This window comes from Cryobacterium sp. SO1 (assembly GCF_004210215.2).
Lineage (GTDB): Bacteria > Actinomycetota > Actinomycetes > Actinomycetales > Microbacteriaceae > Cryobacterium.
The window spans coordinates 1,080,797-1,137,939 of the sequence record NZ_CP067394.1 but is presented as its reverse complement, the minus strand read 5'-3'; the positions used below and the strand labels follow the sequence as shown (position 1 = coordinate 1,137,939).

At 68.0% G+C, this 57,143-nt stretch carries 50 protein-coding genes and 2 riboswitches (2 of these 52 running past the window's edge); of the genes, 19 read left to right on the top strand and 31 right to left on the bottom strand.

The annotated features are described in order from the left end of the window. A protein-coding gene (locus BJQ95_RS05375) for a UrvD/REP family ATP-dependent DNA helicase (protein WP_256041536.1) crosses the window boundary here: on the bottom strand, positions 1–1,078 show its beginning. 2,384 nt of this gene lie to the left of the window's left edge; the window shows 1,078 of its 3,462 coding nt (coding positions 1–1,078); the start codon lies at positions 1,076–1,078; the stop codon falls past the left edge of the window. 39 nt (positions 1,079–1,117) lie between these two features. On the opposite strand from BJQ95_RS05375, the gene BJQ95_RS05370 reads away from it, so the two are divergent. Further along, positions 1,118–1,342 carry a DUF3107 domain-containing protein gene (locus BJQ95_RS05370; RefSeq protein ID WP_130178210.1) on the top strand — a complete coding sequence of 75 codons (225 nt, stop codon included), beginning with the start codon at positions 1,118–1,120 and terminating at the stop codon, positions 1,340–1,342. A gap of 7 nt (positions 1,343–1,349) precedes the next feature. Next, positions 1,350–1,652: a hypothetical protein gene (locus BJQ95_RS05365; RefSeq protein ID WP_130178209.1), complete on the top strand. Its 303-nt coding sequence runs from the start codon at positions 1,350–1,352 to the stop codon at positions 1,650–1,652. Between the two features lie 228 nt (positions 1,653–1,880). Here BJQ95_RS05365 and BJQ95_RS05360 read toward each other — a convergent pair whose 3' ends face one another. Further along, positions 1,881–2,582 (bottom strand): ferritin-like fold-containing protein, encoded by a 702-nt coding sequence (locus BJQ95_RS05360; protein ID WP_240694801.1) that lies wholly within the window; start codon positions 2,580–2,582, stop codon positions 1,881–1,883. Between the two features lie 187 nt (positions 2,583–2,769). Here BJQ95_RS05360 and BJQ95_RS05355 point away from each other — a divergent pair, with 187 nt between their 5' ends. Beyond that, positions 2,770–4,251: a DEAD/DEAH box helicase gene (locus tag BJQ95_RS05355; RefSeq protein WP_130178208.1), complete on the top strand. Its 1,482-nt coding sequence runs from the start codon at positions 2,770–2,772 to the stop codon at positions 4,249–4,251. A 141-nt stretch (positions 4,252–4,392) separates the two neighbouring features. Continuing rightward, positions 4,393–4,782 carry a hypothetical protein gene (locus tag BJQ95_RS05350; protein ID WP_130178207.1) on the top strand — a complete coding sequence of 130 codons (390 nt, stop codon included), beginning with the start codon at positions 4,393–4,395 and terminating at the stop codon, positions 4,780–4,782. Positions 4,783–4,856: 74 nt separating this feature from the next. Here the strand turns inward: BJQ95_RS05350 and BJQ95_RS05345 are convergent, their stop codons facing one another. Next, complete coding sequence (locus BJQ95_RS05345) at positions 4,857–5,729, bottom strand: PHP domain-containing protein (RefSeq protein ID WP_130178206.1); 873 nt, start codon at positions 5,727–5,729, stop codon at positions 4,857–4,859. 55 nt (positions 5,730–5,784) lie between these two features. Between BJQ95_RS05345 and BJQ95_RS05340 the strand changes: the two genes are divergently transcribed. Further along, on the top strand, positions 5,785–6,879 hold the full coding sequence (locus BJQ95_RS05340) for an endonuclease/exonuclease/phosphatase family protein (RefSeq protein ID WP_256041535.1): 1,095 nt from the start codon (positions 5,785–5,787) through the stop codon (positions 6,877–6,879). Between the two features lie 56 nt (positions 6,880–6,935). Next, positions 6,936–8,483, top strand: a complete 1,548-nt coding sequence (locus BJQ95_RS05335; RefSeq protein WP_130178205.1) for an aminopeptidase P family protein — start codon at positions 6,936–6,938, stop codon at positions 8,481–8,483. Positions 8,484–8,535: 52 nt separating this feature from the next. On the opposite strand, the gene BJQ95_RS05330 is transcribed toward BJQ95_RS05335, so the two are convergent. Next, complete coding sequence (locus tag BJQ95_RS05330; protein WP_130178204.1) at positions 8,536–9,228, bottom strand: general stress protein; 693 nt, start codon at positions 9,226–9,228, stop codon at positions 8,536–8,538. 180 nt (positions 9,229–9,408) lie between these two features. On the opposite strand from BJQ95_RS05330, the gene BJQ95_RS05325 reads away from it, so the two are divergent. From BJQ95_RS05325 to BJQ95_RS05310, 4 genes are all read left to right on the top strand, one after another. Then, positions 9,409–10,737 (top strand): magnesium transporter MgtE N-terminal domain-containing protein, encoded by a 1,329-nt coding sequence (locus BJQ95_RS05325; RefSeq protein WP_130178203.1) that lies wholly within the window; start codon positions 9,409–9,411, stop codon positions 10,735–10,737. Then, the gene (locus BJQ95_RS05320) at positions 10,724–11,332 is read left to right on the top strand and encodes a DUF1003 domain-containing protein (protein WP_130178202.1); all 609 of its coding nucleotides are present in this window, start codon (positions 10,724–10,726) and stop codon (positions 11,330–11,332) included. The genes BJQ95_RS05325 and BJQ95_RS05320 overlap by 14 nt, the downstream gene beginning before the upstream one ends. After that, a complete protein-coding gene (locus BJQ95_RS05315) occupies positions 11,329–12,483 on the top strand; it encodes a P-loop NTPase (RefSeq protein WP_240694799.1) in 1,155 nt (384 codons plus the stop codon). The genes BJQ95_RS05320 and BJQ95_RS05315 overlap by 4 nt, the downstream gene beginning before the upstream one ends. A 68-nt stretch (positions 12,484–12,551) precedes the next feature. Continuing rightward, complete coding sequence (locus BJQ95_RS05310) at positions 12,552–14,117, top strand: succinic semialdehyde dehydrogenase (RefSeq protein WP_256041534.1); 1,566 nt, start codon at positions 12,552–12,554, stop codon at positions 14,115–14,117. On the opposite strand, the gene BJQ95_RS05305 is transcribed toward BJQ95_RS05310, so the two are convergent. Together BJQ95_RS05305 and BJQ95_RS05300 are read right to left on the bottom strand one after the other, a co-directional pair. Then, positions 14,118–14,717, bottom strand: coding sequence for a hypothetical protein (locus tag BJQ95_RS05305; RefSeq protein ID WP_130178201.1), 600 nt, complete (start codon positions 14,715–14,717; stop codon positions 14,118–14,120). Positions 14,718–14,830: 113 nt separating this feature from the next. Further along, positions 14,831–15,214: a twin-arginine translocase TatA/TatE family subunit gene (locus tag BJQ95_RS05300; RefSeq protein WP_130178200.1), complete on the bottom strand. Its 384-nt coding sequence runs from the start codon at positions 15,212–15,214 to the stop codon at positions 14,831–14,833. 88 nt (positions 15,215–15,302) lie between these two features. Between BJQ95_RS05300 and BJQ95_RS05295 the strand changes: the two genes are divergently transcribed. Continuing rightward, a complete protein-coding gene (locus BJQ95_RS05295) occupies positions 15,303–15,935 on the top strand; it encodes an O-methyltransferase (protein ID WP_130178199.1) in 633 nt (210 codons plus the stop codon). 75 nt (positions 15,936–16,010) lie between these two features. Here BJQ95_RS05295 and BJQ95_RS05290 read toward each other — a convergent pair whose 3' ends face one another. The 3 genes from BJQ95_RS05290 to dapE form a co-directional block, all read right to left on the bottom strand. Then, positions 16,011–16,187: a DUF3117 domain-containing protein gene (locus BJQ95_RS05290; protein WP_088457918.1), complete on the bottom strand. Its 177-nt coding sequence runs from the start codon at positions 16,185–16,187 to the stop codon at positions 16,011–16,013. Positions 16,188–16,249: 62 nt separating this feature from the next. After that, positions 16,250–17,491: a hypothetical protein gene (locus BJQ95_RS05285; protein ID WP_240694798.1), complete on the bottom strand. Its 1,242-nt coding sequence runs from the start codon at positions 17,489–17,491 to the stop codon at positions 16,250–16,252. 3 nt (positions 17,492–17,494) lie between these two features. Beyond that, positions 17,495–18,619: a succinyl-diaminopimelate desuccinylase gene (gene dapE / locus BJQ95_RS05280; RefSeq protein WP_130178198.1), complete on the bottom strand. Its 1,125-nt coding sequence runs from the start codon at positions 18,617–18,619 to the stop codon at positions 17,495–17,497. 17 nt (positions 18,620–18,636) lie between these two features. Here dapE and dapD point away from each other — a divergent pair, with 17 nt between their 5' ends. After that, positions 18,637–19,635, top strand: coding sequence for a 2,3,4,5-tetrahydropyridine-2,6-dicarboxylate N-succinyltransferase (dapD, locus tag BJQ95_RS05275; RefSeq protein WP_130178197.1), 999 nt, complete (start codon positions 18,637–18,639; stop codon positions 19,633–19,635). A 71-nt stretch (positions 19,636–19,706) separates the two neighbouring features. Here dapD and BJQ95_RS05270 read toward each other — a convergent pair whose 3' ends face one another. The 4 genes from BJQ95_RS05270 to BJQ95_RS05255 all read right to left on the bottom strand — a co-directional run bounded on the left by BJQ95_RS05270 (position 19,707) and on the right by BJQ95_RS05255 (position 23,909). Then, the gene (locus tag BJQ95_RS05270) at positions 19,707–21,002 is read right to left on the bottom strand and encodes a citrate synthase (protein ID WP_205750147.1); all 1,296 of its coding nucleotides are present in this window, start codon (positions 21,000–21,002) and stop codon (positions 19,707–19,709) included. Positions 21,003–21,428: 426 nt separating this feature from the next. After that, positions 21,429–22,514 (bottom strand): succinyldiaminopimelate transaminase, encoded by a 1,086-nt coding sequence (gene dapC, locus BJQ95_RS05265; RefSeq protein ID WP_240694802.1) that lies wholly within the window; start codon positions 22,512–22,514, stop codon positions 21,429–21,431. A gap of 39 nt (positions 22,515–22,553) precedes the next feature. Next, complete coding sequence (gene fdxA / locus BJQ95_RS05260) at positions 22,554–22,877, bottom strand: ferredoxin (RefSeq protein ID WP_066594116.1); 324 nt, start codon at positions 22,875–22,877, stop codon at positions 22,554–22,556. 36 nt (positions 22,878–22,913) lie between these two features. Next, positions 22,914–23,909 carry a hypothetical protein gene (locus tag BJQ95_RS05255; protein WP_130178195.1) on the bottom strand — a complete coding sequence of 332 codons (996 nt, stop codon included), beginning with the start codon at positions 23,907–23,909 and terminating at the stop codon, positions 22,914–22,916. Positions 23,910–24,083: 174 nt separating this feature from the next. Here BJQ95_RS05255 and efeU point away from each other — a divergent pair, with 174 nt between their 5' ends. The 3 genes from efeU to efeB are packed head-to-tail and all read left to right on the top strand — an operon-like array spanning position 24,084 to position 27,472. After that, positions 24,084–24,941: an iron uptake transporter permease EfeU gene (gene efeU, locus BJQ95_RS05250; RefSeq protein WP_130178194.1), complete on the top strand. Its 858-nt coding sequence runs from the start codon at positions 24,084–24,086 to the stop codon at positions 24,939–24,941. 45 nt (positions 24,942–24,986) lie between these two features. After that, positions 24,987–26,156: an iron uptake system protein EfeO gene (gene efeO, locus BJQ95_RS05245; protein WP_130178193.1), complete on the top strand. Its 1,170-nt coding sequence runs from the start codon at positions 24,987–24,989 to the stop codon at positions 26,154–26,156. Positions 26,157–26,170: 14 nt separating this feature from the next. After that, positions 26,171–27,472 (top strand): iron uptake transporter deferrochelatase/peroxidase subunit, encoded by a 1,302-nt coding sequence (gene efeB / locus BJQ95_RS05240; RefSeq protein ID WP_130178192.1) that lies wholly within the window; start codon positions 26,171–26,173, stop codon positions 27,470–27,472. Between the two features lie 68 nt (positions 27,473–27,540). Here the strand turns inward: efeB and BJQ95_RS05235 are convergent, their stop codons facing one another. From BJQ95_RS05235 to BJQ95_RS05185, 11 genes are all read right to left on the bottom strand, one after another. Next, a complete protein-coding gene (locus tag BJQ95_RS05235; protein WP_130178191.1) occupies positions 27,541–27,999 on the bottom strand; it encodes a hypothetical protein in 459 nt (152 codons plus the stop codon). A gap of 113 nt (positions 28,000–28,112) precedes the next feature. Beyond that, a complete protein-coding gene (gene typA, locus BJQ95_RS05230; RefSeq protein WP_130178190.1) occupies positions 28,113–30,023 on the bottom strand; it encodes a translational GTPase TypA in 1,911 nt (636 codons plus the stop codon). A gap of 458 nt (positions 30,024–30,481) precedes the next feature. Continuing rightward, positions 30,482–32,176: an ABC transporter family substrate-binding protein gene (locus BJQ95_RS05225; RefSeq protein WP_130178189.1), complete on the bottom strand. Its 1,695-nt coding sequence runs from the start codon at positions 32,174–32,176 to the stop codon at positions 30,482–30,484. A gap of 84 nt (positions 32,177–32,260) precedes the next feature. Further along, positions 32,261–34,417 (bottom strand): ABC transporter ATP-binding protein, encoded by a 2,157-nt coding sequence (locus BJQ95_RS05220; RefSeq protein ID WP_256041533.1) that lies wholly within the window; start codon positions 34,415–34,417, stop codon positions 32,261–32,263. Continuing rightward, entirely contained in the window at positions 34,410–35,345 is a 936-nt protein-coding gene (locus tag BJQ95_RS05215) for an ABC transporter permease (protein WP_130178188.1), read from the bottom strand. The genes BJQ95_RS05220 and BJQ95_RS05215 overlap by 8 nt, the downstream gene beginning before the upstream one ends. 1 nt (position 35,346) lies before the next feature. Then, positions 35,347–36,330, bottom strand: a complete 984-nt coding sequence (locus tag BJQ95_RS05210) for an ABC transporter permease (protein WP_130178187.1) — start codon at positions 36,328–36,330, stop codon at positions 35,347–35,349. Positions 36,331–36,680: 350 nt separating this feature from the next. Next, complete coding sequence (locus BJQ95_RS05205) at positions 36,681–37,298, bottom strand: PH domain-containing protein (protein WP_130178186.1); 618 nt, start codon at positions 37,296–37,298, stop codon at positions 36,681–36,683. A gap of 66 nt (positions 37,299–37,364) precedes the next feature. Continuing rightward, positions 37,365–39,113 (bottom strand): ABC transporter ATP-binding protein, encoded by a 1,749-nt coding sequence (locus tag BJQ95_RS05200; RefSeq protein WP_130178185.1) that lies wholly within the window; start codon positions 39,111–39,113, stop codon positions 37,365–37,367. After that, the gene (locus BJQ95_RS05195) at positions 39,110–40,051 is read right to left on the bottom strand and encodes an ABC transporter permease (protein ID WP_130178184.1); all 942 of its coding nucleotides are present in this window, start codon (positions 40,049–40,051) and stop codon (positions 39,110–39,112) included. Before BJQ95_RS05195 ends, BJQ95_RS05200 begins: the two co-directional genes overlap by 4 nt. Continuing rightward, on the bottom strand, positions 40,041–40,970 hold the full coding sequence (locus BJQ95_RS05190; protein WP_130178183.1) for an ABC transporter permease: 930 nt from the start codon (positions 40,968–40,970) through the stop codon (positions 40,041–40,043). Before BJQ95_RS05190 ends, BJQ95_RS05195 begins: the two co-directional genes overlap by 11 nt. Before the next feature lie 115 nt (positions 40,971–41,085). Continuing rightward, a complete protein-coding gene (locus BJQ95_RS05185) occupies positions 41,086–42,705 on the bottom strand; it encodes an ABC transporter substrate-binding protein (protein WP_130178182.1) in 1,620 nt (539 codons plus the stop codon). A gap of 302 nt (positions 42,706–43,007) precedes the next feature. On the opposite strand from BJQ95_RS05185, the gene BJQ95_RS05180 reads away from it, so the two are divergent. Further along, the gene (locus BJQ95_RS05180; protein ID WP_130178181.1) at positions 43,008–43,400 is read left to right on the top strand and encodes a thiol-disulfide oxidoreductase DCC family protein; all 393 of its coding nucleotides are present in this window, start codon (positions 43,008–43,010) and stop codon (positions 43,398–43,400) included. Then, the gene (locus BJQ95_RS05175; protein WP_240694795.1) at positions 43,397–44,206 is read left to right on the top strand and encodes a CPBP family intramembrane glutamic endopeptidase; all 810 of its coding nucleotides are present in this window, start codon (positions 43,397–43,399) and stop codon (positions 44,204–44,206) included. The genes BJQ95_RS05180 and BJQ95_RS05175 overlap by 4 nt, the downstream gene beginning before the upstream one ends. 62 nt (positions 44,207–44,268) lie before the next feature. Here BJQ95_RS05175 and BJQ95_RS05170 read toward each other — a convergent pair whose 3' ends face one another. From BJQ95_RS05170 to gcvT, 4 genes are all read right to left on the bottom strand, one after another. Next, positions 44,269–44,775, bottom strand: coding sequence for a hypothetical protein (locus BJQ95_RS05170; protein WP_130178180.1), 507 nt, complete (start codon positions 44,773–44,775; stop codon positions 44,269–44,271). 173 nt (positions 44,776–44,948) lie between these two features. Next, positions 44,949–47,846, bottom strand: coding sequence for an aminomethyl-transferring glycine dehydrogenase (gene gcvP, locus BJQ95_RS05165; protein ID WP_130178179.1), 2,898 nt, complete (start codon positions 47,844–47,846; stop codon positions 44,949–44,951). A gap of 67 nt (positions 47,847–47,913) precedes the next feature. Continuing rightward, on the bottom strand, positions 47,914–48,285 hold the full coding sequence (gene gcvH / locus BJQ95_RS05160) for a glycine cleavage system protein GcvH (RefSeq protein ID WP_130178178.1): 372 nt from the start codon (positions 48,283–48,285) through the stop codon (positions 47,914–47,916). 116 nt (positions 48,286–48,401) lie between these two features. Then, positions 48,402–49,577: a glycine cleavage system aminomethyltransferase GcvT gene (gene gcvT / locus BJQ95_RS05155; protein WP_130178177.1), complete on the bottom strand. Its 1,176-nt coding sequence runs from the start codon at positions 49,575–49,577 to the stop codon at positions 48,402–48,404. Between the two features lie 73 nt (positions 49,578–49,650). Then, positions 49,651–49,793: riboswitch (glycine riboswitch) on the bottom strand. A gap of 1 nt (position 49,794) precedes the next feature. Beyond that, a riboswitch (glycine riboswitch) is annotated at positions 49,795–49,893 on the bottom strand. 184 nt (positions 49,894–50,077) lie between these two features. Between gcvT and BJQ95_RS05150 the strand changes: the two genes are divergently transcribed. Then, on the top strand, positions 50,078–51,883 hold the full coding sequence (locus BJQ95_RS05150; RefSeq protein WP_256041532.1) for an HNH endonuclease signature motif containing protein: 1,806 nt from the start codon (positions 50,078–50,080) through the stop codon (positions 51,881–51,883). Positions 51,884–51,920: 37 nt separating this feature from the next. Here BJQ95_RS05150 and BJQ95_RS05145 read toward each other — a convergent pair whose 3' ends face one another. Together BJQ95_RS05145 and BJQ95_RS05140 are read right to left on the bottom strand one after the other, a co-directional pair. Then, complete coding sequence (locus BJQ95_RS05145; protein WP_130176459.1) at positions 51,921–52,409, bottom strand: GNAT family N-acetyltransferase; 489 nt, start codon at positions 52,407–52,409, stop codon at positions 51,921–51,923. A 27-nt stretch (positions 52,410–52,436) separates the two neighbouring features. Beyond that, positions 52,437–53,435, bottom strand: coding sequence for a hypothetical protein (locus BJQ95_RS05140; protein ID WP_130176460.1), 999 nt, complete (start codon positions 53,433–53,435; stop codon positions 52,437–52,439). A 642-nt stretch (positions 53,436–54,077) separates the two neighbouring features. Here BJQ95_RS05140 and BJQ95_RS05135 point away from each other — a divergent pair. Next, positions 54,078–54,827: an LON peptidase substrate-binding domain-containing protein gene (locus tag BJQ95_RS05135; protein ID WP_240694605.1), complete on the top strand. Its 750-nt coding sequence runs from the start codon at positions 54,078–54,080 to the stop codon at positions 54,825–54,827. A gap of 46 nt (positions 54,828–54,873) precedes the next feature. Here BJQ95_RS05135 and BJQ95_RS05130 read toward each other — a convergent pair whose 3' ends face one another. Next, on the bottom strand, positions 54,874–57,143 hold the 3' portion of the coding sequence (locus tag BJQ95_RS05130) for an FtsX-like permease family protein (protein WP_130176461.1). Its footprint extends 232 nt past the window's final position; 2,270 of the gene's 2,502 nt are visible here — the last part of the coding sequence; its start codon lies off the right edge, out of view — the gene reads right to left on this strand; the stop codon is at positions 54,874–54,876.

Here is a 57,143-nt window from a genome sequence, read left to right as displayed (position 1 = left end):
TGAGGGTGGCCACGTCGGGCAGGCGCAGGTAGTGGCCGAGCCGGCCGAGGGCATCCGGGTGGGCGCCACGGAACGACCCGGTGCTCAGGTCGGGGTCGCCGAACGCCACGATCGTGACGCCGCGGGCGGCGAACTGGGCCAGCAGCGCCAGGGTGGACTGGGTGGCCTCCTGGGCGTCGTCGAGCACGATCAGCTTGAGCGCACCGAGCGGGCCGAGGGGGTTGCCGGTGCTCACGCCGCTCAACGCGCCGGCGCCGGCGGGGCGCGCGGGCACACGCGGCGCATCCTGCACGATGGCCGCGGCGAACTGCACAAGCTCGGTGGAGTCGAACTGGCCGGGCCGGCTCTGGTCCTTGATGTCCTGGTAGTCGTTGATGAACGCGGCGGCGGCGGCCCACTCCGGCCGGTCGTGCTCGGCGGCCAGTGCGGCCAGTCGGGCGGGGGTGACGCCGTACTCCACGGCGCGCATCATCAGGTCGCGCAGTTCGGTCCGGAATCCGCGCAGGCCCCGCACCTCGGCGTCGAGCGGGCTCGGCCAGGCCGGTCCGGTGCCCGAGGCGATGTCCCCGGCCAGGATCTCCGCGATGATCTGGTCCTGCTCACCACCGGTGAGCAGGGTGGGGCTGGTGTGGCCGACCGCCACCTCGGCGTCCCGCACGATCTGGAAGGCCACGGAGTTCATCGTGCGGGCCAGCGGACCGTTGGTGGGCGCTCGCAGGCGCAGGGCCAGCCTGTCGCGAAGCGCGGTCGCGCCGGTGCGGGTCGGCACGAGCACGAGCACCTCGCTGGGTGAGAAGCCGTGGGCGAGGACCCGGTCGGCGACGAACTCGACGAGGGTGTGTGTCTTGCCGGAGCCCGGGGCGCCGATCACGGCGGCGGAGCGCCCGACGGGCAGGGCCAGAACGGCCTGCTGGGCGGCATCCAGACCCGCGGAACGGCCGGGCACGGCCTCCTCGGCCGGCGAGGCCGAGGCGGCAGGGGCAGGGGGCTCGTCGAGCAGTTCGGACACCGGGTTCATCACGGTCCAACGGTAACGGGTTGCGCCGACAGTGAACGTGGCGGGCCGAGCATGGGGCATGTCGTAATCTGAGCGGGTACGCAACCGAAAGGCGCATCCGTGGACATTCGCATTGGCATTTTCAACTCCCCCCGGGAGATCAGCTTCGAGACGACCCAGCCGGCCAACGAGATCGAGGAGACCGTCGCCGCGGCCCTCGCGGGGCAGACCGGCTACCTCAAGCTCAGCGACAAGAAGGGACACGTGTACATCGTCCCGACCATCGGTCTGGCCTACGTCGAGCTGGGCTCTGAGTCCTCCCGCCGCGTCGGCTTCGTAGCCTAAGACTTCGATGGAGCTCCTGTTCGTCACCCTGGGCGGCGCGCTGCTCGGACTGGCCGCACGCTACGCCCTGCCCCGCCGCCTCACGCACGGTTCCGTGCTGGTGCCGGCCGTGGGCACCGGTGTGGCGGCGCTGGTCTGGGTCGCGCTGACCTGGCTCGGCTGGGCGTGGGATGGCGGCTGGATCTGGTGGGTGTCCCTCGTGGTCGCCGCCGTGGCATCTGTCGCTGTTGATGTGGTTCTGGGGCGTCGCCGCGAGGCCGCAGACCTCACGATGCTGCACGACATCAGCAAGACCGGCCTGCCGGCGTAACGTCAGCCGGCTGCCAGAACACCCTCATTCGGGTTCGGTGAGGGTGTTTTTGCGTGATCGCGACCGGATGCGGCGGCACATTCCGAGCGGCGCTATGCGGCGCAGGCGCCGCTGTGCGCCTGGCGCGCCACCCGCCCACCGGCGCGGCACCCGCGCACCTCCCCGGACGGCACCCGCGCACCTCCCCGGGCCGCGCTCGAGTGCCTCGGCGCCTGCACTCGGGCGGCGCTACGCGGTGAGGCCGAGGCCGTCCATCCGCCGGGTGTGCGCGGCGATCAGCTCGGTGAAGACCGGCTCGATGCGCGAATCCTGCGACACCGCCATCGCCGAGCGGGCCACCAGCAAGGTGTCGCCGACCAGGCGTCGGCCCCAGAGGGCCAGGCGGGACTCGAGCGAAGGCTCCGCGGCGATGGCCGCGGCCAGTTCGTGCACCAGCACGTCGGCGCCGCCGTGTTCGCCGAGCAGATGCGCGATGCGCGGGCCGATGTCGCCGGGCAACGCGTCGGAGAGCCGGATGAAGAAGTCGTCGAGCAGTCCGCCGGTGAGATAACAACTGAGCAGAAGCTCATGCCAGTCCTCCCCCGCGGTGGCCGCACGGAAGGTGTCCAGCGCCGGAACGAACGGGCCCATCACGCTGGCCGGTTCGCCGTCGCGGCGGCGGATCTCGTCGATGAGTCCGTGGTGTTTGGACAGCGCACGCCCGGCGGCCAGGCTCAGGCCCTCCTTGGCGGTAAGCGTGGGGGCCGTGATCACGGCCGTTGAGAGGCTCTCGAACATTCCCAGTTCGAAATATGCGGCCTGACCGAGGTAGGTGAGCAGGTCTGGAACCAGTTCGGTGATGTCCACCTTTCGGGTGGCACGCTTGTCGCCCCGGGCCGACAGCCGCGGCGTCTCTGCCCGTTTCGGGCGTTCACCTAACCAGGAGATCACCTGCCAAGCATAGGTCCACCTCCCGCGCTTCGTTCTCGAATAACACGGCAGGTGCGGTGTGGCCACGGGCTGTTGCCCAGGGCCGCCCTATAGTCTGGTGTCATTCACCGGCGCAGGATCGGTGAACTTGCGCCTGAAGCAAAAGACGGGCGCATCCCGCATCCAGCTAGACAGGCAAACGAAAAACGTGACTTTCACCGAACTCAATATCGACCAGGACATGGTCGAGGCTCTCGCCGCCAAGGGCATTCTCGAGCCGTTCCCCATTCAGACCCAGACGATCCCCCTCGCCCTCAGCGGCCAGGACATCATCGGCCAGGCCAAGACCGGTACCGGTAAGACGCTCGGCTTCGGCCTCCCGCTGATCCAACGCCTGGGCCTGAACCCCGAGCCCGGCGTGCAGGCGCTCGTCGTCGTGCCCACCCGCGAACTGTGCGTGCAGGTCAGTGAAGACCTCGAGCTCGCCGCGGGCAACCGCGGCACCACCATCGTCTCCATCTACGGCGGCAAGGCCTATGAAGGCCAGATCGAGCAGCTCAAGGCCGGCGCACAGATCGTCGTCGGCACCCCCGGTCGCCTGCTCGACCTGGCCAGCCAGCGCCTGCTCAGCCTCGCCAACGTGCGCGAGATGGTGCTCGACGAGGCCGACAAGATGCTCGACCTCGGCTTCCTCTCCGACATCGAGAAGCTGTTCTCGCAGACCCCGTCCACCCGTCACACGATGCTGTTCTCGGCCACCATGCCGGGCCCGATCGTGGCGCTGGCCCGCCGGTTCATGACCAAGCCCATCCACATCCGCGCGAGCGATCCCGACGAGGGCCTCATGCAGGCCAACATCGAGCACCTGGTGTACCGGGCGCACAACATGGACAAGGACGAGGTCATCGGCCGCATCCTGATGGCAGAGGGCCGCGGCAAGACCGTGATCTTCACCCGCACCAAGCGGGCCGCCGCCAAGCTGGTCGAAGAGCTCGGCGACCGTGGCTTCAACGCGACCGCCGTGCACGGCGACCTCAACCAGGAGCAGCGCGAGCGCGCCATGGCGTCGTTCAAGGCCGGCAAGAAGGACATCCTGATCGCCACGGATGTTGCCGCGCGCGGCATCGACGTCGACGACGTCACCCACGTGATCAACCACACCATCCCCGAAGACGAGAAGGCCTACCTGCACCGCGTGGGCCGCACCGGCCGCGCCGGCAAGACCGGCATCGCGGTCACCTTCGTGGACTGGGACGACATGCCCAAGTGGACCCTGATCAACAAGGCCCTCGACTTCGGCACCCCCGAGCCGCAGGAGACCTACTCCTCGTCCCCGCACCTCTACACCGACCTGAACATCCCCGCCGGGGCGAAGGGCCGTCTGCGTGCGACCCCGATCAAGGAGATCGTGCCCGGCGCCGCATCCGGCCGCGACACCAACCGCGGCGGCCGCAGCGACAGCCGCTCCGGCGGTCGTTCCGACGGCGGACGTTCTGGCGCTGCCCGTTCCGCCGACCAGGCGCCCCGCACCCGGGTGCGCGTGAGTTCGAGCACCAACCCGGATGCCCCCGCGGCCACCCCGGCCGCTGGCACCCACGACGGCGGCGGCGCCGAGCACCACGACGGCAACAGCGCACCGCGCCGACGCAGCCGCACTCGCCGTCGCTCGCCGCAGGGTCCCACGGCGTAACCAACCCGCGCGCGCCGTCCGCGTTCATGTGCACGAATGTGCCCCTTCAGCGCCCGGGAAGGGGCAGCTGGCCCCAACTCGCGTTGGGTCGGCACTACGCTCGCGTCATGGACATCCATTTTGCGGCCGGGAGCTGACCCGATGCGCCTCTGGGCTCTCATCCCGGCTCTCGGCGTCGTCGCCCTCCTCGCCGGGTGCAGCGTCTCACCGTTCAACGTGCTCAGCGACGAGCAGCGCATCGACCTGCGCGACGGCGCGAGTGCCTACCAGCAGGAGGTCCTGGCGGACCTCGTCGTCGACGAGACGGAGTACCGCCAAGCGGCGGACGACTGGCACAGGTGTCTCAATTCCTCGGGCGCCGAACCGTCCGCTGTAACGACGAACGGTATTGAGCTCACCGTCGACTACACCATCGAGGCAGCCACCGACGTGGCCGTCGCATCCATTCAGACCGTTGCGGATGCCTGCCTGCCGGAGTACTTCGACGCCGTCGGCCGGGTCTGGGTCTCGCAAGGCATCAGACTCGGCTGAGCAGTCGCCTCCAGGCCACCTCTCGGCCGAGCCGATCTAGACGGCGACCGACACCCGGCGGGTCAGGCGGCAGGTCAGACAGCGAAGACCGGCTCCGAACCGCGGCCCTCGGCGATGATGCGGTCGAGCACCTCGGGGGTCGTGGTGTTCTCGCCCAGACGGTTCAGCTTGCCCTCGCCGTGATAGTCGCTGGAGCCGGTGATCGCCAGATTGTACTTCTCGGCGAGCATGGTGAGCCTGGCGGTGGCCTCCGGCTTGTTCTCCCGGTGCCGCAGCTCCAGGCCGAACAGGCCGGCGTCCACGAGCGCTGCCAGCCGGCTCTCGGCCATCACGTCGGCCACGCCGCGGGTGGCCGGATGCGCGATCACGGGCACTCCCCCGGCCGCCCGCACCAGAGCCACTGCACGGAGCGGGTCGGGCGCGTAGTGCGACTGGAAGTAACCGGCGTCCCAGTGCAGGATCCCGGCGAACGCCTCACTGCGGGTGAGCGCGAGCCCGTTGGCCACCAAGGCGTCGGCGATGTGCGGCCGGCCCACGGTGCCGCCGTGGGTGGTCTGGGCGAGCACATCGTTCCAGGTGAGTTCGTAGTCGGCGCCGATGCGGGCCACCATCTGCTCGGCACGGGTGAGCCGAGCCTTCCGGATATGCGCCGTCTCGGCCACGATCCCGGCATCCGACGGGTCGAACAGGTAGGCCAACAGGTGGATGCTGGTGTGGCCGACCCTGGTGCTGAATTCCATCCCGGGGATCAGGCTGATACCGGCCGCCCTGGCGGCGACGGATGCCTCCGACCAGCCCGCAGTCGAGTCGTGGTCGGTCAGCGCCACGGTCCCGAGCCCGGCGTCCGCTGCGGCGCGGACGAGCTGCGACGGGGTCTCCGTACCGTCGGAAACACTGGAGTGGGTGTGCAGGTCGATCGGACCCGTGGAACGCCGTTCGACTGCCATTCCCCCATGCTAGTTGGCGCGGGAATACACGCTTGTCGCCTACAGTGTCTCATCTATGTTCTCCTTCCTTTTCCGCGCCGTCGTCGGGCTCGCAACCCTGGCCATCCTCACCGTTCTGGCCTGGCCGGCACTGGTCGGCCTGCAGAACACCTGGGTCGTCGCGCACGCCGCGTCCTTCCGCGGCCTGGCGGTGGCGGTCGCGATCGCCCTCGTGGCGGTGCTGGGAATTCTGCTGCTGGTGGCCCGGCCGCTGCGCGGCACCACCGCCCTGCTGATGGTGCTCCTGGTCGCGTTCGGCGCGGTCAACACCGGCATCCTGCTGCACCGTGGTGTAGGCACGGATGCCACAGGCACGGCGGATGCGGCGGGCACCGCCGACACCGCCTCGTCCGGCCTGGCCGCCGATGACCCTGCCGCCTCGCTCACGGTGCTGAGCTGGAACACCCTCGGCGACGCGCCCGGCGCCGACGCCATCGCCGAACTCGCGCTGGCCGAAGAGGCCGACGTGCTCACCTTGCCGGAGACCACCGAGGAAACCGGGGTCCTCATCGCCGAGGCCATGCGCGCCGCCGGGCGGCCGATGTGGGTGCACACGGTCTCGTTCGACCTGATCTCCAAGGCCAGGTCGACGACGCTTCTGATCAGCCCGGACCTCGGCGACTACACGGTCACCTCCGCCGAGGGCTCCGGCCCGCCCGGCAACACCAATGTGCTGCCCACCGTGATCGCGGCGCCCGTAGACGGCGCCGGTCCCACGATCATCGCCGTGCACGCCGTCGCACCGATCCAGTGGGAAATGGCCAACTGGCGCTCGGACCTGGACTGGCTCGCCGGGCAGTGCACCGGCGGGGCCTCCGGTACCGACGGCGTGATCATGGCGGGAGACTTCAACGCCACGGTCGATCACTTCGCCGGCCGGGCCGTCAGCGACGACGCCGTCCTCGGCGACTGCCGGGATGCCGCTCTGCTGGCCGGCTCCGGCGCGGTGGGCACCTGGCCGACCTGGGCGCCCACCCTGCTCGGCACACCCATCGACCACGTGCTCGCCACGCCCAACTGGCAGGTCGAGAGCATGCACGTTATCGGCACCGAGGACACGGCGGGCAGTGACCACCGCCCCATAGCCGCCACCCTGTCGGCCGTCGGCTGATTCGAATCCGAACGCCGCCTGAGAGCACCCGGCCGGCCGAGTGGGACAATGGAGGAATGGCTGACTCCACCGACACCGCTCCCGCACCTGCCCCCGCCGCCCGGACGAACGAGAACCGCTCGACCACGCCCGGCTCCGAAGGGTTCAAGGAGTACATCTCCAGTGGCTGGGCCGACCGCTCCGAAGACGTGCCGCCCGCCCGCGAGCAGGCCCCGTTCGCGGCCGCCCGGCGCGACCGTCTCTCCGAGCGCTACCTCGGCCGCCGCCTGATCGTCCCGGCCGGCCGGCTCAAGCAGCGCGCCAACGACACCGACTACCCGTTCCGCGCCCACTCCGCGTTCGCGCACCTCACCGGGTGGGGCAGCGACGCCGAGCCCGGCGCGGTCCTGGTCTTCGAACCGACGGCCACCGGCCACGAGGCCACCGTCTACTTCCGGGAACGTGCCGGCCGCGACTCCGACGAGTTCTACGCCAATTCCGAGATCGGTGAATTCTGGATCGGCCCGCGGCCCTCCATCGCCCAGGTCGCCGGTGACCTCGGGGTTGCCGTGCGCGGTATCGACGACTTCGCCGCGGTGCTCCGCCGGGTCGACAGCGAAACCCTGCTCGTTCGCGAAGCCGACCCGTTCCTCACCGGCCAGGTCGACGACGCGCGGCTCCGCAACGCCGCCGAGCGGATGCTCACCACGAACGCGGCGGACGCCCCGTTCAGCGTCGAAATCAACGGCGAACACGACGCGGATGCGCAACTGGCCCGCGACCTGTCCGAGTTGCGCCTCGTCAAGGACGCCTACGAGATCGGCCAGATGCGCCTCGCCGTGGCGGCCACCGCCCGCGGCTTCGAAGACGTCATCCGTGACCTGCCCCGTTCCAGCACCCACGCGCGCGGCGAACGACTGGTCGAGGGCGTCTTCAACACCCGCGCCCGCGTCGACGGCAACACCGTCGGCTACGACACCATCGCGGCCTCCGGCCCGCACGCCTGTATCCTGCACTGGACCCGCAACGATGGCCCGGTCCTGCCCGGCGACGTCATGCTGCTGGACGCCGGTGTTGAGGTGGACAGTTACTACACCGCCGACATCACCCGCACCCTGCCGATCGACGGAACCTTCAGCGACGTGCAGCGACGGGTCTACGACGCCGTGCGCGAAGCCGCCGACGCCGCGTTCCTTGTGGCCCGCCCCGGCGCCATCTTCCGGGAGGTGCACGCCGCCGCGATGGCCGTGATCGCCCGGCACACCGCCGACTGGGGGATGCTACCGGTCACCGCCGAGGAGGCGCTGCAGCCGGAAAACGGCCAGCACCGCCGCTACATGGTGCACGGCACCAGCCACCACCTCGGCCTCGACGTGCACGACTGCGCGCAGGCCCGCCGCGACATGTATATGGACGGTGTGATCGAGGCAGGCATGGTCTTCACCATCGAGCCCGGCCTGTACTTCCAGCCGGACGACCTCACCGTGCCCGCCGAGTACCGGGGCATCGGCGTGCGCATCGAAGACGACATCCTGATCACTGAGACCGGCGCCGAGAACCTCTCCGCCGGTATCCCCCGCGAGTCCGCAGCACTAGAGGCCTGGATGGCGGCCCTGCAGGCCTAGTCACCCGGCCGCTCAACAGAGCTGACAGGCGGGGAGAGGGGCCGGCGCGCTGTCAGCGGGCGGAGTCGACCGGGCCGGAGACCGGCGGCTGCGGGTCCGACGGTCCGGCGGCGGGCGGCGCGGAAACCGGCGGGGCCGGCTGGCCGTACGCAGGCGGCGCGGTGGGCTGATCGGTCGGCGGGGCAACCGGCTCCGGCGCTGAGCGCGGCGGGTCGGACGGGTGCGGGGCCGCCGCGGCCGCGGGCTCGGGCTCGGCCCGACCGGCGAGCAGGTTGCGGGCCTTGTTCAGCAGCTCCACGTTCACGATCACCTGGTAGTTGCCCGCGATCACCTGCATGGTCGAGGTGAAGTCCTTGCGCCGACGATTCACGGCGTAGCTGACCAGGCCGAACAGCATGCCGAACCCGGCACCCATCAGCACGGCGGCGAACACGAACGGCAAGCCGGCGCCGTCGGGCGAGAAGATGAAGAACAACAGGCCGAAGAACACACCGAGCCAGGCACCGGATGCCGCGCCGGCCAGCGCCACCCGGCTCCAGGTGAGCTTGCCGGTGACACGCTCGACCGTCTTGAGGTCGTTGCCCAGAATCGACAGCTGCTTCACCGGGAAATCCGCCTTGGCGAGAACATCCACGGCCAGCTGGGCTTCGTTGTAGGTCTCGTACGTGGCCACGACCTCACCCTTGGGCAGAACGGGATACAGTGCAGCGGCTGCACGACGGCCGAATGGGCTCTGATTGGTCATGCAGCCATTCTTTCACGCCCACCGGGAATCGCCGATGAGCTTACTGTGCATCCGTTGGGAGAATGGCCCGATGATCAGCCAAACGATTGCGCCGTCGACCGGGGTACAGCGGAACCGGAGGTTCACGTCCGCCGCATCCGTCACTGCCGTCGTGGAGCCCGCACAAGCTAAGTTATAGGTGTGGTGAACACCAGAGTCTTCGTCGCCCGGCTGGCCGGGTGCAATGTCTTCGACCCCGCGGGCGACCGCGTGGGCAAGGTTCGCGATGTGCTCGTGGTCTACCGAAAAGACGACCCGCCCCGCGTCGTCGGCCTGATCGTCGAGATTCCCGGCAAGCGCCGGGTGTTCGTCTCGATCGGCCGAGTCACCAGCATCGGCAGCGGCCAGATCATCACGACCGGGCTGATCAACGTGCGCCGGTTCGAGCAGCGCGGCGGCGAGGTGCGCGTGATCGCGGAGATGCTCGGCCGCAGGGTCGCGTTCAACGACGGTTCAGGCGAAGCCAGCATCGAAGACGTCGCGATCGAGGAATCCGCCCAGGGCGACTGGGCGATCAGCCAACTGTTCGTGCGTCGGCCCAAGACGAACTCCTCGCTTTTCACCAAGGGCGCGACCGCATTCGCGACCTGGTCGGAGGTCTACGAGAAGGTCACCGCAGGCGAGGCCCAGTCGGCCGAGCAGCTCATCGCCACGTACTCGGACATGAAGCCGGCCGACCTCGCGAACACCCTGCTCGACCTGCCGCGCCAGCGCATGTTCGAGGTGGCGGAGGAGCTTCCAGACGGCCGCCTCGCCGACGTGCTCGAGGAGATGCCCGAAAGTGAACAGGTGGGCATCCTCACCCGGCTCGGCGACTCCCGCGCCGCCGAGGTGCTCGACCACATGCAGCCCGACGACGCGGCCGACCTCATCGCGCAGTTGCCAGAGGAACGCGGCGAGCACCTGCTCGATCTGATGGAGCCCGAAGAGGCCGACGACGTCAGGTTCCTGCTCTCCTACGCCCCCGACACCGCCGGTGGCCTGATGACCACCGAGCCGATCATCGTCTCCGCCGACGCCACCGTCGCCGAGGGCCTGGCCCTGATCCGCCGGCACGACCTCGCACCGGCCCTCGGAGCGGCGATCTGCGTCACCCTGCCGCCCTACGAACCGCCCACCGGCCGGTTCCTGGGCATGGTGCACTTCCAACGGATGCTGCGCTACCCGCCGCACGAGCGGCTGGGCACCCTGCTGGACCTCGGCCTTGAACCCGTCACCGCGGACACCTCGGCGGCCGAAGTCAGCCGCATCCTCGCCAGCTACGACCTGGTCTCTGTGCCCGTGGTCGACGAGAACCACCGACTCGTCGGGGTGGTGACGATTGATGACGTGCTCGACTACCTGCTGCCCGACGACTGGCGAAGTCACGACGACGGCGACGAGGTGCGTAAACGTGCCACGGCGAGAACCCAGCTTATGACCGGAAGTATCCCCCTGCCAGGACGGAGGCACGGCAATGGCCCGCGCTAGCAAGAGCGAGCTCCGCCTCGACACCCCCAAGGGGCTGCGCACCACCAATCTGGTCGGGCGGAAGCGCGGCGGGCGCTCCAACGACAGGTTCGGCCGGTTCACCGAGGCGATCGCCCGCGGCATGGGCACACCGTGGTTCCTGCTGGGCCTGTCCGCCCTCGTGGTCTTCTGGATCGCCTGGAACACCCTCGCCCCCGGGGGCCTGCGCTTCGACTCCATCGAGCTGGGCTTCATCGCCCTCACCCTGGTGCTGTCGTTGCAGGCGTCCTACGCCGCCCCGCTGATCCTGCTCGCGCAGAACCGGCAGGATGACCGTGACCGGGTGCAGTTCGAACAGGACCGCCAGCGCGCCGAACGTAATCTGGCCGACACCGAGTACCTCGCCCGTGAGGTCGTGGCGCTGCGCCTGGGCATGAAGGACCTCGCCTCCAAGGACTTCCTGCGCGCCGAGCTGCGCGCCCTGCTCGACAACCTCGACCAGCGTGACGAGCAGGAACGCCGGGAACGCGAAGCCGCCAGGGACCGGGACAGCCGGGAGCTGGAAAGCAGCGAACGCGAAGCCAGTCCTCGCACCGCACCAGGTTCACCCGGTTGACTGAGAATCGGGTGCGCGCCGCCCTCGCCCGCGTCATCGACCCGGAGATCCGCAAGCCGATCACCGACCTCGACATGGTCTCCGGCGTCGAGATGGACGCCGACGGCGGCGCCACAGTGAACATCCGCCTGACCATCGCCGGCTGCCCGGCCGCAACCCGGATCGAAACCGATGTGCGCGAAGCCACCGAGTCCGTCGTCGGGGCGGGCCTGGCCCGCGTGGTGGTGTCGGTGATGACTGTGGAGCAGCGCCGTGTCATGACCGAGAAGCTCCGCGGCGGCCAGGGCGCACGCACCCTGCAGTTCTCTCCCGAGTCGCTCACCCAGATCTACGCGATCACCAGCGGCAAGGGCGGCGTGGGCAAGTCCACCGTCACCGCCAACCTGGCCGTCGCTCTGGCCGCCAAGGGGCTGCGGGTGGGCATCGTCGACGCCGACGTATACGGCTTCTCGATCCCCGGCCTGCTCGGCCTGATCACCCCGCCGGCGACACCGGGCGGCCAGCCCGGCATGGTCAAGCCCACCCAGGTGGGCGACATGATCCTGCCGCCGATCGGCTTCGACGTGAAGGTCATCTCGATCGGCATGTTCGTCGACGACACCTCGGTGGCCGTCGCCTGGCGCGGCCCGATGCTGCACCGCACCATCACCCAGTTCCTCACCGAGGTGTACTTCGGTGACCTCGACATCCTGTTGCTCGACCTGCCGCCGGGCACCGGCGACATCGCCATCTCGGTGGGCCAGCTGTTGCCGCACGCCGAGGTGATCGTGGTGACCACCCCGCAGCCGGCCGCGTCCGACATCTCCGAGCGAAGCGGCGCCGTGGCCAGGCAGACCGGCCAGAAGATCTACGGCGTGATCGAGAACATGTCCGGGCTGATGCAGCCGGACGGCACCCTGCTGGAGATCTTCGGCGCCGGCGGCGGTGCCGAGGTTGCCGCCAGGCTCTCGGCCGGCCAGGACAGCCCCGTGCCCCTGCTCGGTCAGGTGCCGCTGTCCGTGGCGCTTCGCACCGGCGGCGACACCGGCCTGCCCGTGGTGCTCGGCGACCCGGCCGACCCCGCCGCCGCCGCCATCCAGGCCATCGCCGGCACCCTGGCCACCAGGGGCCGCGGCCTGGCCGGGCTGAGCCTCGGCATCAGCCCACGCTGACCCCTCCGGCCGGCCGGCCGACGCCCCGTGCGAGCGGGCCGTCGGCAAGCGTGTCTAAACTGACGGGCATGACTGCGCCGACGCTTTTCGCACTGCCCTCCACACGTGCGTTCACCACCGCCCTGACCCGCGACATCCGAGCCACGACGGGCGAAACCGTCAGCGTGATCGCCCCGTTCACCGGCCAGGCGCTGCACGCCCTGCCGGTGAGCAGCCCCGGCGACGTGGCGGATGCCTACTCCCGCGCCCGCCTCGCCCAGATCGGCTGGGCGCGGGCCGGTTTCGCGCACCGGCGGGCGGTGCTGCTGCGCGCCCACGACCTGCTGCTTTCCCGCCGCGAGGCGCTGCTGGACACCCTGCAGACCGAGACCGGCAAGACCCGGGGCCAGGCCTTCGAGGAGATCTTCCAGGCCGCCGGCGTCACCAGGTACAACGCTCTGGCGGCCCGCCGGGTGCTCGGCGGCGAATCACGCCGGTCCGGCCTGCCGCTGATGGTCACCACCCGGGTGCGCTACCGGCCCAAGGGCGTCGCCGGCGTCATCACCCCCTGGAACTTCCCGTTGAGCCTGGCCGCGATGGATGTGGTGCCCGCGCTGGCCGCCGGCTGCGGGGTTGTGCAGAAGGCCGACAACCAGGGTGCGCTGAGCATCCTGCTGCTGCGCCGCGCCTTCATCGACGCCGGCGTGCCCGCCGACCTGTGGGCCGTCGTGACCGGCACCGGTGCCGTGATCGGGGAGGCCGTGACGGCCGGGGCCGACTACGTGTGCTTCACCGGGTCAACGCCCACCGGGCTCCGCGTGGGCGCCCAGGCCGCGAGCACCCTCACCGGGGCGTCGCTCGAGCTGGGCGGCAAGAACCCGATGATCGTGCTCGACGACGTCGACCCGCACCGCGCCGCCGCCCAGGCCGCGTACGCCTGTTTCTCCTCGCTGGGCCAGCTGTGCGTGTCGATCGAGCGCATCTACGTGCAGCGCGGCGTGCACGAGCAGTTCCTGCGCGAATTCGTCACGGTCACCCGCGCGCTGATCCTCGGTTCAGCACTGGACTACAGCACGGATGTGGGCTCGCTCACGTCGCAGGCGCAGCTGACGCGGGTCACTGAGCACGTCTCCGACGCGCTCGCCCACGGTGCCACCGTGCAAGCCGGCGGCCGCGCCAGGCCGGAACTCGGCCCGTACTTCTTCGAACCGACCATCCTCACCGGGGTCACGCCCGGCATGCTCTGCTACGCGGGCGAGACCTTCGGCCCGGTGGTGGCGGTCTCGGTCGTCGACACCGAGCAGGAGGCCATCCTTGCCGCCAACGACAGCGACTTCGGGCTGAACGCGTCGGTGCTCAGCGGATCCGCCCGGCGCGGCCTGCGGGTCGCCGGCTCGCTCGAGGCCGGCAGCGTCAACGTCAACGAGGGCTACCGCGGCTCGTTTTCCGCCGTGGACGCCCCCATGGGCGGGGTGAAGGACTCCGGCCTCGGCCGGCGAAACGGTCCGGAGGGGCTCAAGCGGTTCGTGAACCCGGTCACGATCTCTCGGGCCACCGGGGTGCTCGGGCTGCCGGCCACCGGGCTGGAATTCGGGCGTTTGGTGACCCCGATGCTGCTGCTGGCCCGCGCCCTCAAGGCAGCCAGGCGGCGTTAGCTAGTTGTTGCCGTCGTTGCCCGTGACGTGCACGGCGTAGCCCCAGCAGCCGGCATCCGCCCAGTGGTAGTACTCGCCGCCTCCGGTGTCTCCGGACAGCGCCAGGGTGAATCCGGCCTGCAGGGCCGGGTCGATGTCGCCCACGTGGGTGAAGGACACGCCGGAGAAGCTGCCGTTCGTCTCGGAGACCACGGCCTGCCAGTCGAAGCCTGCCTCGGCCATGCACTGGGTGACGAGGCCGTAGAAGTACTCCCGCTGGGCGATGGTGCTGGGAATCGCGTCGGGGTCGGCTATGCGCACCTCGTCGACGTTGCCGTCCCCCTCGACGCCGCTGTCCGCTGCGACGTCCTCAGGCTCGGCCGCGGCCGGGGTCGACGGCGGAGCCGGCGCCGAGGTCGCCGATGCTTCGGGCGCCGGCTCGGGGGCCGGAGCCGACGGCGTGGGTACCGCGCTCGTTCCGGCGCCGTCCGCGCTCTCTCCTGCCGTGCTGGTGCCGGCGGGCTGCCCCTGTTCAGCGGCATACGCGGTGGCTCCCACCGCGAGCACGGCGACGGCAGCAACAACGGCCACCATCGATACGCGGTTTCGTGACGCACTCATTCGACACCCTTCCCCCGCCGGCCGGCACTGGGCACAGGGTCAACGTGACCCCAGGCTACTCCCGCCGCTCGGGCACCCCGGCGGGGTCCCCCCGTCCGGGCTCCACACTCGGGCTAGGTCGCCTCGGAATCGAACGGTGCCGGACCGGTCAGGGCGCCCTCGCGGGCGCGCTTCCGCTGCAGGTAGGCGCTGTCGGGGTTCGGCCCGGTGCGGCCGACAACGGCGGACTGACCCTTCACGGGCTCGTCCTCGATCAGGGCTTCCCGGATGATGCGGCGCGGGTCATACTGACGCGGGTCGAGCTTCTTCCAGTCGACGTCGTCGAATTCCGGACCCATCTCGTCCTTCATCCGGTCCTTGGCCCCGTTGGCCATGTCCCGCAGCTGGCGCACCAGCCGGCCGAGTTGGGCCGCGTAGTGCGGCAACTTCTCCGGTCCGAGCAGGAAGACGGCGATGATCCCGATAAGCAGGAGTTTCTCGAACGTCAGACCGAACATGCCCTCAGAATATCCCCCCGGCGAGGCATCCCCGAACCAGGGGCCGCACGATTGTAGTCTTGACCTAATCATCTACTGGAGTTGCGGAATGTCTGACAAAGATCTGAATTGGAAATTCGCCGACGACTCGGTGGTGGAGAGCGACGCCCTGGCGCGGGCCAGGCAGCAGTCCCTCGAACTCGGCATCGACGCCATCGCGCCCTCGGTGGGCGCGCAGTCCGCCGTCATCGCCGCGGCGACCGGCGCCCGCAGCATCCTCGAGGTCGGCACCGGAGCTGGCGTGTCCGGCATCTGGCTGCTCACCGGCGCCCCGGGCGCCACCCTCACCTCGATCGACATCGAGGTCGACCACCTGCAGCACGCCAAGGCCAACTTCCACGAGGCGGGCATCCCCACCAACCGGGTGCGCCTCATCACCGGCCGCGCCGCCGAGGTGCTGCCGCGCATGAACGAGAACTCCTACGACGTCGTGTTCGTGGATGCCGACCCGCAGTCGGTCATCGAGTACGTCGAGCACGGCCTGCGCCTGGCCCGGCCGGGCGGCACCGTTTTGGTGGCGCACGCGCTCTGGCGCGGCCGGGTGGCCGACCCCGTGCAACGTGACGAGGTCGCCACCGGCTTCCGCACCCTGCTCAACGAGATCGCCTCCTCCAAGGCCGTGATCAGCGCGCTCTCCCCCGTCGGCGACGGCCTGCTGCAGATCACCAAGCTGCGCGCGTAGCCGCATCCGGATACAGCAATCGGCTGTGCGGAGAACCGCACAGCCGATCAGCTCAAAACTTGTCTTACAGAATCACTACACGGCCGGGGCGACAACGCCGGCGAGCGCATCGTGAAGCTCTTTGGCTTCAGCGTCGTTCACAGAGACGACGAGCCGACCCCCACCTTCGAGCGGTACACGCACGATGATCAGGCGCCCCTCCTTTACAGCCTCCATTGGTCCGTCTCCGGTCCGTGGCTTCATGGCCGCCATGAACTCCCCTTCCATTCGTAGTCTGTACTCCTATTATCGACCATTCGGCCGTCAGACAGTAATTAGGGCGGTGTCCAATCGGCTCCGTCCACGCCCCAGCAGAGCAAAAGCCAGCCCCATTGGCCGCAGATCAGCACCAGTGTGACCACAACGCGGTACACGGCGTGTCGCGGCCGGGCGAGCGCACCGACCAGCAGGAACATCGGCATCAGCAACCTGAATACGCTCGATTGCGGGAAGAACACCGCCAGCAGGTAGAGCGCGTACGACACCACCCAGAGCCGCAGGTCCACGCCGAGGCTCTTCACCGCCGGCGAGAATATCACCAGGGTGAAGACGATCACCAGCGCGAGCACTGCGGCGATGCCCAACGGCGCCCCGAGCCACCAGATTCCGCTCTGGAACCAGGCCGCGAACGGTACCAGCTCCTGATAGCCGATGTACGCGCTTCGCCAGGCCAGTTCGGTGTCGGTGTACGCGGTGATCGACCCGGTCACCAGCCAGGCGATCCCCGGCCAGGCCAGGCCCATCACCCCGCTGAACACGGCCACGGCCGACGCGGTGAGAGCTTCTGGCACCGGGAACGGGTCACGGGCGCGGCTGTACCAGCGGCAACCGACGTGCAGGGCCAGGAACAGGGCGAACGCCAGACCGCTGGGCCGGGTCAGGGCCATCACCGCGATCACGGGAACCAGCAGCAGGTAGCGCCGCTGAAGCACCAGCAACAGGGCCAGGGTGAGCAGCAGCAGGTGCATCGACTCGGCGTAGCCGAACTGCAGCAGCGGTGACAGCGGGGCGACGCAGAACAGCAGCACCGAGAACAGCGCCGTCGACTGCGGCTGTACCCGCCGCATCAGCTTGAAGAACAACAGCGCCGTGCCCAGGCTGCAGACCACGGAGACGAACACCGCCACCGGCGCCCAGGGCGCCCCGGTGAACAGCATCAGAACGCGCACCACCGCCGGGTAACCCGGCATGAACGCCCAGGCGTTCTCGCCGACATGGCCGTCGGCGGTGACCGGCAACACCGACGGATAGCCGCCGACACCCACGATGTTGTACCAGAGGCCATCCCACATGGTCGCGAACGCCGTGTAGCCGGGCTGGGCCGTCGTCCAGACGTTCGGCCCCTGCAGGCCGGCCAGCACCAGCACCAGCGAGGTGGTCACCAGCCTGGAGGCCAGCCAGATGACGATGACCTTCAGCCACCACGGCACCAGCCGATACCGGGCCCGCCAGCCTGACGGCAGGGCGCCAGAGGCACCTCGGCGAGCAGGCAGGGCCGGTGAGCGGGTGGACGCCATGGGTCAACCGATGGGCGCGGTCAGCCAGGCGCGTAGGGCATCCTCGCAGTCGGTGATCTGGGTCAGCGCCACCCGTTCGTCGTCGGCGTGCGCCTTGAGCGGGTCGCCAGGGCCGTAGTTGACGGCGGGGATGCCCAGGGCCGAGAACCTGGCGACATCCGTCCAGCCGTACTTCGGGCGCGGTTCGGCGCCGACGGCCTCGAGGAACTTCAGCGCGAGCGGGGCGTCCAGGCCGGGGCGGGCGCCCTCGGCGAGGTCCACCACGGTGAGGTCGAAGCCGGCGAACAGCTCCTCCAGGTGTGCCACGGCTTCGGCGGCGGTGCGGCTGGGTGCGAACCTGTAGTTCACGTGCACCATGCACTCGTCGGGGATGACATTGCCGGCGATGCCGCCGCTGATCCCCACGGCGTTCAGGCCCTCCCGGTAGACCAGCCCCTCAACCTCGACCTCGCGCGGTGTGTACGCGGCGAGGATGTCGAGGATCGGGGCGGCCTTGTGGATGGCGTTGTCGCCCACCCAGGCGCGGGCGGAGTGCGCCCGCTTGCCGAAGGTGCGTACCTCGATGCGAACGTTACCATTGCAGCCGCCCTCGACCTGGCTGTTGCTCGGCTCTCCCAGGATGGCGAAGTCGCCCTGGAACAGGTCTGGCCGATTGGCGGCGAGGCGGCCGAGGCCGTTCAGGTCGGCGTTGACCTCTTCGTGGTCGTACCACATCCAGGTCACGTCGACGCTGGTGTCCACGAGCTCGGCGGCCAGCTTGAGTTGCACGGCGACGCCGGCCTTCATGTCCACGGTGCCGCGACCCCAGAGGTAGTCCACGTCGCCCAGGGTCTCGAATCTGGTCGGCAGGTTCTCGTTCAACGGCACTGTATCGATGTGCCCGGCGATCACGACGCGTTGGGCCCGACCCAGGTTGGTGCGGGCGACGATCGTGTCGCCATCCCGGATCACCTCGAGGTGCTCGGCCCCGGCCAGCGCCGCCTCGATCGCATCGGCGAGCGGGGTCTCGTTGCCCGACACCGACTCCACATCGCACAGCACACGGGTGAGCTCGATCGACGACACGGTTAGGTCGAGGGCGGGAACGGACGGGTCTGCAGAGTGGTCTGCGGCGAGGTCTGAGGGCACCCTACTAATCTAGAGCTATGGTCACCGCGCTTCCCCCCGAACCCCTGTCAGACTCCGCACGAAACTCCACCACGAGTGCCTGGGGGTATGGCCTGGCCACGATCGCCGGGGACGGCACCGTGCTCGACACCTGGTTCCCGGCGCCCACGCTGGGCGCGCTACCCGCCGACCGGGACCGGTGGATCGTGCCCACCGAGCTGGAGGAGGCCGCGGGGCCGGACGCCCGTCGTAACGTTCGCCTCGAGGCCGTCACCGTGGAGATCGAGCTGCAGGCGCCGCCGGCGAGCACCTCGGATGCCTACCTCCGCCTGCACCTGCTCTCGCACCTGCTGGTCAAGCCCAACACGATCAACCTCGACGGTATCTTCTCTCACCTGCCCAACGTGGTCTGGACCAACGCCGGCCCGGTGCTGCCGGCCGACTTCGACAGGCTGCGGCCGTCGCTGCAGCGCCACGGCATCGCCGCGACGGGGCTGGACAAGTTCCCGCCACTGCTGAACTACGTCTCGCCCGAGCGGGTGCGCATCGCCGACGCCTCCAGGGTGCGCCTGGGCGCCTACCTCTCCCCCGGCACCACCGTCATGCACGAGGGCTTCGTGAACTTCAACGCGGGCACCCTGGGCGTCTCGATGGTCGAGGGCCGGGTGTCTCAGGGTGTTGTGGTGGGCGACGGCGCCGACATCGGCGGCGGCGCATCCATCATGGGCACGCTCTCCGGCGGTGGCACCCAGCGGGTCACGATCGGGCAGCGCGCACTGCTGGGCGCCAACTCGGGCATCGGCATCTCGATCGGCGACGACTCCGTCGTCGAGGCGGGCCTCTACGTCACCGCAGGCACCAAGGTGGTGCTGCTGGATGAGGCACGAACGGCCGACGGCGCACCGCGCACGGCCAAGGCCAAGGACCTCTCCGGGGTGCCGAATCTGCTCTTCCGCCGCAACTCGCTCACCGGCGCCGTCGAGGTGCTCTCCCGAGCCGGCACCGGCATCACCCTGAACGAGGCCCTACACGCCTAAATCCCCCCGCCAACTGTGAGAAAAGCCCCTTCCCGGAGTCCGGAAAGGGGCTTTTCTCACAGTTCGCGAGCCTAGGCCCGCGGGTAGTCGCGGGCCACCGCTCCCGTGTAGAGCTGCTGGGGGCGGCCGATCTTGGTGGTCGTATCCAGGTTCATCTCGCGCCAGTGCGCGATCCAGCCCGGCAGCCGGCCGATGGCGAACAGCACGGTGAACATGCGCGGCGGGAAGCCCATCGCCTTGTAGATCACACCGGTGTAGAAGTCCACATTGGGGTAGAGCTTGCGCTCCTTGAAATAGTCGTCGTTGAGCGCGATGAACTCGAGCTCTTTGGCGATGTCGAGCAGGTCGTCCTTCACGCCGAGGGCTTCGAGCACGGCGTCGGCGCTCTCCTTGACCAGCTTGGCGCGCGGGTCGTAGTTCTTGTAGACCCGGTGGCCGAAACCCATCAGGCGCACGCCGGCTTCCTTGTTCTTGACCCGTTCGACGTAGCGCTGCACGCCCTCGCCGGAGGCCTTGATGTCGCTGAGCATGGTGAGCACGGCCTCGTTGGCACCGCCGTGCAGCGGGCCGGAGAGAGCGTTGATGCCGCCGGAGACCGAGGCGAACAGGTTGGCCTCGGTGGAGCCGACCAGGCGCACGGCCGAGGTGGACGCGTTCTGCTCGTGGTCTTCGTGCAGCATCAGCAGGCGCTCGAGCGCCTTGCTCACGACGGGGTTGACCTCGTACGGTTCGGCGAGGGTGCCGAAGTTGAGCTTGATGAAGTTGTCCACGAAGCTCAGCGAGTTGTCCGGGTAGAGGAAGGCGTGCCCGATGCTCTTCTTGTGCGCGTACGCGGCCATCACCGGCAGCTTCGCGAGCAGTCGGATCATCGACAGTTCGACCTGCTCCGGGTCCTTGGGGTTCAGGGAGTCCTGATAGTACGTCGACAGCGCTGAGACGCCGGCAGACAGCACCGACATGGGGTGAGCGTTGTGCGGCAGAGCGTCATAGAAGCGGCGCAGGTCCTCGTGCAGCAGCGTGTGACGACGGATGCGGGTGTCGAAGGCACTGAGTTCACTGGCGCTGGGCAGTTCACCGTAGATCAGCAGCCACGCGGTCTCGAGAAAGCTGGAGTTCTGCGCGATCTGCTCGATCGGATAGCCGCGGTAGCGGAGGATCCCGTGCTCGCCGTCGATGTAAGTGATCGCCGACTTCGTTGCCGCCGTGTTCACGAAACCGGAGTCGAACGTGGTGTAGCCGGTCTGCTTGGTCAGCGTCGCGATGTCGATGCTGGACGGGCCGTCTGTGCTGCCCAGGATCGGGAACTGCGCCGTGCCCCCCGGGTAGGTCAGAGTGGCCACCTGCGGGCCCGGTACGGGCCGATCGATGTACTGCGGCTCATTGGATGGTGTTCGCTGCGCGACGTCGCTCACGGCGCCTCCCTGGATTTCAAAGCCTTTCGGCTGTTGGTCTGTGGCGGTCCGCCGCAGCACGCTCGTGGTGCTTGGCAACGATAACCCGGCTACAGCCTATTCCGCCCGGGGGCATACTGTTGCATCCGCCAAAATCGACCGAGGTCCGTTGTCACTACACCACAGTCAGTTCCGCGGTGCAGCCGCCTGATTTTCCAGCGTACCGCCGCGCCGGGCAGCGCCATGGCCAGAGGACCCGATTGCCCGACCTTGGGGCGGGCTTCCGGAGTTTCCTGCCGGATCGACGCCGGGCGGCCATAACTCCTGCAGAATCCGGTCGAGACGGAGCACAACCGCACAATTGCGGCATCCGATGGCCGCCGACCCGATGGATAGCAGGAGTTATGCCTCAGCGGGGTGAGCCCAGGCCTGCAGCCGGGCGGCAGCGGCGTTGATGCGCTCGTCGTCGGCGGTGAGAGAGAACCGCACGTGCCGGGGGTAGAAGTCGCCGTAGAACGGGCCGGGGCCGGCCAGGATGCCGAGCTCGGCCAGCTGCCGGATCGAATCCCAGGCGTCGACGCCGGCGGTCGCCCAGAGATACAGGCCGGCCTCGCTGTCATCGATGCGGAAACCCGCGGCGACCAGGGCCGGCAGCAACACCTCACGGCGGGCGCGATAGCGTTCGCGCTGCACGGCGACGTGCTCGTCGTCGCCCAGGGCGGCCACCATCGCGGCCTGCAGCGGGGCGGGCAGCATCAGGCCGGCGTGCTTGCGCACGGTGAGCAGGCGGCCCAGCACGCTGGAGCTGCCGGCGGCGAAGGCGCCGCGGTAGCCGGCCATGTTCGACTGCTTGCTCAGCGAGTAGATGGCCACGATGTTGTGCAGGTCACCGTCGGTGACGCGGGGGTCGAGGATGCTCGGGATCGGCTCGGCGTCCCACGGTGCGGCCCAGCCGAGTTCGGCGTAGCATTCGTCGTTGACGATCACGGCTCCCAGCTCCCTGGCGCGCGCCACGGCGGCGCGCAGAGCGTCGACGTCCAGCACCCGTCCGTCCGGGTTGCCCGGGCTGTTCAACCAGATCAGGGCGGTCGTCTCCGGCCATTCGGCGGGGTCGTCGGAGGGGAACGCATCCGCCCCGGCCATGGCCGCACCGATCGCGTAGGTGGGGTACGCGGCACGAGGATGCACGATAGTGTCACCCTCGCCGAGGCCGATCATGAACGGTAGCAGCGCCACCAGCTCCTTCGAGCCGATGGTGGGCAGCACGTTCTGCGCGCTCAACCCGGTGACACCGCGGCGGCGGGCGTACCAGTCGATGATGGCGTGTTGCAGCGCCGGGGTGCCGGTGGTCTGCGGGTAGGCGTGCGCGTCCGTGGCCGCGGCCAGAGCGGCCTGCACGACGTGCGGGGTGAGGTCGACGGGAGACCCGATGGAGAGATCGACGATGCCGTCCTCGTGGCCCCTGGCCTGCTCGGCGAAGGGCAGCATCGCATCCCACGGGTAGTCGGGAAGTGGCTTGAGCACCTTTTAGTGCTGTACCTGGGGCGGGAGCACCGAAATCACCGGGTGGTCCTTGGCGATCACGCCCACCTTGGCGGCGCCACCGGGCGAGCCGATGTCGTCGAAGAACTCGACGTTGGCCTTGTAGTAGTCGGCCCACTGTTCGGGCAGATCGTCTTCGTAGTAGATGGCCTCGACCGGGCAGACCGGTTCACAGGCGCCACAGTCGACACATTCGTCGGGGTGGATATAGAGGGAACGCTCGCCCTCGTAAATGCAGTCGACGGGGCATTCGTCGACGCAAGCGCGATCCTTGACGTCCACGCAGGGCAAGGCGATGACATACGTCACAGTGGCAGGATTCCCTTCACGAACTGAATATTCAGTCTACGCGCTCGGCCGACGAGCGGGAATTCGTGGCCACGCGATGACGAGGGCGGCGAACAGCGCGGGCGCCATCGTCCAGACGGTGCCGAGCACTCCGGCGGGCACCAGGACCGAGCCGCCGGTACTGCGCAGCGACAGCAGGAACACCGTGCCCAGCAGGCCGATCCCCGCAGCGAGGACGACCAGCCGGTCCCGCACGACGAGGCGGAGCCCCAGCACCAGGGTGCCGCTGGCGAGCAGCGCCAGAACTAGGCCGATCGGCACGGTCAGGGGGCCGATGTCGACGGTGGTCTGGTGCGCCACCGTGCCGAGCACCCCGAACAGTGAGCCGGCGGCCACAGCCATCAGGGCGGCCAGCAGCCGGGAGCCGACCGTGGGCGGCTCGAGCTCCGCGGGCGCGGCCTGAGCGGTGCCGCGCGCATAGGTTTCGGTGCCGGTGACGAGGGTCTCGGTGCCGTCGCCGTGGCGTACCGCCCTGTCCGTGAGCTGCCACCGGCCCGAGTACGCGGCCAGGGCTGCCAGCTTTCGGTCGAGCTGATCGGTCACGTCAATCGCGGTGAGCCGGGTGCCGGGGGTCACCGTGACGCTGCTGCTGAGGAAGACCTGGACACCGTGGGCGCCGGCAGCGTCCACGACGGCCTGGCGCAGGTCGGAGTCGGCGGCGGCGGCCACGACGGCGGTGGCGTCCGCCAGGGCAAAAGCGTTGACGAGCGCTTCCCGCGGCTCAGCACCGTGCTCGGTCGCGGCCAGCACCCGCCACCGGGCGGGGTCGCTCTCTCCCAGGGCTGTGCGGGCGGCGGCGACCGCCGCAGCGCCGACCGATGCCGAGCCCGATGCGACCGGGCCCCCCTCGCCTGGCGTTGCCGCACCGAACAGCACGGTGACCTCGGCGCCGTCGGCGAGAAGCCGCGCGATGGTACCGCCGGTCAGCAACGATTCGTCGCCGGGGGCATCGAGCACGAAGACCACGCGTTCGCCGCTTCCGGACCTAAGCATGGGTGACTCCTGAGAATACGTGGATGCGCGGATGGCAGGGCGGCACGGGCCGCTGACAAATCTTAGCTGGACACATCCGCCGAACATACGTAGAGTAAGTGAGTAAGGTAAGCCTTACCATTGTCGTCGCGCTACCCCACTCACCATACCCACCCCCAACAACCGGGAAGCTCTGTGCTCGCAAACTACCTGATCGGCCTGCGCGAAGGACTCGAAGCCGCGCTGATCGTGACGATCCTGATCGCCTACGTGGTCAAGATCGGCCGCCGCGACGTCCTCCCCCGGCTCTGGGCCGGCGTCGGCCTCGCCGTCCTCCTGGCCCTCGTGCTGGGCGCCATCCTCACCTTCGGCACCTACGGCCTGAGCTTCACCGCGCAGGAGACCATCGGCGGGCTGCTCTCCATCATCGCGACGGGCCTGGTGACCTGGATGGTGTTCTGGATGCTGCGCACCGCCCGCGACCTCAAGGGGCACCTGCACGGCAGCATCGACAAACACCTCGCCGGAACCGGGCTGGGCCTGGTCCTCGTCGCCTTTCTCGCGGTCGGCCGCGAGGGCATCGAGACGGCACTGTTCATCTGGGCGGCCGTGCAGGCCACCGGTGAAACCACGCTGCCGCTGGTGGGCGCGAGCCTGGGCATCCTCACCGCCGTGGGCCTGGGCTGGCTGATCTACGCCGGCATGCTCAAGATCAACCTGAGCCGGTTCTTCACCTGGACCGGTGCCATCCTCATCATCGTCGCCGCCGGCGTCCTCTCCTATGGTGTGCACGACCTGCAAGAGGCCGGCATCCTGCCCGGGCTGAACGCGCTGGCCTTCAACGTCTCGGCCGTGATTCCGCCGGACAGCTGGTACGGCACCCTGCTCAAGGGCACCCTCAACTTCTCGCCGGCCACGACCTGGCTGGAGATGTTCGCCTGGGTCGCCTACACGGTGCCCACCCTGACCCTCTTCATCCTGAAGAGCCGCCAGTCCAGGCCGGCTCCCGCCGTCGCACCACGCCGGGCCGCACCTGCGGCCGTCGCCCACTAGCCCCACTCACGCCCGAACACCCCATACCCCTCCCGAAGGACAGCCATGCGCGCCCGTCTCCTCCCCCTCGTCGCCGCCTCAGCCGTGGGCCTGTTGGCCCTCACCGGCTGTGTCGCCAACGCCACAGACACCGACTCGACCGGCGCTGCGCTCACCGTCGACAGCAGCGCGGATGCCTGCACGGTGTCGGCCGCCGAGGCCCCGTCGGGCAACGTGAGCTTCGCCGTGACTAACTCCGGCGATCAGGTCACCGAGTTCTACCTGCTCGCAGAAGACGGCCTGCGCATCGTCGGGGAGGTGGAGAACATCGGCCCCGGCCTCAGCCGCGACCTGGTCGTGCAGCTGAAGCCCGGTCGCTACGTGACCACCTGCAAGCCAGGGATGGTCGGCGCGGGCATGGACCAGAAGGCATTCACCGTCACCGATTCCGGCGACGACGTCGTGGTCGATGCCGACCTGGACGCCCAGGTCGCCCTGGCCAACACCAACTATGCGGCCTACGTGCGCGACCAGATCGCCCAGCTCCTCACCGGCACCCAGGCCTTCGCCGACGCCTACCTGGCCGGCGACGACGACACCGCCCGCGCCCTGTATGCACCCACCCGGGCCCACTGGGAGCGTGTGGAAACTGTCGCAGAGTCGTTCGGTGACCTCGACCCGCAGCTGGACCTGCGTGAGGCCGACCTTGAAGAGGGCCAGGACTGGACCGGCTGGCACGCCATCGAGAAGGACCTCTGGCCGGCCGAAGCAGAGGCCGGCTTCACCGCCTACACGCCCGAGCAGCGCCAGAACTTAGCCGACCTGCTCGTCGAGGACACCACCACGCTGAACGACAAGGTGCAGGACCTGGACTTCACCCTGTCCCAGCAGACCAACGGAGCCATCGGCCTGCTTGACGAGGTCGCCACCGGCAAGGTCACCGGCGAGGAAGAGTTCTGGTCGCACACCGACCTGTGGGACTTCCAGGCCAACATCGACGGGGCCAAGGTGCTCTACGCCGGGGTGCGCGACATCCTGCTCGAGGAGGACGCCGATCTGGCCGCCGAGCTCGACACCGAGTTCAGCGAGCTGCAAGCGCTGCTGGACGCCCAGCGCGTGGGTGACGGCTTCACCCTCTACACCGAGCTCACCCCGGCCGAGATCAAGGCGTTCGCCGACCAGGTGAACGCCCTCGGCGAGCCGTTGAACCAGCTGACCGCTACGCTCGTGCTCTAACGAAAGAACAGCAGATGACCGACTCCCCCGACCCCACAACGGATGCGCAGGCACCCAGCGGCCTGTCCAGGCGAGGCCTGTTCGGCCTGGCCGGGGTCGGGGTGGCTGGTCTCGGGCTGGGCATCGCCGGCGACAGGGCCGCGCTGGCCGTGGCGGCGTCCTCCGCCCAGTCCAGCGACGGCGGGGTGTACCCGTTCTATCAGAAGCACCAGGCCGGCATCGTCACCCCGGCCCAGGACCGGCTGCACTTCGCCGCGTTCGACGTCGCCGACGGCACCACCAGGGCCGACCTCATCGAACTGCTCCAGGACTGGAGCGTGGCGGCCGCCGCGATGACCGCAGGGGCGGACGTCGGCGACTACGGTTCCGTCAGCGGGCCGTACGATGCTCCGCCGGAGGACACCGGCGAGGCCCTCGGGCTGCCGCCGGCAGGGCTGACCATCACGTTCGGTTTCGGGCCGGCCCTTTTCCAGACCGCGGGCGGCGTCGACAGGTTCGGCCTGGCCGCCCGCCGGCCGGCGGACCTGGTGGAGCTGCCGCATTTCCCTGGCGACATGCTCGAGGAGACCAGGAGCGGCGGCGACCTCTGCATCCAGGCCTGCGCGAACGACCCCCAGGTGGCCGTGCACGCCATCCGCAACCTCTCCCGCATCGCGTTCGGCCGGGCGGCGATCCGGTGGTCGCAGCTCGGTTTCGGTCGCACCTCGTCCACGAGCACGAGCCAGGCCACCCCGCGCAACCTGTTCGGGTTCAAGGACGGCACCGCCAACATCAAGGCCGAGGAGCCCGCCGCGGTCACCGAGCACCTCTGGGTGGGCGCGAGCGACGGGCCGGCCTGGCTGGCCGGCGGGTCCTACCTGGTGGCCAGGCGCATCCGGATGACCATCGAGACCTGGGACCGCACCAGCTTGCGCGAGCAGGAGACTGTGATCGGCCGGAACAAGGGTGAGGGCGCGCCGCTGTCCGGCGGCACCGAGTTCACCGAACCCGACTTCGAGATCGCCGGGCGCGCCGAGCAGCCGCTCATCGACACCGCCGCGCACGTGCGCTTGGCGCATCCCGCCCAGAACGACGGCATCCGCATTCTGCGCCGGGGCTACAACTTCGTCGACGGCAACGATGAGCTCGGCCGTCTGGACGCCGGGCTGTTCTTCATCAGCTTCCAGCGCACCCCGGCGAGCTTCACGGCCGTGCAGCTGAACCTGGCCCGTAACGATGCCCTCAACGAGTACATCCGCCACGTCGGCTCGGCCCTCTTCGTGGTGCCTCCGGGCGCCGCGAGGGGCTCCTACGTGGGCGCACCCCTCTTCGCCTGACCCGCGAACCGTGAGCTAAGCACCTGATAGCGCGAGTTTTCGGGGCTTAACTCACGGTTCGCGAGGGGTTATGCGGCCGGTGCGACCGTGTAGAGCACACCGTCGGGGGTGCCGGCGATCCTGACGGTGAAGCTCTCGCTCGTCATCGCCACCACCCCGACGTCGCCCACATTGGCCGAGGCGCTGGTGTCGGGCACGAAGCCGGCGTCCACGAGCTTCTGTTCCGCGTCGGCCAGCGGGTCTGCGGCACTGGAGGCCACGGTGACCACCCAGCCTTGATCGCCGTTGGTGGTGTTGCCGGCGCCGAACTTGATCTCCCCGTCGATGACGGGGATCTCGGCCGGCCAGCCGTCCGGCAACGCGCCGCCCAGGCTCACATCGCCGTCGGTGGCGCCCTGCACGGCGCCGTTCACGGCATCCTGCACCTGGCCGTCGGAGCAGCCCGCCAGCGCCGGCGCCACGGCCAGCAACGCCACCAGGGCCAGGGCCAACCGCAGCGGTGACGTCGTCTTCAATCCAGTGGTCATGAGGTCCTCAGGTGCTTGGGCGCGCGCGAGATGCGGGAGCGGGTGGCAAAAACCGCAGGCACCCCGCGCCGGAAAGCCGGAACGGGATGCCTGCGGTCAGGTGATGCTGTGAACTAGTTCGCGTCCTGCTTCTTCAGACGCGAGACGTTTCGCTGACGAGCGGATGCGGCGAGCTCGACCTTGCGGATACGAACGACGGCGGGGGTGACCTCGACGCACTCGTCTTCGCGGGCGAATTCGAGGCACTGCTCGAGCGTGAGTTGCTTGGACGGCGTCATCGACTCGAACGTGTCGGAGGTGGACTGACGCATGTTGGTCAGCTTCTTCTCCTTGGTGATGTTCACGTCCATGTCGTCACCGCGCGAGTTCTCGCCGATGACCATGCCCTCGTAGACCTCTTCGGTCGGGTTCACGAAGAACGACATGCGCTCCTGCAGGGCGATGATCGCGAACGGCGTGACAACACCGGCGCGGTCGGCGACGATCGAGCCGTTGGTGCGGGTGTTGATGGTGCCGGCCCAGGCCTCGTAGCCGTGGAAGATCGCGTTGGCGATACCGGTACCGCGGGTGTCCGTGAGGAACTCGGTGCGGAAGCCGATCAGGCCGCGCGACGGGACGATGAATTCCATGCGGACCCAGCCGGTGCCGTGGTTCGCCATGTTCTCCATGCGACCCTTACGGGCGGCGAGGAGCTGGGTGATCGCGCCGAGGTACTCTTCGGGCGAGTCGATGGTGAGGTGCTCGTACGGCTCGTGGATCTTGCCGTCGACGCGCTTGACAACCACCTGCGGCTTGCCGACGGTGAGCTCGAAGCCCTCACGACGCATCTGCTCGACCAGGATGGCGAGAGCGAGCTCGCCACGGCCCTGGACTTCCCAGGCGTCCGGACGGCCGATGTCGAGAACACGGAGCGAGACGTTACCGACGAGCTCCTTGTCGAGACGGTCCTTGACCATGCGGGCGGTGAGCTTGTGGCCCTTGACCTTGCCGATGAGCGGCGACGTGTTGGTGCCGATGGTCATCGAGATGGCGGGGTCGTCCACCGTGATGGTCGGCAGCGGGCGCACGTCGTCGGGGTCGGCGAGGGTCTCACCGATGGTGATGTCGGGGAAACCGGCGACGGCGACGATGTCACCGGGGCCGGCGCTCTCGGCCGGGTAACGGTCGAGGGCCTTGGTGATCATGAGCTCGGTCACGCGCACGTTGGAAACGGTGCCGTCGTGCTTGACCCAGGCCACGGTCTGGCCCTTCTTGATCGTGCCCTGGAAGACGCGCAGCAGCGCGAGGCGGCCGAGGAACGGCGAGGAGTCGAGGTTGGTGACCCAGGCCTGCAGCGGGTGCTCGTCGTCGTAGACGGGAGCGGGGATGTGCTGGAGGATCGCTTCGAAGAGCGGCTCGAGGTCGTCGTTGTCGGGCAGTGAGCCGTTTTCCGGCTTGGTGAGGCTGGCAGCGCCCGCGCGGCCGGATGCGTAGACGACCGGCACGTTCAGGACCAGGTCGAGGTCCAGGTCGGGCACGTCGTCGGCCATGTCGGAGGCGAGGCCGAGGAGCAGGTCCTGGCTCTCTTCGACGACCTCATCGATGCGCGCGTCGGGACGGTCGGTCTTGTTGACCAGGAGGATCACGGGCAGGTGCGCCTCAAGTGCCTTGCGCAGCACGAAGCGGGTCTGCGGCAGCGGGCCCTCTGAGGCGTCGACGAGGAGCACGACACCGTCGACCATGGACAGGCCGCGCTCGACCTCTCCACCGAAGTCGGCGTGGCCGGGGGTGTCGATGACGTTGATGGTGATGGGGCCGTCGGTGGCGTGGATGCCCTTGTACGAGATCGCCGTGTTCTTGGCGAGGATGGTGATGCCCTTTTCGCGCTCGAGCTCGTTGGAGTCCATCGCGCGCTCTTCGGTGTGCGAGTGCTCGGCGAAGGAGTTCGTCTGCTGGAGCATCGCGTCGACCAGCGTCGTCTTGCCGTGGTCAACGTGGGCAACGATTGCAACATTCCGGAGGTTATTGCGGGTAGCAATCGCCATAAAAATAGATCCTTACGAAGAATGGATGCCGCGGAAAATCGCTCGCGGCGCAGAGTGGATGAGTGGGGTCACTATGGACCCAGGGGTCTATGCTACCGCACTCGACCCACTTCGCGTCGGGCCGGGGCCGATCCCTGCTCTATACAGGGCGTTCCCTGCCGATGAACCGCCGGCAAACGGATACAGCCGGGTCACTAGGTTTCGACAAGCTCAACCACCGAGACGGAAGCGCCCCATCGGCGCTCGCGAGTCGATCCGGCTCGCGCAACACTCTCGCTGGTCGAGCCCGTCGAGACCCCGCGAGACGGCCTATGGCTCGTTGCAGCCGCATCCACAGACCGACGCACCCGGTCTCGACAAGCTCGCCCGACGACGTGGTGCGACCCGAAGACATCCGGTAGACGACGGATGGGACGCGGCCGGCGGCCACGTCCCATCCGCGTTCTAGCGATGCTGGTCTACTTGGCCCAGCCCACCACCGTCCAGTCGACCGACTGGAACTGCTTGGCCCCGTAGTTGACCAGTCCGGACTTCACCGCGTACACGTTCGGCAGCGGCGCGACCGGGATGATCGGCACATAGGCGGCGAGCACCTTGTCGATCTTGTCGGCGATCTTCAGCCGGGCGTCGGGATCGAGCTCGGCGTTGGCTTCGTCGAACAGGCCCTGGAGCTTGTCATCGGTGATCCCGGTGAAGTTCGACTCGGAGTCCACCGGCGAGAACAGCGCTTCCGTCGACGAGATCGGGAACGCTGTGCCCTGCCAGGAGAAACTCGTCATCTCGTAGTCGCCGGGGATGATGTAGTCCGAGAAGTACTTGGCGGAGGGAACCTCGTCGAGTTCGACGGTGACACCCACGTCCTTGAGGTCGGCCTGCACCTGAACGGCGCGCTGCTTGTTCGTGGGGGTCTCGGCGGGAACCGTGATCGACAGGGTCAGCACGTCACCGTCCTTTTCGCGCAGCCCGTCGTCGTTCAGTTGGTAACCGGCCTCGTCGAACAGCTCGGCCGCGGCGTCGACGTCGAACCCGATGGCGGCTCCCACATTGTCTTCATAGCCCTTCTGGCCGGGCATGAACACGTAGCTGCCCTGCGTGGTGGCGGGAACGCCAACAGGGGTGTTGGCGGATTCGGAGATCAGCTCACGGTTCACGGCGTGCCCGACGGCCTGGCGAACCTTGACGTCGGCGAGCGGACCTTTGGAGCCGTTCATGGTGACATGGGTCCAGGTGAGCCCGCCGGATGCCTGGATCTCGGCATCCGTGCGCTTCTGTGCCGTCTGGAAGGCGTCGGCGTTGGAAGAGATGTAGAGCACGTCGGTCTCGGAGTTGCCGAAGGACGTGGGCGCGGTTCCGGCGTCGATGACCTTCACGATGATGGTGTCGAGCTTGGGGGCCTCGCCCCACCAGAGCGGGTTCTGCACCAGGGTGACGACCTGGCCGGAGGTGTCGATGTCAGAGATCATGAACGGACCCGACGACGGCACCGGGGCGTCGACGAAACCGGCGTTGAAGCTCTCCGGCGTTGCTGCGGCGGCCGCCGGGAGAACGCCGGGAGCGCCGACCAGGATCGACTGCCAGTCGGCGGTGATCTTGTCGAACGTCATGGTGAAGTCGAAGTCGGTCCCGGTGGACTCGATCGCGGTGATGTCTTCGAAGACCGCCGTGGATGCCGGCAGGTAGGCCTCGTTGCTGCCGTTGACGGCCTGCCAGGTGGCGACGTAATCCTTGTAGGTGATGGGTGTGCCGTCTTGCCAGACCGCATCGGGGTTCAGCTTGATCTCCACAACCTGGGGATCGTCACTGATGACCTCTGCCGAGATCGCGTAGTCCAGGTCCACCTCGGGTGTGCCGTCCTCGGCGATCCGGATCGGTCCACCCGTTGTGGGAAGGACCGTGTTGACGGAGTCGACCTCGTTGCCGTCGACCTCCCACGTGTTCCAGTTCACCGGCATGGATCCGATGGACAGGTTGAGAGTGCCGCCGTCCTGCACGTCAGCGGCGTCGGAGGCGGTCCAGGCGGTGCTCGGCAATTCCTCGGTGGTACCGGAACTCGACGTGTCAGTGGCGGTGTTGCCCGGGGCGCAGGCGGTGAGCAGTAGGGCCGACGCACTCAGAACGGCGACTGCCGCAAATGCGGTGTTTCTAGGACGCATAGGGTTTCTCCTTCATAACTTGGTGACGGGCTGTACGTGCTGTGTCTGGCTGGTGGAGCGGTCGGGTTGCTGGGGCGGGAAAACTCAGGGGGCGAAAGACAACGCAGAATCGACGATTGTGTTGCGGTCGACGTGGTGGCAGGCAGCGTCGACGCTGTCATGGGCGACGAGCGGAGGGTCGTCGGTGGCGCACAAGGACTGAGCCGCCGGGTCAAGGAGCCGGTACAGCGGGCAACGGGTGCGGAAGTTGCAGCCCGTGATCTCCTCGGTAGGGCTGGGCAGGTCGCCCTCGAGAAGCACCCTCGTTCGGCTGCGTTCGATGGCGGGGTCGGGAATCGGGGCAGCCGAGATGAGAGCTTGGGTGTACGGATGCCGCGGGTGCGCGAACACCTCGGCGACCGGTCCGTACTCCACGATGCGGCCCAGGTACATGACGGCGACGGTGTCGGCGATCTGGCGCACGATGGCCAGGTCGTGGGCCACAAAGAGGTAAGACAGCCCGAGTCGTTCCTTGAGGTCTTCGAGCAGGTTGATCACGCCGGCCTGGATCGAAACGTCCAGAGCGGAGACCGGCTCATCGAGCACCACTAGGCGCGGGTTCGTGGCCAGGGCGCGGGCAATGCCGATGCGCTGACGTTGGCCGCCGGAGAATTCGTGCGGGTAACGGTCGGCCATCTGCGGGTCCAGACCCACCAGGTCCAGTAGTTCCTGCACCCGGGCGCGACGCTCGGCCCGGCCGACGCCATGCAAGGTGAGAGGCTCCCCGATCACCTCGCCGATCGGCAGTCGAGGGTCGATGGCTGCCATCGGGTCCTGGAAGACGATCTGCACGTCTTTCCGCAGCTTCAGCTTCTCGGCCCGGCTGGCCGTGCCGATATCGGTGCCGTCGATGAGGATCTGACCGCCCTGGGGCTTGGTCATCTCGAGTATCTCGAGGATGGTGGTGGACTTGCCGCAGCCGGACTCACCGACAAGGCCGAGGGTCTGACCGGGCTGGATGGAGAACGAGACGCCGTCGACGGCTCGTACGGTGCCGATGCGACGGGAGAAGATTCCGCCGTTGGTGAGCGGGAAGTGGCGCTTGAGACCGGTGACGGTCAACACCGGAACCTGAGCCTCTCGAGGCCCCGAGTGCTGCACCTCCAGCGGTTCGGGGCGGGGGAAGACCTCGGCGCGGGTGAGGGCCCCCGAGGCGATCTCCCCCGAGCGGTGGCAGGCGGCCACGTGGGCGGCGTCGGACGCACCGGAAGCCGCCAGTTCACCGTGCGCGGCGAGGAGGGGTTCCACCTCTCGGCAGACATCGAGCGCGATCGGGCAACGGGCGGCGAACGGGCAGCCAGGCGGCAGGGCGGTGAGCGATGGCGGCCGCCCCTCGAGCGGGACCAGTCGCTGGGTGCCGGCGGTCTGCATGTTCGGCACCGAGCGCAGCAGCCCGATGGAGTACGGCATGTGCGGTTCGCTGAAGACGTCGGCCGTGCTGCCGTTCTCCACCAGCTTGCCGGCGTACATCACGGCGATTCGGTCCGCGTGACCGGCGACGACGCCGAGGTCGTGGGTGATCAACACCACGGCCGCGCCGGTGAGCTCCTTGGCTTTCTCCAGGACCTCGAGGATCTGGGCCTGGATGGTGACGTCCAGTGCCGTGGTGGGCTCGTCGGCGATGATGAGCTTGGGGTCGTTGGCGATCGACATGGCGATCATGGCGCGCTGGCGCATGCCGCCGGAGAATTCGTGCGGGAAGGCCTTGGCCCGGCGCTCCGGCGCGGGGATGCCCACCACCTTCAGCAGTTCGACGGCCCGGGCACGGGCGGCCTGCTTACTCAACGCCGCGTCGTGCAGCAGCAGAGCCTCGGCGATCTGGTCGCCGACCGTGTACACCGGGGTGAGGGCCGACAGCGGGTCCTGGAAGATCATGGAGATCTGCCGGCCGCGGAGCCTGGACAGCTGCCGGTCGTTCATCTCCAGCAGCTGATGCCCGTCGAAGTCGATGCTGCCGGTGATCTGAGCGGAGCTGGGCAGGAGGCCCATCAGCGCCAGCGACGACACCGACTTGCCCGACCCCGACTCCCCCACGATGCCCAAAAACTCGCCCTCGTGCACGTCATAGCTGATACCGCGCACCGCGTCCACCGGCGGGCCGCTGCGCTGCGGGAAGGTCACCGAGAGGTTGCGCACCTGCAACAGCGGACTGCTGCGCCGCGAACGGTCGGCGCCGGTGGTGCCGGTGAGAAGATCAGTCACGGTTCACTCCCGAGGTGGGGTCGACGGCATCGCGCAGGGCGTCCCCGATGAGGCTGACGGCGAAGAGGGTGGCGACGAGCACCCCGGCAGGGAACACGAACAGCCACGGCCGGGTGACGGCGGCTCCGGTGCCCTCTGACAGCAGCGTGCCCAGCGACACATCGGGGGCACGGATGCCGAAGCCGAAGTAGCTCAGGCTGGTCTCCGCCATGATCATGGCCACCACGCCCAGCGTCGCGTCGATGATCAGCAGCGACGCCACGTTGGGGATGATGTGCCTGGCCAGGATGGTGGGCATCGGCACGCCCATGTACCTGGCCGCCTTGACGAAGTCGCGGCCGCGCAGCGATCGGGTCTGGGATCTGATCACCTGGGCCATGATCATCCAGCTGAAACCGGCCAGGAAGACGGTGAGGAACACCCAGGACAGGTCTTTGAAGAGGGGGCTGAGGATCACCAGCAGGATGAACGACGGAAGCACGAGCAGCAGGTTGATCAGCCAGACCAGCACGCTGTCGACGACACCGCCGACATACCCCGCCACCGACCCCACCACGGCGGCGATCAAGGTACCAAGAGGGCCAGCGATCAGGCCGATGACCAGGGACTTCTGCAATCCGACGAGAGTCTGGGCATAGATGTCCTGGCCGATGTTGTTGGTGCCGAACCAGTGCAACTGGGTCGGGCCCATGCCCATGTTCAACGGATCGCGGCTGAAGGCATCCACCGGGTAGAGCATCGGACCGAAGACGGCCCAGAGCACGATGATGGCCATGGCGACGGCACCGATCCAGAATCTCGGGGTGTGCACCAGCCGGTTCCAGATCAGCCGGCCGCGGGACAACGGCTTGCGGGCGAGCGCGACGGGCGTCTCTTCTGGCTCCGGTCCGGCAGCCAGGGTGGCGCTGGTGCCTTCGACTATCGACATGTCAGTTCCTCACTCGGGGGTCGAGTGCTGCGTAGAGAATTTCGGACAGGGTCGAGGAGAACAACACCAGCACGGCCAGGAACAGCGTGGAACCGGCGACGGCGTTGATATCGCTCTGGGTGATGGCCTGCAGGGTGAACTCCCCCATGCCGTGGAAGGAGAACACGATCTCGAGCATGATCGATCCGGAGACGAGGGTGCCGAAGCTGTAGGCGAAGAACGTCGACATGGGGATCAGCGCCACCCGCACGCCGTGACGCACCAGGGCTGAGTTGCGTGAACGGCCCTTGGAGCGGGCGGTGCGGATGTAGTCGGACGCGAGCACATCGAGCATCACGCTGCGCTGGTATCGGGAGTAGCTGGCGGCGCCGGTGAGGACCAACGCGATCGTCGGCAGCAGCAGGTGCACGGCACGGTCCACCAGCAGGTCCCACCAGGAGCCCGTGAGACCGGCCGAGTACGACCCGGTGAAGGTGATCAGCTGTTGGCCGACGATGCCGTTCAGCAGCGTCGCGCCGATCATGAGCAGCACGCCGATCACGAACGTGGGAGTCGCGAAGACCAGATACGAGCTATACGTGACGGTCTGGTCACTGAGCGAGTACTGCTTGACAGCACCCCAGACGCCCAGAACCACACCAAGGATGGCGCCGATGATGGAACCCAACAGCAGCAATTGAAGGCTCACCCCGGAGCGGGTGACGATCTCAGCAACGACCGAACGACCGCCGACGGTCTCTCCGAGGGAGCCTTGGGTGACCAGCGTGAGAATCCAGTTCCAGAGCCGCACGAGGACGGGCACATCGGGGTTGACGCCGAGGCCGTTGAGGATGCTTTCGATGACCTGGGCGCTGGGCTGCGGGTTGCGACCGTAGTACTTGGCCGCGGGGTCCAGCGCGAGGCTGGCAATCACATACGCGAGGCAGGTGGCGATCGCGGAGAGGATGGCGTAGTTGACGAATCGACGCAGGGTGTAGAGGACCACGTGCGGGCCGGCCCCGCCGTTAGAGCCTGGCCGACCGCCGTTGCGCGCAGGGTGAATCCGGCTTGATGGAGCCGTCGGTGGTGACGCTGGACACGGAAAAAGCGTTGATACGAATCACAATGTTCCCCTCAGCTCCCCCAGGAGAAGCACGGTGCAGACCAGAGCGTCTGGCTCCGCAGATGTTGAAGTGAGCCTAGGGGTGCCCTGTCGGCGATTTCGCAGCAAACACACCTTTTGCACAAAAAAGCCGTGATTCCATGGATTGCGCACGAAATCCTCGTAAACAACGACGACCTGCGCCGTTTCCCGCGTTTGCGGTTTCACCGGCACGGGCGCCTCCGGCGAGCCCGTCAGCTGCCCACGAGGGCGTGGGAGAGTGCCGCAGCAGCCGCCGACACCGCCAGCGTCACCGTCACCGTCAGCCAGTGCACCCGTCGTCGAGGCCGCGCAGCCTTCCCGTTGACGGCGCACGGCACGCCGGGCACGCCGGGCACGCCATATTGCGCCCAGTGCGCTTCGATCACACGGTGCGCCGGCGTGCGACCGCCCGCCGGTAGGCCTCGAGCACCCGCGCGCCCACCGCGCTCGGCGACGGCACGTTCAGGACGCGTCCCGGCGGGTGCACCCCAGCACCGGATGCGCCGTCCGTCGACGGTCTCGACGGCCACCAGGAAACCCGTGGTCACGTCAGTCACCGCCAGCCAGGGCACCTCGGTGGTCACCAGCGGGTTGATCACGGTGATGCCGTACGGGTGCAGGCGGATGCCCGGTCTCAGGAAAACCTCGAGCGCCAGCCAGACCACCACAACCAGTACCGGCAGCGCGAGAACGGCCACATCCCACCGCCCGCGCACGATCGCGTCGCCCAGCAGTAGAAGACACAGGGCCAGGAGGGCCACGCCGACGCCCACCGACATCCGTGCTCGCAGAACGACACCCGCAGGGCGGCTGGGCCGTGTCAGCACCACGTGTCATCTCCTCGCTGACAACACTGCCCCCCGGCCGAAGCCGAGGGGCAGTCAGATCGCTCAGACCTAGCGGCCGAACTGGAAGTTACCGCCGGGGATGGCGGCGAGCAGTTCCTGCGTGTAGGCCTGCTGCGGGTTGTCGAAGACATCGTCGGTCGACGCCGCCTCGACGATGCGGCCCTTCTGCATCACACAGACGTTGTCGGCGACCAGGCGCACGACGGCCAGGTCGTGCGTGATGAACAGGTAGGTCAGGCCCAGCTCGGTCTGCAGCTCGGTGAGCAGGTTCAGCACCTGGCCCTGCACGAGCACGTCGAGAGCCGACACGGCCTCGTCGAGCACGAGCACGTCGGGCTTGAGGGCGAGCGCGCGGGCGATGGCGATGCGCTGGCGCTGGCCACCGGAGAGTTCGCCCGGGTAGCGGAAGCGCGACGCCCACGGCAGGGAGACCTGTTCGAGCAGTTCCTTGACGCGCGCCTGGCGCTCGCTTGCCGTGCCGACACCGTGCGCGAGCAGCGGCTCGGCGATGGTGTTGCCCACGTTGTACTGCGGGTCCAGCGAGCCGTACGGGTCCTGGAACACCGGCTGCACGCGGCGGCGGAACTTGAGCAGATCCTTGCCCTTGAGGCCGGCGACATCCTGACCGTCGAACTCGATGGATCCGCTGGTGATGCCCTCAAGCTGGAGGATGAGTTTGGCCACGGTGGACTTGCCCGAACCGGACTCGCCCACGAGAGCCGTGGTGGTGCCCTTCTGGATGCCGAAGGACACTCCGTCGACGGCACGGAGCTCGTCCGTGCGCAGGCCCTTTTTACGGATGCGGTACACCTTGGAAATATCCTGCACCGAGATCAGGTCCTTGACCGGTGCAGCGTTCTCACGCTCGGCGGCGCGCGCGATCAGGGTCTTGTCGAGCGAGCCCTCGCCGAAGATCTCGGCAGAGTCGGCGCCTGCGTGCTTGGCCGACTGGATCCGCCGCGACGCCAGGCTCGGTGCCGCAGACACGAGCCGCTGCGTGTACGGGTGCCGGGGATTCGCCAGGATCTCCTGAGACGGACCGGACTCGACAACCTTGCCCTTGTACATGACGACGAGCTGTTCGGCGCGCTCCGCGGCCAGGCCGAGGTCGTGGGTGATGAACAGCACGCTGGTGCCGTAATCGCGGGTGAGGGTGCCCAGGTGGTCCAGGATCTGGCGCTGCACGGTGACGTCGAGTGCCGAGGTGGGCTCGTCGGCGATGAGCAGCTTGGGTCGTGCGGACAGGCCGATTCCGATCAGCACACGCTGGCGCATTCCGCCGGAGAACTGGTGCGGGTACTGCTTGAGACGGTCCTCAGCGTCGCTGAGCCCGGCTTCCTGCAGCACCTGGATGGTGCGGGCGCGGGCTTCCTTGCCCTGGGCGACGTTGTTGGCCTTGATGGCCTCCTCGACCTGGAAACCGATGTTCCAGACCGGGTTGAGGTTGGACATCGGGTCTTGCGGCACATAGCCGATCAAGTTGCCTCGAACGGCCTGGATCTCCTTGGCGTTCAGCGTGGTGAGATCGCGACCTTCGAACAGGATCTGCCCGCCGGTCACCTTGCCGGCGCCCGGCAACAGGTCGATGATCGATTGCGCGGTGGTGGTCTTGCCCGAGCCCGACTCCCCCACGATGGCGAGGGTCTGACCGGCGTACAGGGTGAGGTCTACCCCACGCACGGCGGGAACCACACCACGCTGGGTCTGGAAGCCGACCTCGAGGTTTCGGATCTGGAGCAATGGCTGCTCGTTCTTCCCGATTCCCTCCGGGGTGGTATCAAGCAGTGTCTGGCTCATCGAGTGGCCCTCGCCGTCGGGTCAAGCGCGTCGCGCAGAATGTCGCCGAGCATCAGGAACGCGAGCACCGTGATGGACAGGGCGGCCGCGGGATACAGAAGCACCTGCGGACTGGTGACAATGGATGCCTGTGCCGTGCCGATGTCGTTCCCCCACGACATCACGCTCGGCGGCAGCCCGATGCCCAAGAACGACAACGTCGCTTCGGCGACGATGAATGTGCCGAGCGATACGGTGGCGATCACGATCACCGGGGCGATCGCGTTGGGCACGACGTGACGCAGCAGGATACGGAACTTCGACACTCCGAGCGCAGTCGAGGCCATCACGTAGTCGGAATTCGTCGCTGACAGCACCGCGCCCCGCATGATTCGAGCGATCTGCGGCCAGGCGAAGATCGACAGTACGAACGCGACGGTCGCAGGCGTTGCCACGGGGAGCACCGACATCAGCACGATGGCGCCGAGAACCGTGGGGATGGCGAAGAAGATGTCGCCGATGCGGGAGACGAGGGCGTCGAGCCAGCCGCCGTAATAGCCGGCAAGGGAGCCGACGATGATTCCGAACAGCGTGACGACACCTGCCGCAAGCAGCCCGACGGTCACCGACGCCTGGGTGCCCCAAATCGTCCGCGCGAAGACGTCGCATCCTTGACGGTTGAAGCCGAACGGGTGTCCAGCTTCGGGGTCTCCGTTGCTGTTGCCGAGGTCGCACTGCCTCGGATCGACCGGCGTGAAGAGAGTGGGGAACAGTGCCACGACCATGATCAGCAGGATCAATGCCGCTGAAATCCAGAACGTCGGACGGCGGCGCATCGACGCCCAGGCATCCGCCCAGGTGCTGCGCGCCTTCTCGTTCGCGTCGAGTTTGTCGATATCGGCTACCGGGGTGTCTTCCAGCTCCGCGACGAAGTGGGCCTGGCCAGGCTTATTTGGCATAACGAATCCTTGGGTCCAGAGCTGCGTACAGCAGGTCGACGAGCAGGTTGGCAACGACGAAGATCACGACCATGACCGCAATGAAGGACACCACTGTGGTGCTTTCACCGAGCTTGATGGCCTTGAAGACGGTGCCGCCGACGCCGTTGATGTTGAAGATTCCCTCGGTGACAATCGCACCGACCATGAGTGAGCCGAGGTCGACGCCGAGAAACGTGACGACGGGGACGAGGGAGTTGCGGAGGACGTGGACGGTGACGACCCGCTCGCGGGACAGACCCTTGGCCGTGGCGGTGCGAACAAAATCGGCATTGAGATTGTCGGCCACGCTAGCCCGGGTGAGACGAACGATGTAGGCGAAGGAAACGGATGCCAGCACGATCGCCGGAAGCACCAACTCGCCCCACGGGGCCTCCCCGCTCACCGTGGTTCGGAACCAGCCCAGTTGAACGCCGAACACCAGCCTGAAGACAAACCCGATGACGAAGGTCGGAACGCTGATGAGCAGCAGGCTGACGACGAGGGCGCTGGCGTCGAACAGCTTGCCCTTGCGCAGGCCCGCGACGAGGCCGACAAGAATTCCGAAGAACGCCTCGAAGGCCAGGGCCAGCATCGCCAGCCTGAATGTGATGGGGAAGGCGGAGGCCATGACATCGGTGACGGGACGGCCGGAGTAGGTGGTGCCGAGGTCACCCTGAAAGAAGTTGCCGATGTAGATGGCGTACTGCTGGAGCAACGGCTTGTCCAGGTTGTACTGCGCCCGGATCTGTTCGATCACGCCTGGCGCCGGCGGCCGGTCGCCGTAGAGGGCGGCGATGGGATCGCCCGGCAGGGAGAAGACCATGAAGTAAATCAGAAAAGTCGCGCCGAAGAAGACGGGAATCATCTGTAGGAGGCGCCTGCCTGTGTACCACAGCATCAGGTGAGCTCCGTAGTTCGTTTGTGCATGAGGGTCGCAATCACTGAATGAGTCTAGTCAGTGGGATGTCCGGGGCTTGACGCCCCGGACATCGCACTGCGGGTGGAACTAGGTGTTATCCCTTGGTGATCTGGTGATACAGCGGGACTGAATCCCAGCCGAAGACGACGTCGCCGACGCTTTCAGCCCACACGCCGTTGACGTTGGAGTACCACAGCGGGATCGTCGGCAGGTCCTTCAGCAGAACCTCCTGAGCGTCCTGGTACTTCGCGGTCGCGTCTTCGACGGTTTCCGCAGCGGCACCCTCCTTGAGGAGCGTGTCGAACTCTTCGCTGCTGTAGCCCTCGTAGTTCGAGCCCGCACCGGTCTGGTACAGCGGCGCGAGGAAGTTGTACAGCGACGGGTAGTCGGCCTGCCATCCGGCGCGAGTGGCACCGGTCAGCTTCTGGGCGTCACGGTCCTCCAACGACGCGGCGAAGGTCGGGTACGGCTTGCCGACCGCGTCGATGCTCAGGGTGTTCTTGATGCTGTTGGCGACGGCATCGACCCAAGCCTGGTGGGGACCGTCTGAGTTGTAGGCGATGTCGAAAACGGTGTCGCCGTATGGTGCGATGGCGTCGGCTTCAGCCCACAGCTTCACGGCTTCCTTGGGGTTGTATTCGAGAACCTCGGCGCCGTCGAGCTGGTCGGAGTAGCCGTCGATGACCGGAGAGGTGAAGTCAGTTGCCGGGGTACGGGTGCCCTGGAAGATGACGTCGGTGATCTCTTCGCGGTTGATCGACATCGAGATGGCTGCACGACGCAGCTCTCCCTCTTCGCCGCTCCAGTGCTCGAGGTAGTAGGGCATGTTGAAGGCCTGGAAGATGGCGGCGGGCTGGTTGACAGCACGGTCACCGAATTCATCCTGGTAGGTCTCAGTCGCCGAGTCCGGGATAGCATCCAGAACGTCGAGGTTGCCGCCCTGGACATCCGCGTAGGCGGCATCCGGAGTGGCGTAGAAGATGATGTTCAGTCCGCCGTTTACGGGTTTGCGAACACCGTCGTAGTCGGGGTTGGTCACCAGGTTGATGCCCTCTTCGTGAACCCAGGCGCCTTCGCCCTCGAGCATGTACGGGCCGTTGCCGACCGGGTTTTCACCGAAGGCGGCCATGTCGTCGTACGCGGCGCTCGGCAGCGGCATGAAGGCCGTGTAGCCGAGGCGCAGCGGCCAGTCGGCCTCGGGCGAGGCAAGCTCGACGGTGAACGTGGTGTCGTCGACGACCTTGAGACCCGCCAGCTCGGCATCGGCCTCGGGGTTGTAGCCGGCGATGTCGTCGAAGAAGTAGGAGGCACCCTGGGCGTTGCTGAACAGCGCACCGTAGTTCCAAGCATCCACGAAGGAGGAAGAGGTGACAGCTTCACCATTGGTGAAGGTCCAGCCGTCGTTCAGCGTGACGGTCCAGTTGGTGGCGTCGTCGGACTCGATCGACTTGGCGACCTCGTTCTCGATGGCCCCGTCAGCGTCGTAGGAGACCAGACCGGCGAAAAGAGACGTCATGATCTTGCCGCCACCGGTTTCGGTGGTGTTGGTCGGGATCAACGGGTTCTGCGGTTCGCTGCCGTTCGTGCTGACGATGGCAGACGAGTCTCCGGCCGGAGCGGCCGGTTCGTCGTTCGACGAAGCGCAACCGGCCAGCGCCAGGGCGCTCACCGAAATGAGCGCGAGGGCGCTCAGGCCCATGCGGGATCTCTTCAAAATTCCTCCTGTGCAAAGGGTTGGCGCCGCAGTGGTTCGAGACCATAGCGGTGCTCTAGTTATCAAAACCATAGGTAGGTCTCGCGCCGGGTGCAAAACGTGGCAGCAAACGTTACCGAGCAGAAACATAAGACGCACGATTCTTGCGCGGAGGAGGAAATTGCCAGTTTTATCTGCGAATCCTGCGAGGATCTCTCACGATGCTTGGGACATTGGTCCGAACGGCGTGTGCAAGCGGTTTCATGAGAGCGGTTTCTGGCTCGTTCGTGCGCCGGTCAACCGTCAGGGCGCAAGATAGAGGGATGTCGAGACACCTGCCCGAACAGCCCGCCACCCTCATCTTCGACGGGGATTGCGGCTTCTGCACGACCGCAGTGCGGTGGCTGGAGCGCACGATGCCCAAGGTGCCCTCTACCGTGCCGTTCCAACGGGCCGACCTTCCGGATTTCGGGCTGACCGAGGAGGAGGCGAGGTCCAGGGTGTGGTTCGTCACCGGTGGCCGGCGTTACGGCGGTGCCGGCGCCGTCGCCGCTTTGTTGCGCGGCCAACCGCATGCGGCTCTGCGCATGCTCGGCTGGTTGGCCACTGTGCCGCCGTGGTCGTGGCTGGCGGACGCCGGATATCACCTCGTGGCCCGGTACCGGTACCGTCTGCCCGGCGGCACTCCGGCGTGCCGGATGCCGGGCGCGGCATGAGCAACATGTCCCCTGGCCCGGCTGGCCCGGCCACCTCATCCGGCTCGGCCGCGTCGCGGGTGCGGCTGCGCTGGGAGATCGCGATCGTGCTTGGGCTCTCGCTCGGCGCCTCAGCGGTGTACTCGGTCGTGTCGATCATCTCCAGGTTGACCGCGGAGGTCGCGCTCAGCGATCAGTCGGCGACCATCAACGGGTCGCAGTCCACGCGCGAGTGGCTGGACTTCACCTACCAATTCCTTGGCATAGTTTTCTCGCTGTTCCCGGTGGCCCTGGTGCTCTACCTGCTGTGGCGGCCCGGTCAGAGCTCGTTCCGTCGGCTCGGGGTGGATTTCACCGAGCCGCGCCGAGATCTTCTGCGCGGCGGCGGGCTGCTGCTGCTCATCGGCATCCCGGGTCTCGGTCTCTACCTGGCCGGCCGGGCGCTGGGCTTCACGGTGGCCGTGGTGCCCTCGCCGCTGGACACCTTCTGGTGGACGATCCCGATCCTGGTATTTTCAGGGCTCCGCGCCGCGCTGAGTGAGGAGCTCATCGTGGTGGGCTACCTCTTCACCCGGCTGCGCGAGCTGGGCTGGAACGCCTGGACCATCATCATCTCGGCGGCGCTACTGCGCGGCAGCTACCACCTCTATCAGGGCATCGGACCGTTCGTGGGCAATGCGCTGATGGGAGTGGTTTTCGGCTGGTGCTACCTGCGTTGGGGGCGGGTGATGCCTCTGGTGATCGCGCACTGGGTGCTCGACATCCTCTCTTTCGTCGGCTACCCGCTTGCCCTCGCCTGGTGGCCAGGGCTGCTTGCTCCGTCCTGAATGCGCACGTGCGATGAGCCGGCCCGTCGCCCTCAGGTGGGGCACGACGGGCCGCGGGTCCGCTACAGGTTGAATTGCGTTCCGGTCGGCGCCTGGCCCGAGAAGGACGTAGACGGGCCGAACTGCCCGGCACCTGTGCAGGTTCTCTGTGACCCCGAGAAAGTCACGGTGGAATACCCATAGACGACCGTTGCCGTCTCGCCGGGTGCGAGGGTCACCGGGATGGACGCCCCGGCCGTCCAGCTCTCGCTGGCAGTTGCCGTGGCGGCGAGCTGGGCCTTGACGGGCGACAGGACCGAGTCCAACGAGATGGAACCGGTGACACTCGCCGAGTGGGTACTTTCGTGCTGCACCTGCAAGGTGATTTCCCGCGTCGTATCGGTGCCGTTGCTTCCGGCCGTTGAGCCGGCGGCCTCGAAGCCCGACGCGGACTGCGTGAAGCTGGTATCCACATAGCCGGGCTCGCACACTGTTTCAGCGGCATTCGCGGCGGCCGGGAAAGCCATCAGCCCCCCGACGATCCCCAGTGTTGAACCGATAAAGGCGAATGTCTTTTTTTTGCGAATCATGAGATTCGCCCCCTTCCGCATGCCGGGAAAGTCCCGGCATCGTTTGACATGCTCGTCCAACGTACGGGAGGTCCGTCCGGAATAGCAACCATGCGCATCCGGTCCGCGAACCGTGAGAAAAGCCCCAAGAATTCGAAATTCTTGGGGCTTTTCTCTCAGTTCGCGAGGGGGAATTACTCGAAAGCCTCGGGCGGCGGGCAGGCGCAGACGAGGTTGCGGTCGCCGTAGGCGTTGTCGATGCGGCGCACGGGCGCCCAGTACTTGTTGCGGATGAGCGAGCGCACCGGGTACACGGCCGTCTCGCGGTCGTAGGGGTGCGTCCACTCCCCCTCGATCACGCTCTGGGCGGTGTGCGGCGCGTTGTGCAGCGGGTTGTCGTCGGCCGGCCAGGTGCCGGCGGCCACGGCATCCGCCTCGGCCTTGATGCCGATCATGGCCTCGATGAACCGGTCGATCTCGCCGAGGTCCTCGCTCTCGGTGGGCTCCACCATGAGGGTGCCCGCCACCGGGAAGCTCATGGTGGGCGCGTGGAAGCCGTAGTCGACGAGGCGCTTGGCCACGTCGTCGACGGTGACCCCGGTCGCCGCGGTGAGCGGGCGAAGGTCGAGGATGCATTCGTGCGCGACCAGGCCGTTGTCGCCGGCATAGAGCACCGGGTAGTGGTCGCTGAGCTGCTTGGCCACGTAGTTGGCCGCGAGCACGGCGGCGCCGGTGGCCTGCTTGAGGCCGTCGGCACCCATCATGCGCACGTAGGCCCACGAGATGGGCAGGATGCTCGGGCTGCCGTAGGGAGCGGCCGAGACCGGGCCACCGCCGTGCACCACGGTCTCGGCACCGGTGGCGCCGAGCAGGTAGTGCACGTCGTCCTGCGCGAGCGGGTGCCCGGGCAGGAACGGCGCGAGGTGCGCCTTGGCCGCGACCGGTCCCACGCCGGGGCCGCCGCCGCCGTGCGGGATGCAGAAGGTCTTGTGCAGGTTGAGGTGCGACACGTCGCCGCCGAAGTCGCCGAATCGGGCAAAGCCGAGCAGGGCGTTCAGGTTTGCGCCGTCCACGTACACCTGGCCGCCGGCGTCGTGCACCGCGGCGCAGATGGCGCCGACCTCGTGCTCGTACACCCCGTGGGTGGACGGGTAGGTGATCATCAGTGCGGCGAGAGCGCCGGCGTGCTCGGCGATCTTGGCACGGAGGTCGTCGAGATCGACGTTGCCAAGCTCGTCGCAGGCGACGACCACCACGCGCATGCCGGCCAGCACGGCGGATGCGGCATTGGTGCCGTGCGCGCTGGACGGGATGAGGCAGACCGTGCGGTCCACGTCGCCGTTGGCGAGGTGGAACCCGCGGATGGCCAGGAGCCCGGCGAGTTCACCCTGGCTGCCGGCGTTGGGCTGCAGCGACACGGAGTCGTAGCCGGTGACATCCGTCAGCCAGGTCTCGAGCTGGCGGATGAGTTCGAGGTAGCCCTCGACGTCGGCTCGCGGCGCGAACGGGTGCAGCCCGCCGAACTCGGGCCAGGTGACGGCCTCCATCTCTGTGGCGGCGTTGAGCTTCATGGTGCAGGAGCCCAGCGGGATCATGCCGCGGTCCAGCGCGTAGTCGTAGTCGGCGAGGCGCTTGAGGTAGCGCATCATGCTCGTCTCCGAGCGGTGCGTGTTGAACACGGCGTGGGTGAGATAGCCGCTGGTGCGGGCGAGGTCCTCGGGCAGGCCGGCCTCGATCGTGCTGAGGTCGACGTGGCCGAAGGCGTCGCGGCCGCCGAAGAAGCCGACCACGGCGGCGACGTCGGCTGTGGTGGTGGTCTCGTCGACCGAGATGCCGATGGTGGTGCCGTCGACCTGGTGCAGGTTGTAGCCGGCTGCGGCGGCATGGGCGACGATGTCGGCGGCACCCGCGGCGACCGAGACCCGCACGGTGTCGAAGAAGCTGCCGTTGTTGACCTCGACGTCGATGGCGCGGAGGGCCGCGACGAGGGCGCCGGCGCGTTCGTGCACCTCGGTGGCGATCGCCTTGAGGCCGTCGGGCCCGTGGTACACGGCGTACATGCCGGCCATGACGGCGAGCAGCACCTGGGCGGTGCAGATGTTGGAGGTGGCCTTGTCGCGGCGGATGTGCTGTTCGCGCACCTGCAGCGACAGGCGGTAGGCGGGGTGTCCGGCGGCGTCGACGCTCACGCCGACGAGGCGGCCGGGCATCTGACGCTCCAGGCCCTTGCGCACGGCGAGGTAGCCGGCGTGCGGTCCGCCGAAGCCCATCGGCACGCCGAAGCGCTGGCTGGTGCCCACGGCCACGTCGGCGCCGAGTTCGCCGGGCGAGGTGATCAGGGTGAGGGCGAGCAGGTCCGCGGCCACCACCGCCAGGGCCTTGTTCTCGTGCGCGAGGGCGATCACAGCGGCGGGGTTCCAGATGCGGCCGGATGCACCGGGATACTGCACGAAGATGCCGAAGTAATCGCCGAGGTCCTCCGCGGTGGTGCTCTCGTCCAGGGGCAGCACGGCCAGTTCGATGCCGAGCGCGTGCGCGCGGTTGCCGAGCAGCGCGTGGGTCTGGGGCAGCGCATCCGCGTCGACGATGAAGCGGTTCGAGGGTGACTTCGACGCCCGGCGGGCCAGCAGCATGCCCTCGACGACCGAGGTGGATTCGTCGAGCATCGACCCGTTGGCGGTGGCCATGCCGGTGAGGTCGGCGACCATGGTCTGGAAGTTGATGATGGCCTCGAGGCGGCCCTGGCTGATCTCCGGCTGGTACGGCGTGTATGCGGTGTACCAGCTGGGGTTCTCCAGCACGTTGCGCTTGATCACGGCGGGCGTGATCGTGTCGTAGTAGCCGAGTCCGATCATCGAGCGCTTGACGGTGTTCTTGTCGGCCAGGGCGCGCAGCTCCTGGATGGCTTGCCGCTCGGTGGCGGCCGGCGGCAGGGTGCTGTCACCCTCGCGGCGGTACTGCTCGACCTGGATGGTGGCCGGAACGGCCGCGTTGACGAGCGACTCGACGCTGGAGTGGCCGAGGACGGCCAGCATGCGGGACTGCGCGTCGGCATCCGTGCCGATGTGACGCTGGGTGAAGGGCTGCGACATGTGTGGAGAGGCTCTTTCCGGGGTCGGTCAGGTCGGGTCGGGTCGGGTCGGGCTGGGTCGGGTCGGGCTATTCGCCGATGATGGCGGAGTACTCGGCGTAGCTGAGCAGCGTGGGGAGGGTCTCGAAGGTGACCTTGATGAGCCAGCCCTCGCCGAGCGGGTCGCTGTTGACGAGTTCGGGGCTGTCGACGACGGCGTCGTTGATCTCGGCGACGGTGCCGTTGATGGGTGCGAAGAGTTCCCCGACCGACTTGGTCGACTCGATCTCGCCGACGACGGTGCCTGCGGCGACGGCGCTGCCCACCTCGGGCAGCTCAACGAAGACCACGTCGCCGAGCTTGTCGGCGGCGTAGGCGGTGATACCCACTGTGGCGGTGTCGCCGTCGACGAGCACCCACTCGTGCTCTGCGGTGTACTGGAGTTCGGTCTTGTCTGCCATGGGGTTTCCTCTCAAAGGGGCGATCACAGGGGTGGATCAGTTCAGGGGCGATGCGCGCGATCTCGCTGCACCGGGTGCGCGGATGCCCGGGACCGGGCCATCCGTGCGCCGTTGCGCTATTTGGGGCGCTTGTAGAACGGCAGGGCGATCACCGTGGCGGGTGCGCGGGTGCCGCGTACGTCGATGAACACCTCGGTGTCGAGTCGGGCCAGCGCCGGCGGCAGGTACGCCATGGCGATCGGGTAGCCCAGGGTGGGCGAGAGTGCACCACTCGTGATGACGCCCTCGGCTTCGGTGGCGTCGGGGCTGCGGAAGATCTGGTAGCCGGCGCGACCGGCGCGCTTGCCGGTGGAGACCAGGCCGACGAGCACGGGGGCGTCGCCGGCGGGGCCTTCCTCGCTGGCGGTGCGGCCGACGAAGTCGGTGGGCTTGGCGAGGTTGACGACCCGGCCAAGGCCCGCCTGGGCGGGGTAGGTGGATGTGGTCAGTTCGTGACCGTAGAGCGGCATCCCGGCTTCGAGGCGCAGGGTGTCGCGGCTGGCGAGACCGGCGGGAACCAGGTCCTGCGGGGCGCCGGCGACGACGATCGCGTCCCAGAGGGCGAGAGCAGAGGCGGCCGACAGGTAGAGCTCGAAGCCGTCCTCGCCGGTGTAGCCGGTGCGAGCGATGAGTACCGGGGTGCCGGCAAAGGTTCCGGTGATCGCGCGGTAGTAGCGCAGGGCCGCCAGGTCGCCGTCGATGCTGAGGCCGGCGGTGGCCTGCACGATGGTGAGGGCGTTGGGGCCCTGCACGGCGATGAGGGCGGTGTCATCGCTCTCATCGGTGACGGTCACGTCGAACCGGGCGGCCCGGGCGGTGAGGGCGTCGAGGGCCTGGTCGTGATTGCCGGCGTTGGCCACCACGAGGAACTCGGTCTCGCCGGTGCGGTAGACGACGAGGTCGTCGATGATGCCGCCGCGGGAGTTGAGCATCAGGCTGTACTTGGCCTGCATGAGGTCGATCACCGAGAGCCGGCCGGCCAGGGCGTGGTCGAGGAACTCGCCGGCCTGCGGGCCGCTGATGCGGATCTCGGCCATGTGGGACAGGTCGAACAGGCCCGCCGCCTTGCGCACGGCGTGGTGCTCGGCGAGGTCGCTGGAGTAGCGCACGGGCATCTGCCAGCCGGCGAAGTCGGTGAAGCTGGCACCGGCGGCCACGTGCGCGGCGTGCAGGGGCGAGAACCGTTCGGTCGCGGCGCTGGTCGGGGCAGGCTCGTTCGAGGAGGGGGTGAGGTCAGGGCTGGCCGAGGTCATGAGTTCTCCGGTTCGTCGCCGGGCTACCTGCCCGACGAGTTGCTCCGGGGCTCGTTCGAACCCCGTTGGGAACTCCCCCTCTGTCGTCTGGCCTGAGAGCTTCGCCGGGGCGCTTGCACGACGCCGGCTTTCACCTTGGGCGGGACTTGGCAGTTCTGACCGGATCCCGCGGAAGCGTGATCCGGACGCGCTGTGCTCATCCGCTTTTCAGAGTGGCCCGTTCGATGCGGTACGAGTACCTGAGAGATTGTCGGGGAGGATTGCTCCTTCGGTGTTCGCTCGTCTCTACGACGTCGAACTCTCCCGCATCGACCGTGTGGCCCGATATTCAGTTGGCTGCTGCTGCGAGTGCAGTCTATCTGACCTCCTCCTCCCGCGAACCGTGAGTTAAGCACCGTATTTTCGCGATTTTGGGTGCTTTTCTCACGGTTCGCGGATGGGTCGGGTGGGGTGTGGGGGCGTGCGGGGGCAGTGTCGGTGGTAGGTGAGACGATCTCATTATGAGTAACCCCGACCAGGCACTACCGCCCGCTCCGGATGATGACCACTACTCTCCGGGGTCCGCTCCACCTGGCAACACCCCCGCCCCTGTCGACCCGGCGCACGCTGGGTCGGCGGAGTCCACCGCGGCCGAACCGGCACTCGAGCCGGCCGGACTCGAGTCCACCGCGGCCGGGCCCGAACCGGCCGGGCCCGCACCGGCCGGGCCCGAACCGGCAGGGCGTGAGGCGTATGTCCCCAATCCGACCTTGGACGAGCTGGTCTGTTCTGAGCTGGCCCGCCGCACCGAACTGATCGCGGCCGAGGCCCGGGCCATCGCCCACGCGCAGGCCCGGCAGGCCGAGTTCCTTGTCGAGCTGCAGAGCTGGAGCGAGGACCCGCAAGTGTCCTCCCGGCTGCACGGCAACCCGGAGAGCATCCGGTTGGCCGACGTGAACGCGGCCAGCATGACCCAGGACCAGGCCCGCGCGGCCGCGTATGGCCGGTGGGAGGACCGGGACGTGGCCCGGCGCACCATCGTGAGTGAGACCGCCTGCCTGCTACGGATGGCCGAACGCACGGTGGAACACCTGATGGAGCAGTCGCTTTGGCTGCTGTCGGCCCCGGCAACCTTTGACGCCCTCTCCAACGGAGAGATCAGCTACCGGCACGCCACCGTGCTCATCGACCAGATGCGCACCCTGCCCGTCGACGACCAGGAGGCCTTCGAGGACAAGGTCCTGCCGGACGCGAAACGATTGCCGGTCAGCAGGTTCACGGACAGGGCCCGCCGGCTCCGGGAGAGACTGCACCCGGAGTCCATCGTGACCCGCACCACCAACGCCCTCGCCGAGAGGCACACCCGGTGGGAGGCAGCCCCGGACGGGATGGGCTGGTTGCACTGGTACGGCACCGCCCACGACACCAAAGCCGCCTACACCCGGATCAACACGATGGCCGTGAAACTGAAAAAACTCGGCGACCCCACCCGGGCCGGCGACGCGGCCGGGAAAGCCGGCGGGTTGGGAAGCGGGCAGGCTGGCGCGGACGCCAGCGCGGGGACAGGCACGGAGGCGGACGCGGCAGCCGGTGCGGGCTCCAACTCGCGCCTGGCTGAGGACGAGGAGCAGCGCAAACGCACCCTGGACCAGCTCCGCGCCGACATCACCCGGGCCCTCCTGCTGGACGGCATCACCCCCGACGGGATGGGCGCCGGGATCCGCGGCACGGTCATGATCACCGTGCCCGTGCTCACCCTGCTCGGCCTGGACGAGGAACCCGCCACCCTCGAAGGCTACGGCCCCATCTCCCCCGAGATGGCCCGACAGATCGCCGGACACGCCCCCAGCTTCACCCGACTACTCACCCACCCCGAAACCGGAGTCGTACTCTCCCTGGGCAAAACCCAACACAAAAACACCAAAGCCATGAAGAAATGGCTGAGGGTGCGCGACGAAACCTGCCGATTCCCCGGCTGCTCCCGGCCCGCGGTCACCAGCGACGTCGACCACACCCACGACTGGGCCGACGGCGGCAACACCGACTGCGACAACCTCGCCCATCTCTGCGAACCCCACCACCGACTCAAACACCTCACCCACTGGCGAGTCACTCAGGAACCCGGCGGGATCCTGCTCTGGACCTCCCCGGGCAAACGCAGCTACCGCACCGACCCCGCCAACCCGATGGGACCACCCCGGCCACAACCACCGGTGGTGGGTCCGAAAACCCGGAAACGACCCCCGGAGGATAGCTACCTGATGCCTCCCCGGCACCGGCCAACCCGGACACCCACACCACCGGTCCCCGAGGACCCGCCGTTCTAGCAACTACGCTGTGCTAGAAACTACGCCGTTCTAAAAACTAGAGGAGCAGTTTGAAACCCACGTGGGACGGGGCGAAGCCGAGGCGTTCGTAGAAGCGATGAGCGTCCAGGCGCGAGGCGTCGGAGGTAAGTTGCACCAGCCGGCAACCGCGGTCGCGGCCGTACTCGACGGCCCAGGACAAGATCGCGCTGCCCAGGCCGTTGCCGCGCAGGGCCGCGCTCACCCGCACGGCCTCGATCTGCAGCCGGGTGGCACCGGAACGAGCGAGCCCGGGCAACACTGTGAGCTGCTGAGTGGCCACCACATTCCCGGCGGGATCGTCGACGACCACGAGGAACTGATCGGTCGATCGGCTGATCGCCTCGAAGGCCGCCAGGTACGGCGCGAGATCCTCCGGCGCAGTGGATTCGTCGCTGGAACGCAGCCGGTCGTCGGCGAGCAGGCCGACGATCGCGGCCACGTCCCCAGCGAGCGCCCGGCGCAGGATGAATGGTCCGCCGGGTAGGTCGAAAACAGCCTCAGTCATCCGTCCAGCATGCCAGTGCCTTGCGGGTCAGTATCCGTTCGAGAACACCGGGGCGCCATCGACCATTTCGACGATGCCGTTAACGGAGAAGTCCACGGTGGCCGTCTCCGGTAACACCTGGCCGCGATAATCCGTATTCGTATAGGTCACGGTGGCCGAGCCGAGGTCGTCGGTGGAGACGGACCACTCGCCGCCGTTCGAGCTACCCATAGAGGTCACCGCCGGTTCGTCGATGATCCAGACGACATCGGTGATGGTGCCGTGGTCGACGACGTAGATCGGGCAGTTGTCGGCGTGCAGCGACTTCTGCGCCACGCAGCCGGCCAGGTATCCGGCCACCTGCTCATCGATGCTCGCAGCGAACTTGGCGGTCGGTTCGAGGCTGAGCTGTGCGCTGCTTGATGCTGTGGCGACTCCCACCTGAACCGTCTGTGGTTCCGCGGCCAGCCACTCGTCGTCCGCGGCACTGCCGATGACGTAGTCTCCGGCGAAGGCCGGAACCTCCAGGTAGCCGCTCTCCTGGACCTCGCCGGTCAGTTCGAATGCGGTGCCGTTGACATCGATCGTTTCGATGCCGGGCGAAACCAAGATCGACACCGTTGGCAGCCAGACCGGTTTCATCGTCCAGGTGTTGAAGAACAGGGCCGTCGTGCCGGACTTCTGCAGCTGGTAGGCCGCTTCCTCCTTCACACCGCCTTGGTCGACGTTCGCCGTCACCACAGCGGTGTCGCGAGCGATGGTGACGTCGGTGATCGTGTAGCCGGTGATCCTGCTCTTGGTGACCTTGAGGACCTTGTCGGTGAGCAGAACGCGCTCCTGAGCCGAGGCGTTGACATCGCCGAGCGCCAGGGCCGCCGACGCGTCACCGTCAACGATCGCGTCCAGGTAGCTTTCGACCTGGTTCTCGGGGCTGTACACCATCTGATTGACCATCGATACGGCAATGGATGCGCCGAGGACGACAACAACGGCCCCAGTAACGGCGGAGAGCGCGATCCGCACCCGACGCCTCTTCTCGGGAGTCATCGGCATGGGAAAGGGCGTCGCGGTGACGACGGGCACGTCGCATGTGAGCGGAATGTAGGCGGCCGCTGGAGCGTCAATCGCTCGCCGGGCACTCCGCGCACCAGGGACGCGAGGCGGGTGCCCACCGTCGGAGCGGTCGGTCCGGTCGGTCCGGTCGGCGCTGTCGGCAGCGCCGCGCCCGAAGTGCCGTATGGCGCGGCGACCGGCCCAGGTGTGGGGACAGGCATCACGACCGCCCCAGCGGCTGCTGCGTCGCGTGTGCAGTCTGTGTTGTCTGTGTTGTCTGTTTTTTCTGCGCGGACTGCGCTGACTGCGCTGACCGCGCTGACCGCGTTGACTGTTTCATCGGTGCTGTCTGCACTCGCTCCGGAATCGAGATTCCCACCCACTTGTTGTCCATGCTTCCCCCAGCTTTCGCTTGAAGCGTAGCGGAAAAAAGCTGGCCAGCGCCTAAGTCCGGCACCGACGTATCACCGGCTTCTACGCACGGCTGGGGTGTGCGGATGTCGACGTGCGCGTGCTCGCCAAACGGCTCGACTGATCTACCCGCAGGGCGGACTCGCCAATGGGATGCCTAACCCCCAGCCATTCCCGGCCGTCCAGGTGCTTGGTTTTCCTCCGGGAGCGTGATTCGCTGGGGTCATGTCGATACAGGGGAACCCACCCGACGAGCCTGAGATCCCAGAGACCCCGGCCGCCGGTGTGCACGCAGGCACGTCGGGCCTGCCGATGTTCCCGCTCGGCTCCGTGCTCTTTCCGTACATGCCGTTGCAGCTGAGGGTGTTCGAGGAGCGTTACCTCATCATGCTGGCGAGCATCCTGGAATCGGAACCCGCCGAATTCGGGGTTGTCCTCATCGAACGCGGCCAGGAGGTGGGCGGTGGTGAACACCCGTTCAGCACCGGCACCGTCGCGCAGGTGCTCGAGCTGGTGGCGCCGGAGGGGTTCGTCGGCCTCGTAGCGCAGGGTGACCGACGCATCGAGGTTGTCCAGTGGAGTCAGGACACCCCGTTTCCGCAGGCCGTGGTGCGCGAGCTGCCCGCCCTGGTCTGGGACGACGCCCTCACCCCGCTGCGAGTGCTGGCCGAGCAAACCGTGCGCCGCACCCTGTCCCTGGCCAGCGAATTCACCGACGACGCCTGGTCGGCCAATGTCGCCCTATCGGAGGACCCCGTCGAGGCTGCCTGGCAACTAGCCGGCATAGCGCCGGTCGGTCCCCTTGACCAGGTCGAGATGCTGCGGTCTACCACCATGGCCGGCCTGCTGCGGTCCATCTTCGACTACACCGAAGCGGCCGCGGACGCGTTCAGGGTTCCCTCCCCAGGCGACCTGGACACCGACGACCTGGACTCCGACGACCTAGACCCTGACGACCTGGACTCGGGCGCCTGAACGTCGGGCGCCCGAGCGTCGGGCGCCCGGCTCGCCGTCGGCGCGCCTACTCGTAGCTGAGGCTCTCCACCGGCGAACGCCGCGCCGCCGCACTGGCCGGCACGACGGTGGCCAGCAAACCGGCCACCAGCGCCCCCAGCAAGACGATACCCAACTGAGTCCATGGCAGATGCACCGTCAACGCGAGTTTCTGCGCCTGCAGTGCCACCGCCGACAGACCGGCCCAGGCGTACAGCACGCCCAGCCCGACACCGCAGGCCGCGGCCACCACCGTGATCAGCGTCGCCTCGATTCCCAGGGTGGTCCGAAGCTGACCCCGGGTCAGGCCGAGGGCGCGCAACAGCGCGGACTCGCGGCGCCGCTCGTACACTGACAACGCCATCGTGTTGGCCACCCCCACGCAGGCGATCACCACCGCCATCGTGAGCAGGGCCAGCACGATGAGCAGCATCACGTCGAGGATCTGCTCGTAATAGGTGCGCTCCGGCGCACCCCCGCCCACAGTGAACGTCTCGCTCACCGACAGGATGTCACTGCTCAGCTCCTGCACCTGACTGCTGGTGATCCCGTCGCCCAACCGGAGCTGCACCTGCCCGGTGACCGGCGTAACCACCAGTCCGAGCAGGTCGGTCTTGGTCAGCGTCGCCTGCTTGCGCGGCGCGGTCGCCGCGAAAGCCACTGTCAGCTCGGCGCTGCCGGCATCCCCGGTCACCGTCACGTTCTCGCCGTCCTGCATGGCGCCGGCGTCCGCGGGATTGAGCAGGAGTTGTCCGTCTTCGGGCAGCAGAACCGGCGACCGCGCCACGCGCTGCGCTTCGACCGAGTCGAGGCCGCGAGCCGGCAACACCACGAACGCTCCGCCGGCCGGGGTGATGGTGAGCTGGGCCGAGGCCACCGAGGTGGCATCCTGGACATCGGGCATCGCACTGATGCCGTCGATCTGCTCCGCCGTCATCCCCACCGGGTCCACCGACTGCACGGTGAGGTCGACTGGGCGTTTCTCGTCGATCTTGTCGCCGATCGAGGTGCGCACCGACGTGACGCCCACCACCATCATCGTCACCAGCGTCACCCCCACCAGCAGGGCAGCGGCCGTCGACGCCGTGCGCGCGGGATTGCGGGTGGCGTTGCGGGCGGCCAGCCGGGCCGGCACCGACGTCCAGCCGATCGTTGACCCGACCAGTCTCACGATCCACGGGATGAACAGGGCGGAGGCGAGCAGGATGCCGAGAAAACTGACCACGCCCGACACGACCGCCAGGGTCAGGCCCGACCGGGTCGCCCCGAGGTACAGGCCGGTTCCGCCGAGCCCGACGAGGGCCAGGGCCACGACCGCACCGATGACCCCCTGGCGCACGCCGGCCGGCGCTGCGACGGCCCGCAGGGCGGCAACCGGGCGCACCCGGGTGGCCCGGTGCGCCGGGGAGAGTGCGGAACCCACTGTGAGCAGCACCCCGATCCCGAACCCGACGGACAGTAGCGCCGGATCGATCAGGAGCCGGCCGAGGTGCACACCGGATGCGCCGTCCCGGCTGAGTTCAGCCAGCATGCCCGCCCCGGCCACGCCGATGCCCACCCCGAGCGCTGAGGCCACCAGACCCAGCAACAGGGCCTCGCCCAGGATCAACCGGCGCACCTGGCCGGCACCGGCGCCGACGCAGCGCAGCAGCGCCAGCTCCCTGGTGCGCTGGCTGACCAGCACCTGGAAGGTGTTGGCGATCACGATGGACGCCACGAACAGGGCGATCGCGGCGAAGGCCATCAGGATGCTCGTGAGCACGGTGGCGCTGCCGGAGAGTTGGGCGGTCTGGTCGTCGACGGCCTCTGTCCGGGTCTGCACCAGGATGCCTGACGCTCCGGCCACGACGTCCGACACCGACGCCGCGACGGCATCCGCATCATCGCCGGCGACCAGGATCGACGTCGACAGGCTGAACAAGGCCGGATCGTTGAGGGCCTTCGCCTGCATCAGGAGGGTGGGACCGCCGGAGCCGACGCCGGCGGCCTGCTGGGCGGTGATGCCCACGACCGTCACGGCTGTGGGGCTCACCCCCGAGCCGACGGCGGCGACCGTCAGGCTGTCCCCCTCGGCCGCCGGAAGTGACTCGGCGGTCGCCTGGTCGATCGTGGTCTCGGTGGGTGTCTGGGGCCATCGGCCCGAGGTGAGGGTCTGCCAGCGCACCGACTCGTCCAGCACCGCACCGATCTGCGCCACACTGCGGGTCTCGCCGAACCGGAGGTCCACATACGCGAGCCGTTCCACGTCGGCACCGGTCACCCCGGGGGCAGCCCGCACCTCCGGCAGCAGGGTGATCA

What these genes read in the sequence shown, in the direction of transcription:
- BJQ95_RS05365 (WP_130178209.1), top strand. Translation starts at nt 1,350, where the DNA reads ATGGAGCTCCTGTTCGTCACCCTGGGCGGCGCGCTGCTCGGACTGGCC.
- BJQ95_RS05350 (WP_130178207.1), top strand. Translation starts at nt 4,393, where the DNA reads ATGCGCCTCTGGGCTCTCATCCCGGCTCTCGGCGTCGTCGCCCTCCTC.
- BJQ95_RS05345 (WP_130178206.1), bottom strand. Translation starts at nt 5,729, where the DNA reads ATGGCAGTCGAACGGCGTTCCACGGGTCCGATCGACCTGCACACCCAC.
- BJQ95_RS05340 (WP_256041535.1), top strand. Translation starts at nt 5,785, where the DNA reads ATGTTCTCCTTCCTTTTCCGCGCCGTCGTCGGGCTCGCAACCCTGGCC.
- BJQ95_RS05335 (WP_130178205.1), top strand. Translation starts at nt 6,936, where the DNA reads ATGGCTGACTCCACCGACACCGCTCCCGCACCTGCCCCCGCCGCCCGG.
- BJQ95_RS05330 (WP_130178204.1), bottom strand. Translation starts at nt 9,228, where the DNA reads ATGACCAATCAGAGCCCATTCGGCCGTCGTGCAGCCGCTGCACTGTAT.
- BJQ95_RS05320 (WP_130178202.1), top strand. Translation starts at nt 10,724, where the DNA reads ATGGCCCGCGCTAGCAAGAGCGAGCTCCGCCTCGACACCCCCAAGGGG.
- BJQ95_RS05310 (WP_256041534.1), top strand. Translation starts at nt 12,552, where the DNA reads ATGACTGCGCCGACGCTTTTCGCACTGCCCTCCACACGTGCGTTCACC.
- BJQ95_RS05305 (WP_130178201.1), bottom strand. Translation starts at nt 14,717, where the DNA reads ATGAGTGCGTCACGAAACCGCGTATCGATGGTGGCCGTTGTTGCTGCC.
- BJQ95_RS05300 (WP_130178200.1), bottom strand. Translation starts at nt 15,214, where the DNA reads ATGTTCGGTCTGACGTTCGAGAAACTCCTGCTTATCGGGATCATCGCC.
- BJQ95_RS05295 (WP_130178199.1), top strand. Translation starts at nt 15,303, where the DNA reads ATGTCTGACAAAGATCTGAATTGGAAATTCGCCGACGACTCGGTGGTG.
- BJQ95_RS05290 (WP_088457918.1), bottom strand. Translation starts at nt 16,187, where the DNA reads ATGGCGGCCATGAAGCCACGGACCGGAGACGGACCAATGGAGGCTGTA.
- BJQ95_RS05285 (WP_240694798.1), bottom strand. Translation starts at nt 17,491, where the DNA reads ATGGCGTCCACCCGCTCACCGGCCCTGCCTGCTCGCCGAGGTGCCTCT.
- dapD (WP_130178197.1), top strand. Translation starts at nt 18,637, where the DNA reads ATGGTCACCGCGCTTCCCCCCGAACCCCTGTCAGACTCCGCACGAAAC.
- dapC (WP_240694802.1), bottom strand. Translation starts at nt 22,514, where the DNA reads ATGCTGCCCTTCGCCGAGCAGGCCAGGGGCCACGAGGACGGCATCGTC.
- BJQ95_RS05255 (WP_130178195.1), bottom strand. Translation starts at nt 23,909, where the DNA reads ATGCTTAGGTCCGGAAGCGGCGAACGCGTGGTCTTCGTGCTCGATGCC.
- efeO (WP_130178193.1), top strand. Translation starts at nt 24,987, where the DNA reads ATGCGCGCCCGTCTCCTCCCCCTCGTCGCCGCCTCAGCCGTGGGCCTG.
- efeB (WP_130178192.1), top strand. Translation starts at nt 26,171, where the DNA reads ATGACCGACTCCCCCGACCCCACAACGGATGCGCAGGCACCCAGCGGC.
- BJQ95_RS05235 (WP_130178191.1), bottom strand. Translation starts at nt 27,999, where the DNA reads ATGACCACTGGATTGAAGACGACGTCACCGCTGCGGTTGGCCCTGGCC.
- typA (WP_130178190.1), bottom strand. Translation starts at nt 30,023, where the DNA reads ATGGCGATTGCTACCCGCAATAACCTCCGGAATGTTGCAATCGTTGCC.
- BJQ95_RS05225 (WP_130178189.1), bottom strand. Translation starts at nt 32,176, where the DNA reads ATGCGTCCTAGAAACACCGCATTTGCGGCAGTCGCCGTTCTGAGTGCG.
- BJQ95_RS05215 (WP_130178188.1), bottom strand. Translation starts at nt 35,345, where the DNA reads ATGTCGATAGTCGAAGGCACCAGCGCCACCCTGGCTGCCGGACCGGAG.
- BJQ95_RS05200 (WP_130178185.1), bottom strand. Translation starts at nt 39,113, where the DNA reads ATGAGCCAGACACTGCTTGATACCACCCCGGAGGGAATCGGGAAGAAC.
- BJQ95_RS05195 (WP_130178184.1), bottom strand. Translation starts at nt 40,051, where the DNA reads ATGCCAAATAAGCCTGGCCAGGCCCACTTCGTCGCGGAGCTGGAAGAC.
- BJQ95_RS05190 (WP_130178183.1), bottom strand. Translation starts at nt 40,970, where the DNA reads ATGCTGTGGTACACAGGCAGGCGCCTCCTACAGATGATTCCCGTCTTC.
- BJQ95_RS05180 (WP_130178181.1), top strand. Translation starts at nt 43,008, where the DNA reads ATGTCGAGACACCTGCCCGAACAGCCCGCCACCCTCATCTTCGACGGG.
- BJQ95_RS05175 (WP_240694795.1), top strand. Translation starts at nt 43,397, where the DNA reads ATGAGCAACATGTCCCCTGGCCCGGCTGGCCCGGCCACCTCATCCGGC.
- BJQ95_RS05170 (WP_130178180.1), bottom strand. Translation starts at nt 44,775, where the DNA reads ATGATTCGCAAAAAAAAGACATTCGCCTTTATCGGTTCAACACTGGGG.
- gcvP (WP_130178179.1), bottom strand. Translation starts at nt 47,846, where the DNA reads ATGTCGCAGCCCTTCACCCAGCGTCACATCGGCACGGATGCCGACGCG.
- gcvH (WP_130178178.1), bottom strand. Translation starts at nt 48,285, where the DNA reads ATGGCAGACAAGACCGAACTCCAGTACACCGCAGAGCACGAGTGGGTG.
- gcvT (WP_130178177.1), bottom strand. Translation starts at nt 49,577, where the DNA reads ATGACCTCGGCCAGCCCTGACCTCACCCCCTCCTCGAACGAGCCTGCC.
- BJQ95_RS05150 (WP_256041532.1), top strand. Translation starts at nt 50,078, where the DNA reads ATGAGTAACCCCGACCAGGCACTACCGCCCGCTCCGGATGATGACCAC.
- BJQ95_RS05145 (WP_130176459.1), bottom strand. Translation starts at nt 52,409, where the DNA reads ATGACTGAGGCTGTTTTCGACCTACCCGGCGGACCATTCATCCTGCGC.
- BJQ95_RS05140 (WP_130176460.1), bottom strand. Translation starts at nt 53,435, where the DNA reads ATGACTCCCGAGAAGAGGCGTCGGGTGCGGATCGCGCTCTCCGCCGTT.
- BJQ95_RS05135 (WP_240694605.1), top strand. Translation starts at nt 54,078, where the DNA reads ATGTCGATACAGGGGAACCCACCCGACGAGCCTGAGATCCCAGAGACC.